Source organism: Bacillus sp. AY18-3 (assembly GCF_008042305.1).
Lineage (GTDB): Bacteria > Bacillota > Bacilli > Bacillales > Bacillaceae_G > Bacillus_A > Bacillus_A wiedmannii.
In genome coordinates this window covers 1-57671 of record NZ_QKQR01000024.1, presented here as the reverse complement: position 1 = coordinate 57671, position 57671 = coordinate 1, and the positions used below count along the sequence as shown (strand labels likewise).

The 57671-nt window shown below is 32.6% G+C and carries 47 protein-coding genes and 4 pseudogenes; 31 read left to right on the top strand and 20 right to left on the bottom strand.

The genetic code is table 11. The features are described from left to right. Window positions 1-250: 250 nt before the first annotated feature. The 11 genes from DM800_RS29305 to DM800_RS19980 all read right to left on the bottom strand — a co-directional run bounded on the left by DM800_RS29305 (window position 251) and on the right by DM800_RS19980 (window position 14959). Window positions 251-412, bottom strand: coding sequence for a hypothetical protein (locus DM800_RS29305; RefSeq protein ID WP_179955697.1), 162 nt, complete (start codon window positions 410-412; stop codon window positions 251-253). Further along, entirely contained in the window at window positions 412-1527 is a 1116-nt protein-coding gene (locus DM800_RS20025) for a response regulator aspartate phosphatase (protein ID WP_147787442.1), read from the bottom strand. The genes DM800_RS29305 and DM800_RS20025 overlap by 1 nt, the downstream gene beginning before the upstream one ends. Before the next feature lie 1066 nt (window positions 1528-2593). Beyond that, a complete protein-coding gene (gene rfbG, locus DM800_RS20020) occupies window positions 2594-3682 on the bottom strand; it encodes a CDP-glucose 4,6-dehydratase (protein WP_147787441.1) in 1089 nt (362 codons plus the stop codon). Window positions 3683-3710: 28 nt separating this feature from the next. Further along, window positions 3711-4670 (bottom strand): NAD-dependent epimerase/dehydratase family protein, encoded by a 960-nt coding sequence (locus tag DM800_RS20015; RefSeq protein ID WP_147787440.1) that lies wholly within the window; start codon window positions 4668-4670, stop codon window positions 3711-3713. An 82-nt stretch (window positions 4671-4752) separates the two neighbouring features. Beyond that, window positions 4753-6822 carry a glycosyl transferase gene (locus tag DM800_RS20010; protein ID WP_147787439.1) on the bottom strand — a complete coding sequence of 690 codons (2070 nt, stop codon included), beginning with the start codon at window positions 6820-6822 and terminating at the stop codon, window positions 4753-4755. 20 nt (window positions 6823-6842) lie between these two features. Next, window positions 6843-7592 carry a sugar phosphate nucleotidyltransferase gene (locus DM800_RS20005; protein ID WP_147787438.1) on the bottom strand — a complete coding sequence of 250 codons (750 nt, stop codon included), beginning with the start codon at window positions 7590-7592 and terminating at the stop codon, window positions 6843-6845. A gap of 652 nt (window positions 7593-8244) precedes the next feature. After that, window positions 8245-8922, bottom strand: coding sequence for a papain-like cysteine peptidase (locus DM800_RS20000; protein ID WP_088065113.1), 678 nt, complete (start codon window positions 8920-8922; stop codon window positions 8245-8247). A gap of 414 nt (window positions 8923-9336) precedes the next feature. After that, window positions 9337-10464, bottom strand: a complete 1128-nt coding sequence (locus DM800_RS19995) for a Ger(x)C family spore germination protein (RefSeq protein ID WP_147787437.1) — start codon at window positions 10462-10464, stop codon at window positions 9337-9339. Beyond that, complete coding sequence (locus tag DM800_RS19990) at window positions 10461-11564, bottom strand: GerAB/ArcD/ProY family transporter (protein WP_147787436.1); 1104 nt, start codon at window positions 11562-11564, stop codon at window positions 10461-10463. The genes DM800_RS19995 and DM800_RS19990 overlap by 4 nt, the downstream gene beginning before the upstream one ends. After that, on the bottom strand, window positions 11551-13059 hold the full coding sequence (locus tag DM800_RS19985) for a spore germination protein (RefSeq protein ID WP_147787435.1): 1509 nt from the start codon (window positions 13057-13059) through the stop codon (window positions 11551-11553). The genes DM800_RS19990 and DM800_RS19985 overlap by 14 nt, the downstream gene beginning before the upstream one ends. Before the next feature lie 856 nt (window positions 13060-13915). After that, the gene (locus DM800_RS19980; RefSeq protein ID WP_147787434.1) at window positions 13916-14959 is read right to left on the bottom strand and encodes a Fic family protein; all 1044 of its coding nucleotides are present in this window, start codon (window positions 14957-14959) and stop codon (window positions 13916-13918) included. Between the two features lie 1258 nt (window positions 14960-16217). Here DM800_RS19980 and DM800_RS19975 point away from each other — a divergent pair. Continuing rightward, window positions 16218-17594, top strand: a complete 1377-nt coding sequence (locus DM800_RS19975; RefSeq protein WP_147787433.1) for a lytic polysaccharide monooxygenase — start codon at window positions 16218-16220, stop codon at window positions 17592-17594. A 194-nt stretch (window positions 17595-17788) separates the two neighbouring features. Here the strand turns inward: DM800_RS19975 and DM800_RS19970 are convergent, their stop codons facing one another. After that, on the bottom strand, window positions 17789-19204 hold the full coding sequence (locus DM800_RS19970; protein ID WP_147787432.1) for a phosphatidylinositol-specific phospholipase C: 1416 nt from the start codon (window positions 19202-19204) through the stop codon (window positions 17789-17791). A gap of 251 nt (window positions 19205-19455) precedes the next feature. On the opposite strand from DM800_RS19970, the gene DM800_RS29300 reads away from it, so the two are divergent. Continuing rightward, entirely contained in the window at window positions 19456-19599 is a 144-nt protein-coding gene (locus DM800_RS29300; RefSeq protein ID WP_179955696.1) for a hypothetical protein, read from the top strand. Window positions 19600-19673: 74 nt separating this feature from the next. Here DM800_RS29300 and DM800_RS19965 read toward each other — a convergent pair whose 3' ends face one another. Both DM800_RS19965 and DM800_RS19960 read right to left on the bottom strand, forming a co-directional pair. Continuing rightward, window positions 19674-20099: a hypothetical protein gene (locus DM800_RS19965; RefSeq protein WP_137052977.1), complete on the bottom strand. Its 426-nt coding sequence runs from the start codon at window positions 20097-20099 to the stop codon at window positions 19674-19676. A 286-nt stretch (window positions 20100-20385) separates the two neighbouring features. Continuing rightward, on the bottom strand, window positions 20386-21375 hold the full coding sequence (locus tag DM800_RS19960) for a LacI family DNA-binding transcriptional regulator (protein WP_147787431.1): 990 nt from the start codon (window positions 21373-21375) through the stop codon (window positions 20386-20388). Between the two features lie 98 nt (window positions 21376-21473). Between DM800_RS19960 and DM800_RS19955 the strand changes: the two genes are divergently transcribed. The 6 genes from DM800_RS19955 to DM800_RS19930 all read left to right on the top strand — a co-directional run bounded on the left by DM800_RS19955 (window position 21474) and on the right by DM800_RS19930 (window position 28974). Next, entirely contained in the window at window positions 21474-22799 is a 1326-nt protein-coding gene (locus DM800_RS19955; protein ID WP_088063400.1) for a DegT/DnrJ/EryC1/StrS aminotransferase family protein, read from the top strand. Then, on the top strand, window positions 22786-23646 hold the full coding sequence (locus DM800_RS19950) for an HAD-IIB family hydrolase (protein WP_088063401.1): 861 nt from the start codon (window positions 22786-22788) through the stop codon (window positions 23644-23646). The genes DM800_RS19955 and DM800_RS19950 overlap by 14 nt, the downstream gene beginning before the upstream one ends. Window positions 23647-23663: 17 nt before the next feature. Beyond that, window positions 23664-24713 carry a Gfo/Idh/MocA family protein gene (locus DM800_RS19945; protein ID WP_088122150.1) on the top strand — a complete coding sequence of 350 codons (1050 nt, stop codon included), beginning with the start codon at window positions 23664-23666 and terminating at the stop codon, window positions 24711-24713. A gap of 74 nt (window positions 24714-24787) precedes the next feature. Further along, window positions 24788-25990 (top strand): MFS transporter, encoded by a 1203-nt coding sequence (locus DM800_RS19940; RefSeq protein ID WP_147787430.1) that lies wholly within the window; start codon window positions 24788-24790, stop codon window positions 25988-25990. 241 nt (window positions 25991-26231) lie between these two features. Then, a complete protein-coding gene (locus DM800_RS19935; protein WP_098858456.1) occupies window positions 26232-26447 on the top strand; it encodes a DUF2164 family protein in 216 nt (71 codons plus the stop codon). 544 nt (window positions 26448-26991) lie between these two features. Next, entirely contained in the window at window positions 26992-28974 is a 1983-nt protein-coding gene (locus tag DM800_RS19930) for a serine hydrolase domain-containing protein (protein WP_147787488.1), read from the top strand. A 421-nt stretch (window positions 28975-29395) separates the two neighbouring features. Here DM800_RS19930 and DM800_RS29970 read toward each other — a convergent pair. Continuing rightward, window positions 29396-29527 (bottom strand): annotated as a pseudogene (locus tag DM800_RS29970) (Tn3 family transposase); the annotation flags it as partial. A 100-nt stretch (window positions 29528-29627) separates the two neighbouring features. On the opposite strand from DM800_RS29970, the gene vanR reads away from it, so the two are divergent. The 13 genes and pseudogenes from vanR to DM800_RS19860 all read left to right on the top strand — a co-directional run bounded on the left by vanR (window position 29628) and on the right by DM800_RS19860 (window position 43644). Further along, the gene (vanR, locus tag DM800_RS19920; RefSeq protein WP_147787429.1) at window positions 29628-30323 is read left to right on the top strand and encodes a VanR-ABDEGLN family response regulator transcription factor; all 696 of its coding nucleotides are present in this window, start codon (window positions 29628-29630) and stop codon (window positions 30321-30323) included. Continuing rightward, entirely contained in the window at window positions 30313-31479 is a 1167-nt protein-coding gene (gene vanS / locus DM800_RS19915) for a vancomycin resistance histidine kinase VanS (protein ID WP_147787428.1), read from the top strand. Before vanR ends, vanS begins: the two co-directional genes overlap by 11 nt. 410 nt (window positions 31480-31889) lie before the next feature. Next, window positions 31890-32772 (top strand): annotated as a pseudogene (gene vanY / locus DM800_RS19910) (VanY-A/VanY-F/VanY-M family D-Ala-D-Ala carboxypeptidase). A 56-nt stretch (window positions 32773-32828) separates the two neighbouring features. After that, window positions 32829-33467 carry a VanZ family protein gene (locus tag DM800_RS19905; RefSeq protein WP_147787427.1) on the top strand — a complete coding sequence of 213 codons (639 nt, stop codon included), beginning with the start codon at window positions 32829-32831 and terminating at the stop codon, window positions 33465-33467. A 294-nt stretch (window positions 33468-33761) separates the two neighbouring features. Further along, window positions 33762-34745, top strand: a complete 984-nt coding sequence (locus DM800_RS19900) for a glycerophosphodiester phosphodiesterase family protein (RefSeq protein ID WP_147787426.1) — start codon at window positions 33762-33764, stop codon at window positions 34743-34745. 459 nt (window positions 34746-35204) lie between these two features. Then, complete coding sequence (locus DM800_RS19895) at window positions 35205-36875, top strand: M4 family metallopeptidase (RefSeq protein WP_147787425.1); 1671 nt, start codon at window positions 35205-35207, stop codon at window positions 36873-36875. A 630-nt stretch (window positions 36876-37505) separates the two neighbouring features. Further along, window positions 37506-38705 carry an FAD/NAD(P)-binding oxidoreductase gene (locus tag DM800_RS19890; RefSeq protein WP_147787424.1) on the top strand — a complete coding sequence of 400 codons (1200 nt, stop codon included), beginning with the start codon at window positions 37506-37508 and terminating at the stop codon, window positions 38703-38705. A 66-nt stretch (window positions 38706-38771) separates the two neighbouring features. Then, window positions 38772-40208, top strand: coding sequence for an MBL fold metallo-hydrolase (locus DM800_RS19885; RefSeq protein ID WP_147787423.1), 1437 nt, complete (start codon window positions 38772-38774; stop codon window positions 40206-40208). Window positions 40209-40323: 115 nt separating this feature from the next. Further along, window positions 40324-40587: pseudogene (locus tag DM800_RS19880) on the top strand (metallophosphoesterase); the annotation flags it as partial. A 208-nt stretch (window positions 40588-40795) separates the two neighbouring features. Next, a complete protein-coding gene (locus tag DM800_RS19875; RefSeq protein ID WP_000548621.1) occupies window positions 40796-41047 on the top strand; it encodes a hypothetical protein in 252 nt (83 codons plus the stop codon). Between the two features lie 177 nt (window positions 41048-41224). After that, on the top strand, window positions 41225-41950 hold the full coding sequence (locus tag DM800_RS19870) for an ABC transporter ATP-binding protein (RefSeq protein ID WP_048546950.1): 726 nt from the start codon (window positions 41225-41227) through the stop codon (window positions 41948-41950). Beyond that, complete coding sequence (locus tag DM800_RS19865) at window positions 41947-42966, top strand: ABC transporter permease (protein ID WP_147787422.1); 1020 nt, start codon at window positions 41947-41949, stop codon at window positions 42964-42966. Before DM800_RS19870 ends, DM800_RS19865 begins: the two co-directional genes overlap by 4 nt. A gap of 24 nt (window positions 42967-42990) precedes the next feature. Continuing rightward, complete coding sequence (locus DM800_RS19860; protein ID WP_060488911.1) at window positions 42991-43644, top strand: TetR/AcrR family transcriptional regulator; 654 nt, start codon at window positions 42991-42993, stop codon at window positions 43642-43644. 199 nt (window positions 43645-43843) lie between these two features. Here the strand turns inward: DM800_RS19860 and DM800_RS19855 are convergent, their stop codons facing one another. Next, window positions 43844-44143: a WGxxGxxG family protein gene (locus tag DM800_RS19855; protein WP_060488913.1), complete on the bottom strand. Its 300-nt coding sequence runs from the start codon at window positions 44141-44143 to the stop codon at window positions 43844-43846. Window positions 44144-44315: 172 nt separating this feature from the next. Next, window positions 44316-44831 (bottom strand): DUF3231 family protein, encoded by a 516-nt coding sequence (locus tag DM800_RS19850; protein ID WP_087986148.1) that lies wholly within the window; start codon window positions 44829-44831, stop codon window positions 44316-44318. Window positions 44832-45296: 465 nt separating this feature from the next. On the opposite strand from DM800_RS19850, the gene DM800_RS19845 reads away from it, so the two are divergent. The 8 genes from DM800_RS19845 (at window position 45297) to DM800_RS19810 (ending at window position 54481) form a co-directional block, all read left to right on the top strand. Next, window positions 45297-46265 (top strand): YbgA family protein, encoded by a 969-nt coding sequence (locus DM800_RS19845; protein WP_087986147.1) that lies wholly within the window; start codon window positions 45297-45299, stop codon window positions 46263-46265. 216 nt (window positions 46266-46481) lie between these two features. Further along, window positions 46482-47627 carry an acyl-CoA dehydrogenase gene (locus tag DM800_RS19840; RefSeq protein WP_000397260.1) on the top strand — a complete coding sequence of 382 codons (1146 nt, stop codon included), beginning with the start codon at window positions 46482-46484 and terminating at the stop codon, window positions 47625-47627. Between the two features lie 15 nt (window positions 47628-47642). Beyond that, a complete protein-coding gene (locus DM800_RS19835; RefSeq protein WP_147787421.1) occupies window positions 47643-48980 on the top strand; it encodes an acetyl-CoA carboxylase biotin carboxylase subunit in 1338 nt (445 codons plus the stop codon). 26 nt (window positions 48981-49006) lie between these two features. Next, entirely contained in the window at window positions 49007-49222 is a 216-nt protein-coding gene (locus tag DM800_RS19830; protein WP_001987345.1) for an acetyl-CoA carboxylase biotin carboxyl carrier protein subunit, read from the top strand. Window positions 49223-49243: 21 nt separating this feature from the next. Beyond that, window positions 49244-50155, top strand: a complete 912-nt coding sequence (gene mvaB / locus DM800_RS19825) for a hydroxymethylglutaryl-CoA lyase (protein ID WP_147787420.1) — start codon at window positions 49244-49246, stop codon at window positions 50153-50155. A gap of 4 nt (window positions 50156-50159) precedes the next feature. After that, a complete protein-coding gene (locus tag DM800_RS19820; protein ID WP_147787419.1) occupies window positions 50160-50948 on the top strand; it encodes an enoyl-CoA hydratase in 789 nt (262 codons plus the stop codon). A 2-nt stretch (window positions 50949-50950) separates the two neighbouring features. Beyond that, window positions 50951-52492: an acyl-CoA carboxylase subunit beta gene (locus tag DM800_RS19815; RefSeq protein ID WP_088122161.1), complete on the top strand. Its 1542-nt coding sequence runs from the start codon at window positions 50951-50953 to the stop codon at window positions 52490-52492. Window positions 52493-52540: 48 nt separating this feature from the next. After that, window positions 52541-54481: an AMP-binding protein gene (locus tag DM800_RS19810; RefSeq protein ID WP_147787418.1), complete on the top strand. Its 1941-nt coding sequence runs from the start codon at window positions 52541-52543 to the stop codon at window positions 54479-54481. 443 nt (window positions 54482-54924) lie between these two features. Here DM800_RS19810 and DM800_RS19805 read toward each other — a convergent pair whose 3' ends face one another. From DM800_RS19805 to DM800_RS19795, 3 genes and pseudogenes are all read right to left on the bottom strand, one after another. Then, window positions 54925-55122 (bottom strand): hypothetical protein, encoded by a 198-nt coding sequence (locus tag DM800_RS19805; RefSeq protein ID WP_088084176.1) that lies wholly within the window; start codon window positions 55120-55122, stop codon window positions 54925-54927. 415 nt (window positions 55123-55537) lie between these two features. After that, window positions 55538-55994, bottom strand: a pseudogene (locus tag DM800_RS29965) (exosporium leader peptide-containing protein). Between the two features lie 198 nt (window positions 55995-56192). Further along, window positions 56193-56561 (bottom strand): FtsB family cell division protein, encoded by a 369-nt coding sequence (locus DM800_RS19795; RefSeq protein WP_098200167.1) that lies wholly within the window; start codon window positions 56559-56561, stop codon window positions 56193-56195. 329 nt (window positions 56562-56890) lie between these two features. On the opposite strand from DM800_RS19795, the gene DM800_RS29295 reads away from it, so the two are divergent. Both DM800_RS29295 and DM800_RS19790 read left to right on the top strand, forming a co-directional pair. After that, complete coding sequence (locus DM800_RS29295) at window positions 56891-57061, top strand: hypothetical protein (RefSeq protein ID WP_179955694.1); 171 nt, start codon at window positions 56891-56893, stop codon at window positions 57059-57061. Between the two features lie 166 nt (window positions 57062-57227). Further along, a complete protein-coding gene (locus tag DM800_RS19790) occupies window positions 57228-57608 on the top strand; it encodes a hypothetical protein (RefSeq protein WP_002127497.1) in 381 nt (126 codons plus the stop codon). The last annotated feature ends 63 nt before the right edge of the window (window positions 57609-57671 follow it).

Below are 57671 nucleotides of genomic sequence, written 5' to 3'. Positions count from 1 at the left end.
GATTTTGTGGTTTATTTTTTGAACAATAGATATTACATTATTGGCAGTGAGCTATTGATCATTATAAGCATTAGGAGAGAAGGGATTAAAAGTCTAACATCGAATAACGGTTCCGGAATATAGCGTTGCGAAATGATCTACCATATCCCAAACGGTACTTGCTTGTATATAGCCCTTAAAGCCTTCTGAAGAATAATAAATTTTGATATGTAAAGCCCCTCCAAATGGAGGGGCTTTACATACACTTATATTAATTTTGTTGTGGTGCACCACCATGATCGCCAACACTATATGAAGGAGCCGGATAATGTCCATGGGTTGCAAGCTGATCTGTTTTATAAAACTGAGAAATTCCCACCGTTAGAATCCCAATAAAAGCAATACCCGATAATAATAGGCTGATTTTTTTCATTATTTTAACACTCCTTTTTCGAATGATTTTCGTCTTGCTTGATAACAAATATGGAAATAATCACTTACCTTTTGGTGGTTCTCTAATTGTCTACATTTTGTGGCAAATAATTCGGCGTATTCGACAAAATATTCCCATAATTCTTCTTGCTCAAAGTATAAGATTCCTTCTTGAATGATTTTTTCTAATTCTTCTAGTGGAATATTCCCATTTAATCTTTTTAAAATAGAGAAGTGGTGTGTGTATTCTTCGTTATGAATTCCTCTGCAAATCTGTAATCCCTTATCAATGAGTTTGCTAGCTGCTGATTGTTGTCCTAATTTATAATGCTCCTTAGCTTGTAGGAAGATAGCCTTAAAGTGTGTAGGGATTTTCTCTGTTACTTCTGAAAGGTGACGAATAGCTAACGTAGACATACTTTGATTAGAATACAGCCATCCCAAAGTACTTTTTACGAATAACAAGGAATCTTCTTCCTTATTCTTTTGTAGTAATTCAATTGCATAATGCAGATATTCTTCTGCTTGTTCGTACTGCTTTAAATAGATACAGCAACCTCCTAGCAAACTATTACAAAAGGCTGTTTTTACTTCATAACCTTCATACTTTGAAAAGATTGCTCTCGATTTATTTGCGTATTCGATAGAAGCGAGCATGTTATAGGTATGGTGATAAAAAGTAGCAATTCTATAGTAGAATTCAGCGTGTTCAATTTCATCTGGAATGTCTACTAATATCTTTTCTGCCAGTTTATAATGTTCCTCTGCCTCAGTAAAACTTGATATAAAAGTGGAATGAATGGATTTAAAAAAGTGATAATAGAAGCGTAGAAAATGGTCTGTAGGCATATCGTAATCACTAATAGCATCAAAACTATTTTGTTGAATACCGAGGCTATCTGTTAAGACTGTGTAACGAAATTCAAGTAGTGAGTAATATAGTAACAAATTTTGATCCTGACGTTCTTGATTTGACTCAATGCTTAACTTATTAATTTTTTCATCAATTTTCTTTTTTAGATTAGTAGCTTTTATAACTTGTTGAGATAGCATAGATCGATACCAGTCGTTCAATAGAGAGGTTAATTGCTCATTTCCCTTTACTGAAACACTCACTATATACTCCTCCATCCTATAGAAATATCTTAATCTTATTTAATTGTAACTATCATAGCAAAATAGAAGGAAAAATGGAGGTGTTTTACAATTTTTTCAATAAAATTCATAAAAAATAATCAATTTATGTCGAATGTACTTAGAATTCAAATTATTTTATTTGGTACTATAGTAAGAATCACTACAAAATGTATAAACTTTGCGTATGTAAATAAGAAGAGAACAAAGTACGCAAAAAAACTTGTAGGAATTCCTACAAGTTTTTTGAGGTAATCTAAAAAAGTGAAACAGACTATCTCATTATTCGTAACAGGGAAACTATCTTACTTATGGCTTGATTTCATTATATAACGAGTATTAATATTTAGAGTTTAGGTATTTAAAAATTTTGTGAATTAATAAAGAAGTTGTACTATTTTAAGGATTTTTTTGTAGTTGATTAAAGGTGAATTAAAGACTGGTAGGGGACAAGGTGCATAAAAGAGAAAATCTCCTTTAATTGTTCTGAAAAGATGATTTTTAAAGCTATTTGGGTATAGAATAAGCAGTTCATGAATTTATCACCATTGGTGAAAGTAAACGAGAGACTCCATATATAAGCAAGAGCTTTGGTGAAGTAGCTATAAGAAGGGGATAGGTATAAATTTGTTAAAGTTCAGTGTAATTATCGGAATTTTTACCTTGTTTGCTTTTCTGATAGGATAAGTTGAAGAAGATAGGAAGTTTTTCTTTAAAATAAGCTTTTTTGATAGGAAAAGATTTTTTCATAACTAGAACAAATAAATGAATAAGTTCATATACTGTATTGTCGTTAAAGTAAGGCATTATTCTCTCTGAACCAAGGAATCACTAGCACAATATGTGATTCCTTTATTCTTCAGTATAATGTCTATGAGTGATTTGAAATAACCGAAGAAATATAATCTTTGCTAATGGGCAGTCACATGATTCTAGGTATAGTAGGTTCATAATTTAGACTATAAAAGTTAATGTGTCCTTTATTATTTTAGCTAAAAAGACTTCCTCCTTAAGGAACAAGCAGTGATTATGAGTAAGAGGGGATAGTTCAAAGCATAGAATATTGCTTGATTTGGTTAACACATAAATTTAGCATCTCTGTACTGGTGTAAGAATTATATTGTTTATACCATTCTATTGTATTTTCTAAAGTTTGTTGTAGGGACCACTTCGGTTGCCAATTAAGCTTGAATTTTGCTTTACTAATGTCAAGGTTTAGTAAATTTGCTTCATGAAAATTCATTGGACCCATATTTTCTGCTGTCCAATCCCCGTAACCCCAAATATCTAGTAAACTCGTCACTAATTTTTCTACTGAAACAATATTGTCTAGGGATGGTCCGAAGTTCCATGCGCCTGAAAAAATAATACCATTATTAATAATTTTTTCTGTGAGGAGTAAATATCCGTTTAAAGGTTCTAGTACATGTTGCCAGGGTCTAATAGCAGTAGGGTTTCTAATAATAATCTTTTTATTCGATTCTAGTGATCGTATACAATCAGGAATAATCCTATCTATTGACCAATCACCGCCACCAATTACATTACCAGCTCGAACGCTTGCAATTATTTTCTTGTGGTGAGAAAATTTCTCTTCTGAAAAATAAGAATTTCGATAGGAAGAAATTAAAAGCTCACAGCATCCCTTACTTGAACTATATATGTCATGACCGCCCATAGGATCAATTTCACGATAACCCCAAGGCCATTCTTTATTTTCATAGCACTTGTCACTTGTCACCATAATTCCTATTTTAGCGGATTCATGTAATCGAATTGCTTCTAGTACATTCATAGTTCCTACAACGTTTACCTCGTATGTCTCTCTAGGATATTCATATGAATATTTAACTAGAGGTTGTGCAGCTAGATGAAATACAATTTCAGGATTATAATCTGTAAAAACTGTATTTAGTTTACTAAAATCTCTTATATCTCCGCGAATATCTATTATATCATTTTGAAGATTGGTAACATTAAAGTTATCATGTTTATTTTTAGGATCTAATGAATATCCAATTACAGTAGCGCCCAATTCCTTTAACCATAGGGATAACCAAGAACCTTTAAAACCAGTATGTCCTGTAACTAAAATTTTCTTTCCGTAAAAAGCATTATTAAAGTTTTTGTTTAACAATTAATCCAACTCCTTTAGTACAATGTTTTCAGGGGATTAGATATAAATGTGAATTATTTTTATACCAATTAATAGTTTTAATAATTCCTTCTTCAATATTAATTCTAGGTTCCCATGAAAGAGATTCTTTAATTTTGTGAACATCTGCTTCAGGAATCCATCTTTCATTTGTTCTAGAGGAAATTGCACCGTAATTCGGTCTGGAATTGGTGTTCAAATGTTTGAATAATAATTCTACATAATACTTTAAAGGATGAATGGTACCACTCCCGATATTAAAGATCTCATTTTGTACAGTAGTATTTTCTACCGCTAGGATACAGGCATCTATTATATTTTCTATATAACAATAATCTCTTAATTGATTGCATAAAGTTAAATTTACATCTTTGTTTTGTAATACTTGCAAGATAATATAGCTGAATATTTTATGTGGCTCTTCGGCCTCTCCGAATATGCCAAAAGGTCTTAGTGTTATAAGATTAATATTGTTTTCGCTAGCAATTTGATGGGCGAGTATAGTAGCAGCAGCCTTGGTACTTCCATAGATATCCACAGGTGTTAGTAGCATATTTTCATGAATAGGTTCCATTTTATTGCCGTATTCAGAACTACTGCCCATATGAATAATTTTTTTACAATTTACTAATTTAGCTGCCTGAATTATGTTACAAGTTCCTATAATATTTGTTTCTATAGCATGCATGTAGTCTGTATGGGCAGAATTTACACCATAGGCAGCCAGGTGAAAGATATAATCCGGATTAACTTTTTTTATTGCATCTTGTACTTGTTTTTTATCTCGTATATCTATTTCATAGGTTTCAATATTTTTTAGAATATCGTTCAGTCTCCAAGAATTGGATGATGTTCTTATCAAAAGAACAATTTTTGCTTGTAAATTTAAAAGTCTTCGTACCAAGTGAGAACCAATAAAACCGTATCCACCAGTAATAAGAAAAGTTTTATTTTTAAATGAAGTAATCATAGTGATAATCTATCCTTTATTAAGATGTATTTTTAGTTAATGGAATAAATTTACTTATATTAACATAAGGAGAATATCAGTCTTAGCTGTGATGAGGGGAGGAGTATTTAAAATAATTTTTTATTGTAGTTGTATCAATTTGGTCAGCAAATAAAGGGAATGGGGATATTTGTAAAGTATTTTGAAGGATATGGCATGTCTTGTTCAATTGTTCAATATAAGGAATGTATATATGATCTAAAATTGCTGGAGGTAATTCTAAAGTTTCATGTTTCCATAAATCGAACTCATTTGGATTAATAATCTGCATACTTCCAAAATGAAAAGCTATTAATTCATCTTGATCAATAAGAACTTTGTTATCTGTCTTTGATATAGAACTGCTATTTAGAATAACATTCCAAGGTGCTGCATCAATACCTTTGTGAGTCATGATTTTTATATTAGAAAAAATGTTAGGAATGTAATTTAAATATTTTTGGTCACCCCATCTATTCATTTCAACATCATAATGATTTTTGCAATATTCTAGGCATTTATCTTTCCACCATGTTAAAATTTCTTTACTATTTTGATCGTTTTTAAAGCCTACTAAACCAGCTTGGTATATACCGTGTATGTTTTCAATTTCAGTGGAACTTCTTTGAGGACAAAGGAATACAGAGTATTTCCACCATTCATCCAGAATTATATTAGGTGCTGTAAAGAAATACATATCAGCATCACAATATATAATGTGATCAACTTCGGGATAAAGACTAAGGACATGTAGACAAAGAGGTGCTTTTAATGTCCAACAATATTCTTGTAAATTCCTCTCATTTTTTATACTGAGTAGTTCATGATTTTCAATATCTTTTACTGGAATGAGTATGGCGTGCTTTAATTTTAAATTTTCTAATATTTGGTAAGTTGAATCATCCATACAACAGATCCATACAGTAAATTTAGTGTCGAGATTTTCTAAGGAATAATAAGAGGTCAATCCCTGAATTAATCGTTCTTTACTTATAATCATAGAAAAGTTCATAAAATGATTGGATTGATTCATTTTTCTTCTTAATTGTGAATCTTTATATAAGGTTTGAGCTTCATTTATATCTTTTTTACTTAAAAATTGTTTTGTATTTTTATTGAATTTTTCTTTTAATTGCTTTAAAACAAATTGGATTCTCTCTAAATAAGGAGTGTAAATATGGTTTAATATATTGTTTGGTATTGAAATTGCTCCCAAAGACCATAGATCAAAATCATTTTCAGTAAAGATAGTAATACATGCAAAATGGTAAACAACTAGTTTATCATTTTCAATAAGTACATCATTGTTACTCTTGTCAATTTTGTAATCGTTATTATATATACAGTTCCAAGGCGCAGCATTTATACCTAAGTTATTGGAAATTTTTACTTTGGGAAAATAGATAGGGATATAATCTAAATACTTTTGGTCGCCAAACTTTCCCTCCTCAGGTTCGGCACTACACCAATCTATACATTTATTTTTCCACCACCTTACACTCTTTAGTCCATAGAGATCATTCTTAAATCCAATTAGACCAGCCTGATATTTGCCGTACATTTTTTCTACCCAATCGCAATCTCTTTGGGGAGTAAGGAAAATAGAATGTTCACCCCATTCCTCAAAAATAATATTAGGATCAGAGAAAAAGCATAAATCACCATCACAATATAGAATAGATGGTAAATGGTAATTTACCAATAAATATTCTATCAAGACAGATTTTAAAGTCCAACAATATTCATTTACTTTTCTTTTTCTCTTAATTGCTTTTAGTTCACTATCTTCTAATTCTTCAACTTGTAAAAGGTTTACGTTAATGAGATTCATTTCTTTTAATAATGAATATGCAAAAGGATCTATACAACAAATCCACAATGTAAATTTTTCTGAGTACTGCATTAATGATTGCTGTAAGGCAATGATTTTCAAGACATATTCACTACCTACAATGACACAGAAATGATTATTTAGATCATGTTGTTGATTATAGAATTGAGGGTTAATTTGTTTTTGAGTATTTTTAGGGGAGAGATTTGAAGTTTTAATTTCTGTTGAAAGCGGGTTAATTATTTTCTCATTAGAGGGGATATATAATCGAGGTAAACTTATTTTTTTATCATTAAAGCTCAATGTTTATTCAGTCCTCTCTACTAAAATTTATTAGGATTCCAACTTTCATCTACGGTTTTTAAATCTTTAGGTGTATCGACACTAGCCCAAAAATCATTGTGTTCATAGACTGCCAGCTCATTATCTTTTATTAAATTTCGGAGAGGATCTTCTTCTAGAACACAATTATCACTATTACCTAAATAATTAAATATTTCTTTGTTAAATACAAAAAAACCGCCGTTAATTACTTCATCAAGTAATGGTTTTTCTTTAAAATCAATAGCAATTCCATTTTCAACCGCCAATAGGCCATATTGACTATTCTTTTTAATTCCAGTTAATGTAGCAATTTTTCCTTTTTCTTTATGGAATGCTATTAGTTGATCAATATCTATATTGGCTAATCCATCGCCATAAGTTAATAAAAAGGTTTCACCCTGTACAAAGGGTTCAAGTTTTTTTAGTCTTGCCCCGGTCAGTGTATCAATTCCTGTATCTATAAAGTGTATATTCCAATTGTCTAATTCCTGAAGTAGCGTATATTGACTGGTTTTAAAATTCAAACTAAAGTCATTCTCTTTCCAGCTAAAATCCATAAAATATTCTTTAATTTTCTCACCTTTATATCCTAAGGGCAAAATGAAATCAGAATGTCCATATTTTCTATACCAATTCATTATATGCAAGAGGAGAGGCTTTCCTTGAACTCGAACTAATGGTTTGGGAATGTCCTCTAAAATTCCTTGCATCCGAAGCCCTTTTCCGCCACACAAAATTATGACTTTCATAGATCTATTTCCTTCCTCTCTATATATTTTACTAATTTAAACTATGTAGCTTGTTTGATAAATGTATACACAGTTGTACCATAATGACAATCAACTACAAAAAATATGTTAAATTTATAATTCAAATGCTGATTAAATGTGGAGAATACGCACTGTAGTTTATCATCAATTGTATGTAAATTAGGTTATTTTAAAAATTAATGCTTTAGTTTTATTTAATACTAATGAAAGAAATTGCTTGTTCGTAAGATAAAAGAGGGGGAGGGGAATTAGGGGAATTGAAGAAGCTTATAATGAAAAATCTAAGAAGATAAAATTATACTGAAAATAAGATAAAGTATGGAAGTAAGTAGTCATGAACATACTATGTAGCAGAATATACTGATTGTATAAATGATTTCAAAGAAATTAACTATTTAAAGGAAAAGTGAACAAATATTACATTTTACATTCTAGAAATCTAAAAAAGAGCACCGCATAAAGGTGCTCTAGTCATGGAATTAATTTTGTAAAGAACTATTGATCCTATAAAGAAGGACTTATTATTATATGAACGGATAATGAATTAAGTGTGTATCAATTAGAGGGGAATTTTATTTCTCTACGCCTATTTTAATCTACAGACAAAATTATGTGAAAAGTAAAAAGAAAATTAATAAGTTAATGCTATTTTATTTAAAATATAATCCCAATCGGAATCATCACCTTCCCATCTATCCTGATAACGTGGGAGTTCAATTGAACAAACCCTCGGTATGCCCCAATTTTGTTCAACAATATTAGATAAACCCTCCTTAAAATTAACGATAAGAATATTAAAATCTTTATTTGTAATTTTGGATAATACGTTCTGTAATTCAACTGCTTCATCTCGATTTCCCCAAATTCTAATGAATAAAATGGATTCACTACTAGTTATTTTTTCAAGGAATCGATTAATTTTAGTGTCTAATTTAGCTTTAAAAGAAGGATAGATTACTTTCCAATCCTCATCTGAGTTAATAGGAAAGTCATGCATTGAAAAACAATTATAATAAGTGTCCTTTATACAGTAGGTAATTCGTTCTGCCCATTTAGTCTGATTATCAAATTCTGATTCAATAAGACCGTAACTTTCTGACCCTTCTATGACCATATTTTCCAACTTCATAAATTTTTCAAATCGATTTTGAAGTAATCTGTTTACATCTGAAAGTGATGGATAATAAAACCAATCTAAAGGTCCAGAAAATGTTCTTAGATGGTGCCTTTTGGTTTGGTTGGTAACTTGACACAATCCTCCTAAACTTACAATTACGCTATAGGATTTTTGTATATCTTCTAGGTTCATTCTCATCATCCTTTTTATAAAAAAATTTAAATTATCTGTTCAGTATATGATGCAGTAATATATTGATGTGGACCTATATATCCAAGTATATAGAGCTAAGACATTCGTACAAACTTAAAAAGATAAAATTACTAAGTTAAGAAATTTCATCTTTGATGTTATATCATGGAGTTGCCATTGGAATGAAAGTAGTAGGGATATTACACGAGGGTTATATATTCTCCAGTAACTTAAATTAGAAACCTGTCCTTGTTTACTGTAGTAAAATTGTAATCCTTTTAAAAAAATCCTTAGATAAAAAGAAAAATCTATTGGTTAGCATTTAACCAGTAGATTTTTCTTTGAATTAGCATCTTTTACATAATAATTATTGAAGAGGGATAATTCCATTAAGAAATGCTATTAAATCCCAGACTAATTTCTAATGGTCCCAGTGTCTTTTATTTTGACGTGTGTCTTTACATTTATTTTAGCCTCTGCTAACGCTTGCAACCAATTTCCTTTTACTTTTTTCCACTCTTTATATTGATAGGCTCTAGCATATAGGGATAATCCGATTGGATCAATTTTATTCTGCTGTATTTCATTTAATATATTTTGTAAATTATTATTAATTTCTTTTTGAATAGCACTTTTTAAATTATTTATATTTTTTTTATTATCATAGTGCCCCTTAATTAAATTCGGATTGGTTTTTTCTATTAAAGCTACATTGGCATTGATATCGAGATTAAATACAAACTTTCCGTTTTGAAAAGTAACATCTACCTTCCTTGTTGCGTTCTGTACGAAGATAGAAGTGTTTGTTTTTTTGTTGGATTTTTTAGGAGGAAGCGCAAGGTGTAGTATCATTCGGCCGTTACTCTTTGGCTTATTTATAAGATTGAAAAATTTAACATCTTTTTTAGGGAGATGAGTTAAATATTTCCCTCGGCGATTTAAAAATGCAATTCCTACTGTGTCGATTTCATTCTTTGTTTTTTTGATAATTGGAACAGTTTGCGTCATTCCTTCTTCATTTTGTTCTCTCATTAATTGTTGAATTGTAGAAGAGACGGATTGGTTATTTTGAATGGAGGATTCGATTACACCGTTTATATAAGATGATAGTGATGGTTTACTAGGCTTATGAATTTTAAAAATTTCTTCTGCAGGTCCATCTACAAGTACTACTTTAGCATTAATGGTAGCGTAAGGATCACGGTAAGAAGAATCAAGTTCCTGCAACCAATTTGTTTCTTGCGCTAATTTTTTCCCAATTAAAATGATTTCAGCTTTGGAAGCTGTCATATAGCCCGTTAACTTCGTATCTATCTTACTGAATCCAGTATACACAGTTGATGCTTGTGTCCAATGTTCTATAGTACTTTTTGGCTGTTTATGATGAAAGAGTGGTATGCTTGTTCCAACTTTTATGTCTCCATTAGGGGTTCTATCCAAGCCGATTAACAGGATTAATGAAACCTTCTCAAGAGGAATTCTCTGACTACAACCAATTATATATACACAACAAATTACAATCCATATCCATTTTCGAATCAAAGTTGTTTCCTCCTAGTAACCCAAGTAAAAAGAATACTGTAAACGAAAAATAAGATCGGTAATAGAATAAAGAAAATGGTATTTAAGATATCCAGAAGAGAATATATAAACAAATATTGATCCACATCGGGATTTAGGAAAATAAATAGGCCAACTATAAATAACATAAAAGCAAGCAGCGCCCAATTTCGGGCGTTTTTTTGAAGTGATATGGTCATAGATTCAAAACTGAAAAATAAATAAGGATATAAAGTAGTGGAGAATACAATTAAATAGTAAGCGATATAAATAATTTCTAATCGTTCCATGAAAGAAAAACGAACCCCTTGTAACAAATGAAATACGGGCCAAATTACGTCTTTTATCCCCTCGGGACTAAAGTATATATAAGAAAGAATAGTCACATATAGATAGAAAATCATGGTTCCAGTATTAGCTATTAGTAGTCCTTTTATGGCCTTTTGTTTTTTTTGTAAGAACGGATATATATAATATGCAATTTCTAAGCCAGCATAAGGAGTAATAGTTTCTTTTGTTGCCTTTAAAATAGGGTATAATCCCTCTTTAAAAATAGGTAGTAGGTGTAAAGGGTTGTAGTTACTCTTTAGTGAAAAAAGAAGAAATAGTGGCATCCAAGTAGTGAAGAAGAAAACAAGCATAGAATAACTAGTAAGAGCCCTTAACCCACTCAGAGCTAAAATAATAAAAGGTAATAGTAATAATATGGTGATTTGATAAGCAGGAGTGGAAGGGAATATCCACACTTTTACAATATCAGTTGCCTTTAATAAAGTATTAAAGCCAGCAAAAAATAGATAAAAGGCATATAAAAGAAAAAGAATTGTCCCTATCCATTTACCAAAGTAAGTTTTTAAGATTTGTGAGAAATTTTTGTTAGGATTTTTTTGTAACATTAATATAATAAATACGCCGATTATAGAAGTAGCTATCCATCCAAGAATGATTGAAATCCAGCCATCTGTACCAGCCGTAGTAGCAAGTGGGCTTGGCATAATTAAAATACCAGATGCAAGTTGCAGTGAATGAATGAAAATAATAAATTCGAATAAAGTTACTTTTTGGAATTTAAGATTCCCCATGTGAACCACCTTCTTTTTTCTTTCTTTGTTTCGGCTGACCTGTACTAGAGCGGCTGGTAAGCATAGAAATAGGAAATCTTACAAAAGAATCTTTTAACTCTAGGAGACGAAACGGTGCTATTGGCAATCCGTATGGTGAACCATAGGAAGTTAGTGAAACAAAATGAGCAAATAAGAGCATTAATCCACTAACAATACCTACAATCCCATAAAAGTAAGCTAATAACATCATTGGAAAACGAATAAGGCGTATAGAACTTGATAAATCATAATTAGAAACAATAAATGAAGCAATGGCTGTAATAGATACGATAATAACCATAACGTTACTAACAAGACCTGCTTGAACAGCCGCCTGTCCAATTACAATCCCTCCAACAATTCCAATAGTTTGTCCAATTGGTTGTGGTAAGCGAATACCAGCTTCACGTAGCATTTCTAGCGTGATTTCCATTATAAAAGCTTCCAATAAGGGAGAAAAAGGGACTTTGACTCTTGACGTTGCAATAGAAGTGTATAAATCTATAGGAATGATTTCAAAGTGAAAAGAGACTATAGCTATATAAAATGCTGGTAAAAAAATAGCTATAATAAATCCTGCAAATCGTAATAAGCGAAAAAATGATGCAACGAGCCAATGAATATTATAATCATCTGGAGTTTGAAAGAATCCAATTAAATTCATTGGAACAATCATTGCGCCAGGGGATCTATCCATTAACACTGCTACTTTTCCATCAAGTATATGATTTGAAATAGCATCTGGGCGTTCGCTTAAATAAGCTTGTGGAAAAGGAGACCAATTTTGATCCTTTGTAAAATTGGATAGCTCGCCAATGCTTAATACTGCATCTGTTTTAATTCTACAGATTCTGTTTTCTATTTCTTGGACTACATCTGCGTTCGCAACATCACCTAAGTAAATTAAATAGACTAAAGAAGTGGCCCGTTCTCCAATCGTCAGCTTTTTGATTTTTAACTCTGTAGAAGGAAGATATCGACGGATTAAGCCTATATTTTTTGTGGCATTTTCAATAAATCCATCATGGGATCCTTTAATAGTAACTTCTGAAATTGGTTCTTGAATTGCTCTTTCTGCCCAGCCTTTTGTATTTATTAGAAGTGACCGCTTTTCTCCTTCCATAAATAGAACGCATTGACCCTCAAGTAATCCTTCTTTAATTTCATTCCATGTATATACTATTTTGGTATGAGTAGCAATAATATTAGAATTAAATATTTGACTGTCTTCATTTACTTCTTGTAATAGTGGTGTAACAACATTGCCTTTTAAAGCGACACCATCAGTAAGGCCTTCAAAGTAATATAGTAAAATATTTGTGTTTGTTTTTAATTGCAAAGGGTGTTCAATTAAATCTGCACTAATATCAAAGATATTATCTAATGTATTTTTAAGTTCTTTTAAGTTACTTGTTTGGATCTTTTCAATGTTTTTATCTGTTTTAGTTTCTAAGGCCTCTTCATTTAAGGACAAAATTGACACCTCTTTAATATATAACGATTAGTTGTATTTATTATTTTTATAAGATGGAATTTTATTCACAAATTTAAACAAATTGGGAATTGGAATTAATAATTGAGAGCAAAAAAGTAGAGGTAATTTGTGGGGAAATCTAAGTATCAAGATAGAATTGAAATTTGAATGATTATAATAAAAAAGAACCCTTGATAGGCTCTTTTTCATAGTTGGTAAATATATTGTCAACAATAGAGGATAATTAAGGTAGTAATTTAGATGTCTTTAAGTTAATTAGCTGAATTTTGTAGGAAGAATTGTTTTTTCATACCTTAATGCTCGATTAAAAAGGACATTACATTTATTTGGGTGTTCTAGTGTATTTGAACTTTGCATGCTAAAAAATTTTGTTTAGGGACAAAATGTTTTTTTCTGAATTAATAGAAAAATTAATGTGCAAAATTCCTATTGGTTATTTTGGTAGGTATCAAATATTTCTTTGGCCTTATTTTCTTGATGTTACCGTACATTTATATGCTTCTAAGGGAAAGAATTACTTTCATTTTTATTACCCTCTATTGTTTGATTAAGATGGTAACATGAAAATGAAACGTTTACAACCAGAAAATAAAGAAAAAATATTAAAATACGACTTTTTTCGACAATTTTTCTACGTTGATACCCAATATTTTTATAGGAAAAGGTGGAGGGAAACGTACCTTTTCCTATAAGATGTTTTGTAGGAATTAGATATAACTAAAGTAATAATAGCCTAAAATTAAAATGAAATTCAATGAATTTGAGCCCAAAGTCATGAAAACCATTGATAACGTTATAATTGAATTTTTGAACCGTAAGAGTTGTAAAAGTATGGTCAAACTTTAGTCCACTTTGCGTTTCTTCCTTTTGTAACTAGCTTAATATGGCCAAATAATTGCAAGGAATTTAAAGCCTTACTAATTGTACTCTCTGCAATGTCTGGATATGTGTTACGAATACTTTCCTTAGTAAAGGGTTGTTTTTGTTTAAGTATAAAATCCTGAATTCTCTCAACTTTAGTATGTTTACATATAGAATCTAGAACGGTGTTATGCAGATCTTTGTAAGCCTCTAATATAATAGTTAAAAACGTTTTTAACCAAAAGCTACTATTATGTTCCTCGCAGTACCAATTTACCGAAGATTTATAAATCGAATTGTAATATTCGGATTCATTTTTCTTAATATACTTATCCAAACATACATATTTTACAAATGTATGTCCACTCTTAATTAGCAACAACTGCATTAACATAAATGCTAGCCTGCTATTACCTTGATTGAAAGGGACTATGCAATAAAAATTTAATATAAAACGAGCTATTAATAAAAGCGAATGTAGCCCCTTACTAGTATTTAATGAGTTGTATTGATCACATAATTGCTCCATAAACTGTGGAATGAGTTCATGTGGAAGAATGCGGTAACTATTCAAGTGCATTCCATGCTCAGGAATACCTGGAATAATAAAAGGTTTTTCACGCCATTTGGCACTGTCAGAGGTAAGATAATGTATTAGTTGAAAATGTAATTCCTGTATAGTTGCTGGATTAATTGATAAAGTACAGGAGTTTTTATGTACAAAAGAAAGTGTTTGATAATAACAAAAAATAGCATCTTCCGAAATATTTTGAGGTACTATATCATCTAAAATAAGTTCTTTTAATCTTTTATTAGGAACTTTTATATCCTCATAAATAGTAGTGAAATTTTTTATGTAATGTAGTGGTATAGTTTTTTCTAAACTATTAAATATGTCAGGATTTTGTTCCTGATAAGCAGCTAATTTTCCTTTGAATTCGCTAATTTCACTTATTAAATTAATTAACCTCCTTTTTAATTCAATATTTTTATACTTATCATCAAAAAAGTCTCTCATTTTTGTTCCCCCTGTAACCCCTTAACACGTTGTTGCATATATCATTCCATTCTAAAGGTATTCCACGACATCATTGTAAAATAACGACATTTTTGTTTTGATTTTGATCGTGTTTCAGAATCTATATTTTTATTTGGTATTTAGAATATAGAAAGTATAAAGAAGAATCGTTAGGATTCAATTTTAATAGGCATAATCCTAACATCAAATGTACAAATGTACAATAAAAAAATAAAAAGAATAAAACTATCGACTATTTTGAAAGATTATTAATTAATTGTAGGTATAGATGTGTTTTAGTTTGAGAGTAAATATTGAAGTGGTAATAAATTTTTCATGGTTGAAAAAATAGATAAACTATTAATTTGTGACAGTTATGTGCCTAATCTATTCATTTGCTATGATGAGAATTCCAAAATTAAATCCTAACGAGCTTAATTTTCTATATTTAGCATAAAGATTAGGGGAGGTATGTTGATGAAATGTACCATTAAATATAGATATATGTAACGTTCAACACTTGTATTGTAAAATATTTTGACATGAGTTAATTTAAATACTAGGTACAGGAGCATTTAATAAAAATTCGGTAAAGTACCCTTTAAACGTTTCACCCTAAAAACGTTTATATTTATTGGATTTCAAGCACACTGAAGTTTTTTGTTTGTTCCTGTACCTTATTAGGTAAAAATAATACAATAAATTGATAGAATGTTAAGAGGGAATTGGATTTTCAATTCTCTTTTTCTTACTTTACATTATCAATCTCTAGATGATTTGTTTAAAGTAAGGATTCAGAGGATAGAAGATGACTATTCAAAAGTACATAAAGTTAAGTTGGATATCTTAATGATTTTATTGTGTTTTTAGGGTTTAGAAAATATGTGTGAATTTAGCCTTGGAAATGACTTATTTGTATGTTATATAGCAGAAATGTGAAGTCTGGAAGAGACTGATTTAATTAGTTTCTTCCAGACTTTTTTACTTTAAAATTGTATTTTTTCAGCATGAGGGTAAATATAATTCTTTAAATTAATATTTGAATTTTTTGTGAAATAATGTAAGGATTTTATTCCTCTATTAATACATAATGTTACAAAATAGAGTTATTGTATTTATTTTATTGATATATGAGATTAAAAATAATAATAAATGTATCAATGTATGAGAGATATTAGTATATTTAATAGCAATTTGTTCGTTTATCTCTATATTGCTATTATATTAGCGATAACAATAATATATTGGGGGGACAAGAATGAATTTAAAATTAACATCTAAATTTGAAGGATTAAGAAAAAGTAAAAAAGGAATTGGTGCCTGTATTTTAGCTGCAGGGGTGACGGCTATTACAATGATACCTCAAAGTGCGTATGCACATGGATTTGTTGAAAAGCCAAGCAGTCGTGCTGCTTTATGTAGTCAGAATTATGGAGCATTAAATTTAAATTGTGGAAATATAATGTACGAACCTCAAAGCTTAGAAGCGCCTAAAGGATTCCCAGATGGTGGACCGATTGATGGGAAAATCGCTTCGGCAGGAGGACTGTTTGGAGGGATTCTTGACCAACAAACATCAAATCGCTGGTTCAAGAATACGATTAAGGGTGGAGCAAATACATTTACATGGAAATATACAGCTGCACACCCTACAAGTAAATGGCATTATTACATTACAAAAAAGGGATGGGATCCTAATAAACCATTAACACGTGCTGAATTAGAACCAATTGGAAATGTGAAACATGACGGTTCTGCCGCATCAAATAATTTAACACATACAATTAATGTACCAACTGATCGCAATGGTTATCATGTTATTTTAGCTGTATGGGATGTAGCAGATACGTCAAATGCGTTTTATAATGTAATTGATGTAAATCTAGTAAATAATGAAACTCCCGATACAGTAGCTCCAAGTCAACCAACTGGATTAAATGTGTCTAAAGTTACTGCCAATAGTGTTGCACTAACATGGAAGGCCTCTACGGATAATATAGGTGTAAAGGAATATCAAGTGTTACGCAATGGGGAAGTAATTGATACGGTACCAGGTACAACATTTATTGATAAAAAACTAAAAGCAAATACGGAATATACCTATACAATAAAGGCGTTAGACTCTGCTGGAAACATATCAAAAGAAAGTGAAGAGCTAAAGGTTAAGACAACAAATGAAATCCCAGATATAGAAGCTCCGACTCAACCGAAAGGATTACATAGTATGAGTACAACAGCAACAACTGTTGACTTGATGTGGAGTCCGTCTGAAGATAATGTAGGCGTAGACCATTATATTGTATATAGAGAAAGCGCTGGAGTTATGAATAAAATTGGGACAACGGATAACACATCCTTTATGGATAAAGAATTAAAGGCTAATACATCGTATAAATATGTAGTGACGGCGGTTGATTTAGCTGGAAATGAATCTAGTAGAAGTGATATTTTGAATGTAACAACAAAGTCAGAGGATTTCACATATGAAAAATGGGATGCGAGAAAAGCATATACTAAAGGTGATAGAGTAGTGCATGAGGGGAAAGTGTATGAAGCAGTTCAAGATTATCAAGGCAAAGGTGACACAAATTGGATTTTTGCCCTATCGCTTTGGAAGCCAGTTTTGAATAAATGATAAGTAGGAAAATGTAGTTAACATTTTTGATTTTTTCTTTGAAAGTAAAGGGTCGTTCCAAATATAAATCCCCTAATAGTTTAAATGATATGCTAATAAATTTAATCACCATCATAATGTTTACGAAATGAAATCAGAAAAGAATCCCAATGGTATTCCATCAAAAAGGAACTCCAATGGGATTCTTTTATTTTCTAATTTGTAATAGCGTATATTTTCACAGTGAATTTGCTAGTGGCACCAATTGGACTTGCGATATAATATTTAGTATTTGAGTAAGCCTCAGTCCTAGATTCATGTGAAATATTTTTCCAACGAATAGAATCGGTACCTAAGGAAACATCAATCATTACATTGAAAGAGATAGTAGAAGGATAATCTTTCTCTGAAGGCTCAATAACCCATTTTAATTCTTTAGTCCCTACAGGTAAATTATCAATTTTAAAGTTTTGACTAGAACGATTTTGTTGTCCAGATAAAGGACTAGATTCGGATGGGATTTGCGAAATTAATATCTCTTTTTCATTCGAATGTACACCATTTAATTTAATGATACTATCAATTAAACCTGGCCCAGGAAAATCAGCTGCGATAATACCAGAATGTCTAACTCTACCTTGTTGTAAGAGTTCGGTCCCAAGTGTATTCATCCCACCATAATATACTTGCCCATTTCTATCGCGGGGGAAATCACTCCACGCATTAGTGTAATTCGTTTGAATCAACTTAGGGCTACTATCAGTATTTCTATTCTCTTTTCCGCTTGCAACAAACCAAGGATATACATTATTTAAAAATGCGGCTGCACCACCCGTACCACTAAAATGGTTAAGATATATTTTTCCATTATTAAAGTTAGTATTTGCACTTTGTAGATGAGTTTTTATCGCATTCCATTTTTCATATATTTCGTCTGGTCCGCTTCCAATTTCAAATTTATCTTGTATATTCAAACTATCGTAATCAATACCGTATAATTGAGAGGATGTAAAGTTTTGTAAGACTACAATTTTACCTCGGATATCTCCTAAAGTAGGGTTGTTTCTGTCTATAGCTGGTACGGAATTAGGATCCCAAAAATATGAAGCATTAACGTTTTTATATTTTAAAAATATTTCCTCAAATGATGGAGATCCACTTTCAGGTGTAGTTTCTTCTTTTAAGCGCATTAAAATTGTTTCAGTCGGATAATCTTTTAAAAATTGAATTGCATCTTTTAATACATCTTCAAACACTGCTTTTTGATTTACAATGCCATGGTACATTGCAAAAGAATCTTTTACACGTTTCACACGCATATCTACATATCGAATTCCAGAATTTAATTGTTGGGGTAGACTCATAGTTTGATTTCTTGTCAAATTTTCATCAAGAAAACTTGCGCCATGTAAAGCCATGGTACCATGAGTTCCTGGAATAGATATTTCACTTAATTTTGTTGAATCAGCTACTTCTGACATCCATGATGGATTCTGATATCCTATATTGGTTTCATAGGAATAACCTGGATGACTATCAGCTAAAATAGTAGATGGTGCACTTAAACTTGCTAGTGTAAAACAAGTAAGGATGTTAACTTTAAAGAAATTTTTCATTTTTATTTTGTTCATTTTATCTCTCCTGACCTTTAAATAATAGCTATAATAAGATGGTTTTTGACTATATTTATTGTTTTCTATTCCTAATGTAATGAATTTTTGTAATTGAAAAAGGGGTAGTGAGCTAACTTGAGATATTATAAGTTTACTGTAATGAATTGTATCTAATAGCCAAACGGATTCTTAAAGAATAGTAGCTTGAACTACCCCCACTTTCACTTCTAAATGAAGTGAAGAGGGGGGAGTTCAAGGGGAGTAAGCTTTTGAAGGGATTTTTAAATGTAATAATTGATCCATTAACTGATTCTTTTCTTGCTGGAATGCTAGCTTTTATAATAATGAGAAAGAATCAAAGTTATGATGTATTGAAAGAAAAAAAGCGTAATAATTTTCCGGACCTTGGTTAAATTTAAAATATTCTAAATAATATTTTAAATCTTGAAATAGCAGGTGAAAATAATAAGCACTCCCGTAGGAGTGCTTATTCAAATTCGATTTCTGTTTTACCATCTGATGTGAAGTATCTTATGGTTGTTTTGTCGTATTCTTGCATGCCACTCTGCGCAACGGCGTCTTTTAACTTTGTTCTCGTTCTGTAGCCAAAATTTTTCCGTAAGCCTTCGTCAGCATTTGACAATGCTGTTTTGTCAACGAAAACATATAAGACATACAAGTTATTTTCTTTATTTAATTCAACCGCTGTTACAGTACCACCGAAATATTCTATAATCTCTTTGGTTCTACGTTCAATACTTTTCGTCATTCGTGTCTGCTCATCTTTTGGTTGTTCTGTTTTCACCGTTGTTTGTTGTGTTTTTGGCTGCTCCTTTTGAACCATTTCTTTTTCGCCGCAACCTGCTAACATTACAGCCGATAAACCAACTACTAATACTGATTTCTTCATCATCTAAATCCTCCTAATGCTAATATCTAAATATTATCATACAATGAAATTTATTGCTGAATATGGAGTGACATGTAATGCTTGTCGTGGGTATGAATTATGTGATGTCACCTATTGTAACAGTTAAAATGTTAGTACTTATCTTTCTTAATAACATTATATATTTGGCTTCGTGAAAAGCATTTTAATGGATTGTTTTAGCTTAATATAAAAAGAGGACGCATTATTATTTACGTCCTCTTTTTATTTTTATTTATTAGATAAGTTTAAGCAGAAACTTTTGTTTTAATTATGTCGATTCACGGATAATTAAGTTTGTAGGATATTCAATAATTTTACGTTTAATAGATTCATCTGTATTTATATATAGTAGAATCTCGTTAACGGTACGTTTACTCAGTTCAACAATTGGAATATCAATGGTACTAATTGTTGGAGTTGTAACTGTACAAATTAATTGATTATCATAACCACAAACAGCTAAGTCAGTTGGAATAGAATACCCTTTTATAGTAGCTCCTTTAATGACTCCAGCAGCAACTTGATCATTTCCAGTAAATAATGCAGTAGGTCTATCCTTTAATTTATCTAATTTCTGAAAAATTCTAAATCCATCTTCAATAGTAATTGCATCTCCAAACAGCCAATTTTTATTGAATGGTAATTGCTTTTCTTTTAAGGCATGCAAATATCCTTGTTGGCGTTTTAATTGTGCTTGACTATTAAGAGAATCAAAACAAAAGCCAATTTTTTTATGATCTTTGTTTATTAAATATTTAACAGCTTTGTATCCAGCCTCAAATTCATCGTAACAAATTATTGGAATAGGTGCATTTTCCTCATACTCATTACAAAGTAATATGGGCCCATATGCTAAATAATGCTCTATATTTTCCCAACTATTTTCTAGGGATGCGAGAATTACACCATCTACAGCTTTATTCTTTAGTAATGAAAGTAATTCTAGCTCTATTTTTTTCTCATAAAAAGTCTGATAAATTAGCAATTTGTAATTGTGTTTTAATAATTCTTTAGAAATTTCTCTAGCTAATTTTCCGAAAAAAGGATGATCTATATTTGGAATTGATAGAGCAATGGTTTGTGTCTTATTTATCCTAAGATTCCTAGCAATAGAACTAGGAGTATAGTTGAATTCTTGCATTACTTTTATTATTTTCTCACGTTTTTCTGAATTTACATATGGATGATTATTTAGAACTCTTGAAACCGTAGCATTTGATACATTACATAATTTAGCTATTTCGTTAATTGTTACCATAGAGAAACCCTCCGTAAAAAAAATGTTGACATGTAATCGATAACATAAAATATAGTCTACTCATGATTTTCAAAATAATTTCTTAGAGGTGATTTAACGTGAAAACTCTTACTACAATTTCTGGACATAGTAAAGACAATTTAGCTTTATTAAAGTGCCTACAGGGGGAAACAAAAGAAAAAGAATTTGAAATTAGTAATATATTGCCGAATCACAAGATGAAAGAGAAATTATTTAGGGAAAATAAATTGAAAATAGATATTGATATAGAAAAAGATATTTTCAATTATAGCAGAAAAAATATACAGAAAATAGAATTTATGCCAGTTAATCGGTTGATTTCTCAAGATGAGGTTGAAAAAATTATAGGAGTTTTAAAAGATGTCTTACCGACAGGTCAATTTACAAGTGGACCATTTTCAAAAAAGCTAGAAGAAGTAATCGGAAATTATTTAAATAAAAAGTTTGTAATTGCAACAAGTAGTGGTACAGATGCCCTTATGGTGTCATTGTTATCTATTGGTATTCAGCCGGGAGATGAAGTAATTATGCCAGCTAATAGTTTTGCTGCTACTGAAAATGCCGTGTTAGCAGTCGGAGCAAAACCTATATTTGTAGATATAGATCAGCAGAGTTATTGTATTGATCCATCTAAAATAGAAGAAGCTATAACCAAAAAAACTAAATGCATTTTACCTGTACATTTGTATGGTAAACAATGTGAAATGAAAAAAATTCGTGAAATTGCGGATCTATATCAATTAACAGTTATTGAAGATGCATGTCAAGCTATTGGTTCTTCAAATCTTGGAGAATATGGAGATATAATTGTCCTTAGTTTTAATCCATATAAGAATTTTGGTGTATGTGGTAAGGCAGGTGCAATAGTTACTAATAATGAAACTCTTGCAATTCGTTGCAATCAATATAGTTATCATGGATTTGAGATTGATAAAAAAAATAAAAAGGTATTAGACTTTGGATTCAATTCTAAAATTGATAATTTGCAAGCAGCTATTGGTTTGGAAAGAATTAAGTACTTATCATATAACAATTTAAAAAGAGCGTATTTAGCTCAACGATATATACGTGATTTAAAGGAATTAGAGGATAGAGAATTAATTAAGCTACCTATGATGACAGAAGATAATGTCTGGCACCTTTTTCCGATTAGAGTTGAAAATGGAAGAAGAGACGAGTTGAAAAATAAATTGTACCAAATGTATAACATTGAAACAGATATTTATTATCCGGTATTATCTCATAAACAAAATACTAAGTGGATAAAGGAAAATGATTTGCAAAACAATATATTAAATACAGAGCAAGTTCATAAAGGAATATTACATTTACCTTTACACCCAAATATGATGTTAGAAGAGCAAAATTTCGTTTTGGAGGGATTATTCAATGTCAATAAGTAATGAAGTTTTAAAGTCTTTAAATTTTGAAAGACTACCACAGGTTAAAAAGCCTAAATATGTAGTGTTCTGTGATTTTGATGAAACTTATTATCCTCATAACATGGATGATTCTAAAAGAAGCAATATGAAATTGTTAGAAAAGTATTTGTATGAACAAGGAAGTAAAGGGGATTTAGTAATTGGTTGGGTAACGGGAAGTAGTTTAGAATCCATTGTTGAAAAAATGAAAAAGGGTGGTATTCAGTATTTCCCTCATTTTGTGGCGAGTGGATTAGGTACAGAAATAACGTACTTTGATAGTAATGGGACTACTATAGATGATCAAATTTGGGAGGAGAGAATTATAGGGGGTGGTTTTGATTCTTCAAAGATTGAAAGAATTCTTAAATTGCTAGAATCAAAATATGAAATTTTTTTAAGACCTCAGACACAATTAGGAAGTTCTAAGTACAAATTTAATTTTTATTATGAAGAGCAAAATGAATTTATTGATGCAAAGAATTTAGAAAAGATAGAAGAAATCGGAGAAATATTCCAAGTGGGAGTTAATATTAACAAATGTAATCCACTAGCTGGTGATCCAGAAAATTGCTATGATGTAGATTTTATTCCACTTGGAACAGGTAAAGATGAGATAGTGAAGTTTATTTTAGACAAGTACGAACTAGATAAAACAAATGCCATTGCTTTTGGAGATAGTGGGAATGATTTAAGAATGCTACAAGCTGTAAGACATGGTTATTTAGTAGAAAATGCAACAGAAGAAGCCAAAAACACACACTCAATGTTAGCTGAAGGTGAATACTCGATTGGAATTTTAAATACTCTAAAGCACATTATTAATTAAAAGGGGATGTTCATATAATGAATATTGGGATTATAGGTGCAGGAAGTATTGCAAGAGCTCATTCTAGAGCATTATCAACTGTTGATAGTTGTAAATTAGTTGGAGTGTATGATGTTAATAATGAGAATGCCCAAAAGTTGGTAGGGAATTTTGGTGGGAAGGCTTTTAATAGCTATGAAGAGTTACTTGAAGTAGTTGATGGGGTAATAATATCTTCACCGAATTTTTGTCATAGATCTCAAGCTGTTCAAGCGTTATTAAAAAACAAACATGTGTTATGTGAAAAGCCAATGGCAATTTCTTGTGAAGAAGCAAAATACATGATGACAATAGCAAAAAATACTAATTTAGTCGCTTCAATGGGGTTTAACTATCGCCACCTATCTTATGTTAAGGCTTTAAAACAATTAATTCAAAATGAAGAATTAGGGGAAATAGTAGTGGTAAGATTGCATTTTAAAAAGAATAGCGCTTTTAGGAGAACTTCGTTTACTTGGCGAGATGATTTTCAAAGTAATAGAACTAGCGGGGCCTTGGGAGATTTAGGAATTCATCTAATAGATTTATTATGGTTTTTATTTGAGAGTGATTTTAGAGAGGATACTGTTCGAACTAAAATTAAAACAAATGTTAAGGAAAAAGAAAGTAAACCAGTTTTTGTTGATGACTATGCTGAGGTTTATGGCCAATTGAAAAATAAGGTTTTTGTTAATATTACAACATCTAAAAGTTCATTTCTTGACGATTGTGGTTTTAGTATAGAGGTAATAGGTACGAAGAAAGAATATAAGTATTCTTCTAAAGAGCCAAATAAATATATACTCTTTGATGGATTGGAAAAACATGAAATCCCGCTACCATTACCTTTACTAGTCGATCCAGAAAACGAGATTTTTGAATGGTCTGATTCTTTTAGAAGTGAAATTATAGAATGGGCTAAGGCTGCGGAAGGTGGGCCAAATAAGTCTGTAGCAACATTTGAAGATGGATTTCGTTCACAAGTAATATTGGATATGTTTTTTGATAAAAGCAGTAGTAATAAAGAACGATCTGTAGCAACTATTTAGTTTTATGGTAAAAACAGGGGTTTAAAACTTTTACTTAAATCCCTGTTTTTATTTTGGATTGGAGTTGAGAAAAGGTGCGGTTAATATTTTATTATGGTTGCTTGTTTTATTTTATTGTAGGAATAATACATGTTTGCATAGGTAGTTTAATTCCTTCATTAATACAATATTATGGAAGAACCCCTGATCAATTAGGTGTTTTAATATTTTTTCAATTTACGGGTTTTTTATTTGGTGTTCTAAGTTCACCCATACTAGTAAGAAAGTATCATTATTTTAAAACAATAACATTAGGTGTTTTAGTAATGTCCATCGTCCTAGGAGGTTTTATATATATTAAAGAATGGGCATATTTAGCCGTTATTTGCTTTGTATTAGGCTATGGAGCAGGTTTGTTAGAAACTACGGTGGGTTCCTTTATTATTTCAGCAGAAAGGAATAGTGCTGCTAAATTTAGTATTCTCGAAGTATGGTTTGGGGTTGGGGCGCTAGGATTTCCGTTACTAGTTAATTATATTACAAAATTTTATGAATGGTATTTTATTCTTTATGGGATATTACTATTCTTTATTTTTACACTATTTGTTTGGTACATGCTTGGACGTACAAAATTTCTAAATTTTTCTCCTCAAAAAAATGAAAAGGGAGGAGCATCCCTTTCCTCATTCACTCTTAAATTTAAAAGTGAAAAGATGAAAGTTATAGTATTTATTTCACTTTTTGCATTCTTATATGCAGGCATAGAAACCAATCTTGCAAATTTTTTATCTACAATAATGATTCTTACCAATAATGAATTAATCAGTTCAGTAAGTATATCTTGTTTTTGGCTAGCCATAGTTATAGGAAGAATACTTGTAGGTAAGTTTGCTCATAAATTTAATTATTGGACATACATTACATCTAGTTGCTTTACATTAGTGATTCTATTATTTCTATTCCCCTTTGTTCAAGGTACAGGTATGTATTTGTTTATCATCTTCATTATTGGTTTAGTTATAGCGGGTGTTTTTCCAATAACATTAATCTTAGCTTCCCGTATTATGGAAAATAATATTGATGAAGTGACTAGTTTATTTATTGCATCGGCCAGTTTAGGGGGGGCACTAGTATCTTTTCTAATTAGCTGGAGTCTGTCATTAAATACTATAAAGGTTACTTTTGGGATATTTTCACTTTTCGCATTTAGTTTAGGTTGTATTATTTTAAAAATGAGAAAAATTTCCACTTACAGTAATGAAAGTACCAAAAAAGTTGAAAATATGAAAAATTTATAGAAAAATTTTTATAATGTGAAAAAGGTAATTATATTTGGAATCCCCAAAAAGATTGATAAAGTTAAAAATTCTGTATTTGATCTTTGTTTTATATATTGTAGCCTGTAATATATAAAACAAAGATACATTAAAAATAAAAATGATATGCAACAGTGACCAGTTCTCAGGTGATTGAATGTTATGATATGAAAAGTTATTTTAATTAGCTTTTCAGATTAATCTAAGAGGGGTTTGTTATTGAATGGAGATAAAGATTAGTAAAAAGGATAAGATTGATATCTCTAAAAAATTAAAGTCTTTTTTAGCTGAACAATATTCACTGGAATTGGGTAAATACATAAGCTATGAGTTACTTGAATTCATAATAAAGGAATTAAATCCACATTTTAATCAAGTTACTATGGATAGGTTGGAAATGTTGTTAAAGAATATAGAGAAAGATATATACAGTCAATAGACTTTAAAAAACTAAGGTATCATTTTAGATATCTCAATACCCATTGACACTCCTACTCCTAAAGGAGCCAGCTGACTAACGTCAGTGGGATTCTTGCTACCAAAGGAGAAGTCCATTTCTGGTATCGCTGACGTGCAAGATTGCGGTGTGCCATCAACACTCCCGCGACAGACCATATAGGTTCGTGGGCTTTCCCATATCATAAATTCTGTAAGAATAGAATAATTAAAGCGTTACAAAACACCCAGCCAATTTTATTAATTATAAAGGATGGGTGTTTTCATTATATAGGATGTCATGAAAAACCTGCCGATGAAAGTCTATATTAAAGACTGTCTTGCATTTTTGTATGCTATATCATTTTCTATAACAACTAATCATATATAGACTAAATCCTCAGACGAACAGTTAATAAATGACGGAATAGAATGAAAATTAGAAAAAACGCCGCAAAATGGTAGAATATGGTTGATTAACCTATAGATGAATAATCAATAAGTCTAGTATTAAAGGGGGAATTAATTTGGGTAATAGGAATAAAAGAATGAAAATTTATTTTCAAAGGTTAGTAGCTGTAAGTGTTTGTTTTTTGTTAGTTTTTCTGGGGAGCAATTATTCAAAAGCCGAAACTGTTGCACCTATAACATTAAATCCTAAAGATGTAGAAGCATTCACCAATAAAGTAATTCCAGAGAAAATGAAAAAAGAAAATGCAGCTGGTGTAGCTCTTGTCGTTGTAAAGGATAATCAAATTTTATTTCAAAAGGGATTCGGATTTTCCGATAAAGAAAAGAATACTCCTATCGATCCTAAAAAAACAGTTTTTCGATTAGCGTCAATATCAAAAGTTTTTACTGCTAGTGCTGTCATGCAGTTAGTTGAACAAGGAAAAATTGATTTAAATAAAGATATAGTAAATTATATGGGGGGATTAAAGTACCAAAATAACATGAGTGAACCAGTTACAATGGAGCATTTACTTACCCATACAACAGGGTTTGATTACGTAGATCCAAGACCAGAGGATATCCATTATCAAGATAATGATTATACAATGCTTAAAGACTATGTAGAAGAAAATATGCCCACAGTAGTGAGAATGCCAGGAGATACATATACATATGATAATTTCGCTTCTATGCTTCAAGGGTATATTGTTCAAAATTTGACAAATACACCTTTTTACAAATATATGGCCAAAAATATTTTTTACCCTCTAGAAATGCATAATAGTAGTTTTGTTATGACTAATTTTATTAAAGAAAAGCTTGCAACAGGCTATGATGCTAAAGGCAATGCCATCCCATTTTATCAAACAAGACCAACACACATGCCACAAGGCAGTATGTTTTCTACAGGAAGTGATGTAGCCAATTTCATGATTGCTCAATTGAATAATGGTAAATTTAAAAATAACCAATTACTACAAAAAGAAACCGCAGAAGATATGCAAAAAACAAAATTTGCTTTACATCCCAAATACCCTAATATGACATACGGATTTGAGTTCTTTTCACCACAAAGCCATAATGGGCAATATGTTTTTGGTAAAGGTGGAAATATACCAGGCTTTTCATCTTTAATGTGGTTAATTCCAGAGCATAAAATTGGAGTTTTTGTTGTTACAAATAAAGATAGTTCAGCACTTCCTGTTGAAGTATTTGATGATTTTATGAATAACTATTTCCCAGATAAAACAAAGCCTGAATATTTAAACCCTAATGAAGAAGAATTAAAGAAATTTGAAGGTGTTTACCGAGATTTGAGATTAAAAAACCTAATGTCACATGTAAACATAAGTGAAGGAAAGTTATATGTAAGTGATAAAGTATATGGTAAACAGGAGCTAAAACAAATAGACCCTTTACTATTTGAGGATGAAAAAGGAAATTATATGGCATTTAAACTTCACAAAGATGGTACTGTGAAAGAAATGATACATTGGAACTCTGGCAGCTCAGCGGTGAAGTTAAGTGAGCCCGAGAGATTTAAAGACGTAGATGAAAATCATCCGTATGCTAAGTTTATAAATCCTTTACATCAATACGAGGTATTACAAGCAAATAGGGAGGGGAATTTCACTCCAGAATCTTCTCTTACACGAGCAGAATTTGCATATTGGTTATCTCAAATTGCTTACTTTACGCCACCTTCAAAAAAAGAACCAGCGTTTTCTGATGTGAAAAATCATCCGTATGCACCACATATTCAAAAGTTATATGAGATTGGTATTTTATATGAAAAAGAAGGGGAACAATTCCATCCAGACCGTGCAATTACTAGACAAGAAGCAGCATGGATTACCTGGCAGTATTTAAAAATGTTAGGAGCGCCATCTGCAGATGCAACATTAAAGGGAGAAACTGATGATTGGGCAATAGAATCCGTGAAAAACATTGTAGGTCATCGTTTAGTAGGTCCTGAGGTTATATATAATGAAGATGGATCAGCAGATTATCTATCAAAACAAAGTATGAAACGACAAGAAGCAACTGCATTGTTATTTTATGTTTTGTTATCTAGTTAATTTGTTTTGAGGTAAATTTCACAAAAAGAAAACATCTAAAGAGCTTGAAATAATACACAGAAAAAGAATAGTCTTCAACCAATGATTTATTGTAACAAACAGGGTGGATGAGTTATAACTATACTCCAAATCTTAAGTAGAGCTGTTATTAGAAGGATTTCTTAAGTGTTTTATAATGTAAGGAGCTCCTTTCAAGGGAGCTTTTTTTATATTATTATTATTAATTTCATGTACCGTAATTATTAATAATAATATAAAAACCTATAACAAGGGGACTCAGTCCAAGCCAGGTCACAGTAATACATTAGTTACCGCCTTTCTTTTTTTGAAGGAGATTTTTGTATTTTGGGTAGCGCAACATTGCTATCAAGTTAAGATTATACAAAGTCAATTCAAGGCGGAATTGTTTCCTTTTTCTAAAGGGAGAGTATATTGCTTTATCTATTGTAAATAATTTTGAGTCCGATAGATTTTTTATTCTTGGCATAAAATTAAATCTTAATAAATGGGTAAATCCAAAAATCTATTTTGTGTAACCGACTGTGTCTGTATACAACAATAGGACTTTACTTGGAGTGATAGGTATGATAGGCTCGTTATTCAGAAAAGATTCCAATTGAGAAAAGCACATCCATAAAGGAGGGTTGGTAACCATGAGTGATAAAGTACTTATTGTGGAAGATGAACGCGAAATTGCCGATTTGGTTGAGCTATACTTGAAAAGCGAGAATTATACGGTTTTCAAATACTATACCGCCAAAGAAGCGTTGGAATGTATAGACAAGAATGTGCTTGACCTTGCAATATTGGATATCATGCTTCCCGACGTAAGTGGTCTCACTATCTGTCAAAAAATAAGGGACAAGCACACCTATCCAATTATCATGTTGACGGCGAAAGATACGGAAGTAGATAAAATTACAGGGCTAACAATTGGTGCGGACGATTATATTACAAAACCCTTTCGCCCACTAGAGTTAATTGCGCGAGTCAAGGCGCAGTTACGCCGATATAAAAAATACAATGGAGTAACGGCACAGAACGAGAATGTTATCGTTTACTCTGGTCTTGTCATTAATATAAGCACGCATGAGTGTTCACTGAACGAGAAACCGTTATCTCTCACTCCCACCGAGTTTTCAATCCTGCGTATCCTCTGTGAAAACAAGGGGAATGTGGTTAGCTCTGAGCAGCTGTTTCATGAGATATGGGGTGACGAATATTTCAGCAAGAGCAATAACACTATCACCGTGCATATCCGACATCTGCGAGAAAAGATGAACGACACCGTTGATAATCCGAAGTATATAAAAACGGTATGGGGGATCGGCTATAAAATTGAAAAATAAAAATAAAAATAAAAATAAGAATAAAAAAATCGATTATTCAAAATTAAAACGAAAACTCTACCAGTATATCCTTGCGATTGTCATGGCAGCAGTTGTATTTGTGCTGTTTTTGCGTCTATTTATCCAAGGGACACTTGGGGAGTGGATCGTACGTTTTTTGGAAAACAGTTATCACTTAGAGCGTTGGGATGCAATGATAATATATCAGTATACTATACGGAACAATATAGAAATTTTTATTTATGTGGCGGTTGCCATTAGTATTCTTATTCTATGTCGCGTTATGCTTTTAAAATTTGTAAAATACTTTGACGAGATAAATACCGGTATTGATATACTTATTCAGAACGAAGATAAACAAATTGAGCTTTCTGCGGAAATAGAGTTCATGGAACAGAAGCTCAACACATTAAAGCGAACCCTTGAAAAGCGAGAGCATGATGCAAAGCTGGCCGAACAAAGAAAAAATGAAGTTGTTATGTACTTGGCACACGATATTAAAACGCCTCTTACATCAGTTATCGGTTATCTGATCCTGCTTGACGAGGCACCAGACATGCCAAGAGAGCAAAAGGCAAAGTATGTGCATATCACGTTAGACAAAGCGTATCGCCTAGAACAGCTAATCGACGAGTTTTTTGAGATTACGCGATATAACCTTCAAACGATTACGCTCACGAAAAAGCACATAGACCTATACTATATGCTGGTGCAAATGACTGATGAATTTTATCCCCAGCTTGCCGCGAAGGGCAAACAGGTGGTACTCCATGCTTCTGAAGATTTGACCGTATTTGGTGACCCTGATAAGCTAGCGAGGGTCTTTAACAATATTTTGAAAAACGCCGCTGCATACAGCGAGGACAACAGCGTAATTGACATTACGGCGGACCTCTCTGATGATGTGGTATCCATCGTTTTCGAGAACGACGGAAACATCCCGAAAGATAAACTCGCTACCATATTTGAAAAGTTTTACAGATTGGATGATGCCCGTTCTTCTGATACGGGCGGCGCGGGACTTGGATTGGCGATTGCAAAAGAAATCATTGTTCAGCATGGTGGACAGATTTACGCGGAAAGTAATGATAACTCTACGACATTCACGGTAGAGCTTCCAGCCTTCCAAGACTTGGTTGATAAAGGGGGTTCTTAGAAAATAATCATTGTTTCTTAAGGAATTCTTAAGGTTATCTCTACTTTTTCTTAGGAAATTAACAATTGAATATTAAAAAATGGCTCGTTCTTATGCGGTAGACTTAAACCATAAGAACGAGCTTTTTTTATTTCGTCAAAGAAAGATATGATAACTTATGCGTGGATTAAAATAGCTCACATGTTTAGAAAAAGAGTGACACAAATATTTCTTTTCCTTTTAGCGAATTGTGTCAAATGAGCAATCTGCTGTTTTGGATGTTCCTGCACACACTACTGAACAGAGTATCCACATATAGATATAGCATCGCTTTGCAGAAAGTAATCGTTAAGAGTTACATATCCGAAATCTTCAGCGCTGAATCAGCGTGACATTATCATCAATTCATTTATTTAAGGAGGAAGCTGAAAATGAAGAAGTGGTGTTTTTTATTGTTATTTTTATTTTTCTTAGGTTTTGCTTTCATGAATAAAGCACTGTTTTTTCAGAATAAAGTAGAGGTTCAAAAATATGATCAAAATCACAAAGATAACATAGATAATACAGGAACTACCTCAATTATTCAAAAGAAAGAGATTGTAAAAGAACAGATATATCAAGGTAATCTGCTCTTAATTAACAGTAAATATCCAATTCGCCAAGAGAGTGTGAAATCAGATATCGTAAATTTATCTAAACATAATGAATTGATAAATGGATACGGGTTGCTTAATACGAATATTTATTTATCAAAAGAAATAGCAAAAAAATTTTCAGAGATGATTAATAATGCTGTAATGGAAGGTGTTAATCAATTTTTTATTAATAGTGGTTATCGTGACTTTGATGAGCAAAGTGGACTTTACCATGAGATGGGGGCTGATTATGCCTTACCAGCAGGTTATAGTGAACATAATTCAGGTTTATCACTTGATGTAGGATCAGGCTTAACGAAAATGGACCGAGCACCTGAAGGAAAGTGGATAGAAAAAAATGCTTGGAAATACGGCTTTATCTTACGCTATCCCTCGGATAAAACGGATGTTACAGGAATCCAATATGAACCTTGGCATATTCGCTATGTCGGTTTGCCTCACAGTACGATTATGCAAAAAATGAATTTAGCCTTGGAAGAATACCTGATTATTTAAAAGAAGAAGAGAGCATTTCAGCAAGTATTGATGGGGAAAAATATAAGATTTCATATTATCCTTTTTTCAAAACAAGACAATTGACGTTGAAATACTAGCGAATGAATTTTGTGAAATATCTGGAAATAATATGGATGGGGTGATTGTGACCACCCGTTCTTGAATTATATTCTAAAATGACAAAGTTATAGATTAAAATGTAAAGTTAGGAGATTCTATATGTATTCAGGAATTTTGATTAATTATTTATATATTTATCTTTTTACTATTATTTTTTGTATAGTGTTTCAAATTGGATTTTATTTTAAAACGAAAAAAAATATATCTATTCAGCATATTCTATGGGTGTATGTTTTTCTATTCTACCTTTCACTAGTGTATAAGGTGACGCAGATAGGGACTATATGGGACATAGGGAGATACGAAACATTAATTCGCGCAAATCAAATTAACTTGATTCCATTTGCTTCTGAAGGTATGACTACTTATGTCTTAAACATTTTACTGTTTATGCCATTAGGTTTTTTATTGCCGACTATTTGGCCGCAGTTTAGAACAATAAAAAATACCGCCTATGCTGGATTCGGTTTTTCATTAGCTATTGAGTTAGGTCAATTGCTAGATAATAGAATTACAGATATTGATGATTTATCTATGAACACTCTGGGAGCAATTATTGGGTATTTATTATATAGAGTATTATTCAAAATGATATATAAAAGAGATGAAAAAAAGATTGATAATAATATTTCTCTAGTAATAAAATACGAGGCTATTTTTTATTTAGTTTGCTCATTTGTAGGTATGATGTTAATCTATTATCCAGTTTTATTTAGACGGCCTCTAATCCTTCAATAAGGTGATTAAGATACTGTCAGATAATGTGAATATAACAAATTGATTCTTAAATAATAGGATATTACATATACCCATTTATATTAAATTCTCATAGAAATCTTTCAAAACTATTCTTACTGAAGGTTGAGTGATTATTGAATTGATTTCTATTGCTCCCGTTTTATATCAAAGTACCAGCCTTTAATTAACAATTATATCCATTGCGAAAAAATAAGATAGGCTGTAATATTTACCAGTATTTAAATGTCGAAAATTGTTTAAAGCATTTCAACCAATATTTAAGAGGAGCATACAATGAATAAACTAAAAAGGTTACTGAAACGTAAAACGACTTGGATAATTCTTATCTTTTTCGTATTTGTTTATGTAAATAACAGTTCTTTTTTTGCTAAGAGGGACGATGGAACTCCTCTTCTTCTTGCTCACCGAGGACTTTCGCAAACATTTAGCATGGAAGAGATTGAAAGTGATACATGTACAGCAGAACGTATAAATAAACCTGAACACTCTTATTTAGAAAATACAATTCCATCTATGGAAGCTGCATTTAAAGCTGGAGCTGATCTAGTAGAGTTTGATGTTCAACCAACTAAAGATAATAATTTTGTTATTTTTCATGATTGGACGCTTGATTGCCGTACTAATGGTAAAGGTGTTACAAGAGATTTTACAACAAAAGAATTACAAGCATTTGATATTGGTTACGGTTATACAGCTGATGGGGGTAAAACATTCCCATTTCGTGGCAAAGGGATTAATCTTATGCCAACACTTGATGAAGTACTTACCCATTTTCCAGATCGTTCTTTTCTTATTCATATTAAAAGCGATGATGAAAATGAAGGAATCCAATTGGCTACTCACCTTAAGAAATTACCAGCGAAACGCCTTGATCAACTAACTGTATATGGTGGCGATAAACCAATTGCTGCGATAAAAGAGCGCATCCCTAGTTTACGAACAATGTCAAAAGCGACCATGAAAAAAGATCTTATTACTTATATGGCATTAGGATGGACTGGCTACATACCTTCAAGCCTGAAGCATGGAGAATTACATATACCAGACAAAGTAGCTCCTTGGCTTTGGGGATGGCCAAATCGTTTTCTTAATCGAATGGATAAAGCAGATACTCGAGTTATCATTGTAGGAGGAAATGGGTTTGGGTTTTCAAGTGGATTTGACTCATCTGAAGATATAAAACGCCTTCCTGACGATTATACAGGTGGAATTTGGACAAATCGCATTGATAAAATAGCACCTGTATTTAAGAAATAAGGGGGATAATATAACAGTCGAAGTTTTTTCATCTGTTTAACCATTTATATTTTAAAAGAAGACTTATTAATAATTTTAAAGGTTTATATACCGATAAATACCCCTGATTTCCTATGAATAATGGAAATCAGGGGTATTTTTTGAATGAATGGAACTTATTTTATTTATATTCAAACAGAAGTACGACAATGATTAAATAATTACTCGCAAGATGTAAAAAATGAGCTGAATCCTCATAAATAACTAACTGTAGAAAAGTAAATTTTTTGTTTGGGGGTACTTTTAAATCTTAGGTTGATGGGCATGTGAAGGTACCCCTATAAGGAATTTATATCTTAATAGTTTTTATAAATAAATAATATGCAATTATTCATGTTTATACAAAAAGTTCGAAAATAATTGTATATTAAATTTTGCAATTATATCTTTTAAATTACTCATATTGAAGGGGGAAAACGAATGAAAAAAACAGTTATTACATTGCTTGCTGCGGGAACAATGTTAGGTGCTCCTTTTTCAACTGCGTTTGCAGAAGAACAAGTCTCTCAACAAGAAGCAATGGATAAAATGGAGGTACTACAAAAAAATTGGAATGAGGAACAGGGAAGTCCATCATTTCTTTCAGGTGATTTATCTGATAAAAAGGTAGAGACTCAAAAAGCGGTAAAAGAGTTTCTTGAAGAAAATAAAGAATTATTTAAAATAAATCCACAAAAAGATTTAACACTTAAAGAAGTGAAATCAGATGATTTAGGTATGAAACATTATGTTTATACACGATCTATAAATAAAATACCTGTTGACGGTGCACAATTTATTGTACATACAGATAAAGAGGGGAAAGTAACAACGGTCAATGGAGATGTCCATCCAGCTGCAGAGGAGAGTTTAAAGGGGAATACAAAAGCAAAGATTACAAAGGAAACAGCACTTTCAAATGCTTGGAAACATATTAAACTTACAAAAATTGATACGCTAGTAAAAATGGACGGGAATGCATTAGATCAGATAAAAGAAAACTTAGAGTCTACTAATGAAACAGGAGATTTAGTTGTATATGAAAAAGATGGAACATACTATTTAACGTTTAAAGTGAAACTACAATTTATTAAACCTTATGGTGCTAACTGGCACATCTATGTTAATGCGGAAGATGGAACAATTGTAGATTCATATAATGCAGTTACAGATGCAGATAGTGCTCATAAAGGCTACGGATATGGGGTATTAGGTGATAAAAAAGAATTGAATACAACTTTTAGTAGTGTAAAGGGAAAATACTACTTAAAAGACATAACAAAACCTATGAATGGTGGCTACATTGAAACATTTACAGTTAATCATAGTGATGAAGATTATCCAATAAATTATCGTCTATTTGATGAGGATAATGCTTGGACAAATAAAGATCAAGGGCCAGCAGTTGATGCCCATTATCATGCAGGAAAAGTCTATGATTATTATAAAAACGTTCATAATCGTAACAGTATTGATGGAAAAGGTAAAACAATTCGCTCGGCTGTAAATTATGGAGTTAACGTAAATAACGCATTTTGGAATGGCCAGCAAATGATATACGGGGATGGAGATGGTCGCAGATTTATTCCGCTTTCTGGTTCTCTTGATGTTGTGGCACATGAATTAACTCATGCTGTTACAGAGTATTCTGCTGATCTTCGTTACGTAAATCAATCAGGTGCATTAAATGAATCTTTCTCTGATGTTTTTGGCTATTTTGTTGATCCTACCAATTGGGATGTAGGAGATGCTGTATTTACACCTGGTGTTTCTGGGGACGCACTGCGAAGCTTATCAAATCCTGAGAAATATGGACAGCCTGCTCATATGAGAAACTATCAATATCTTCCAGAAACTGAAGAAGGAGATAATGGTGGAGTGCATATAAATAGCGGTATTCCGAATAAGGCTGCATATCTGACAATTAATTCTATTGGTAAAGAAAAGGCAGAAAAAATCTATTATCGTGCGTTAACAACATATTTGACTCCAACTAGCGACTTTAAACAAGCTCGTACTGCTTTATTACAATCTGCGGCTGATTATGATGGTTATGATAGTGTAACGTATAAAGCTATAGAAAATGCTTGGAATCAGGTCGGTGTAAAATAATTTAATTTAGTTATTATAGGCTAAGAATTATAGCAATTAAAACTAAAAAAAGAAAAGAACACACTTGTATAATGCAAAAAGGTGTGTTCTTTTTCGTTGTTTTTTGTATTGTTTAAGAACTAGAGTCCAAATTTGGTTATTTTTAAAATTAATCAATACAGTAATACTTATGCATTTATTATATTTAAAAGAGCTATTTCATTGAAAATAATAGATAATTCTACTTTACTAATAAGGTTTACTTCTCCTTTTTCAACATCAGCATATATTATCTTCGGTAACCTCAATAATTTCACTCAATTGAATATGAGTCGGAGCTAATTTCCATGTAATTAGTAATTTTTTCACATGAATACCTAGCGCGTTATAAAAACCTCCCGTATTTAACTAACAATTCCTCTATCTGATTAAATAAAAGTAAGATTGAATAAAGGCTAAGATTGAAAAATATAAAAGATGGAAGTAGCATAGGGGATTTACGCATAAAGTAAAATTGATGGTAAAGTTAACAAAATTTTCATTTAAGTCAGATAAAAAGGTGGTGTTTTTAACTTATAATAATGTTAATACAATGAAAATACGGCTGCGAATTAGTTGTTTTAAAAATCAAATTTAGATGGGAAGAGGATAATGAAGACCAGAGATAGTTATAAAATTATTGTAATTGGTGCTGGGACGGCAGGAATATCTTCTACTGCACATTTGTTACGAAATGTACCCCTATTGAAAGAAGATATAGCAATTATTGATCCATCAAAAAAACATTATTTCCAACCACTATGGAGTTTAGTGGGGGGAGGAATTGTTTCAAAGGAAAGTACGATGCGTGATCAAGAAGTGCTTATTCCAAAAGGTGCAACGTGGATTCCTAAAAGTGTCGTTAAGTTGTTTCCGGAAGAAAATAAGCTACTTTTAGATGATGGACTGCTGCTTGAGTATGAAATTCTTATTGTAGCAGCCGGTATACAAATAAATTGGGATGGTATTAAAGGCTTGAAGGAGTCTATTGGGACTAATGGGGTTTGTAGCAATTACTCTTATAAATATGTTGATTCTACTTGGAGAGAAATTGAAAAATTTAAAGGAGGAAATGCAGTTTTTACCCACCCAAACACTCCTATTAAATGCGGTGGTGCTCCACAAAAGATTATGTATTTAGCAGAAGAGTATTTTTCTACTAGCGGTGTAAGAAACAAAAGTGAAGTAATGTTTTATACGGCGAACGCTAATATATTTCAGGTTCCACGTTATGCTAATACATTAGAACAAGTACTAGAAAGAAAGCAAATTATAACGAATTATAATAAAAACTTAGTAGAAATTATTGCCGAAAAAAGAGAAGCAATTTTTGAAGATACGCAAACACTGAAAAGAGAAACTGTACCATACAGTATGATCCATGTTGTTCCACCAATGGGGCCACCTAATTTTATTAAAGAGAGTGAGATAAGTGATTCTCAGGGGTGGGTAGATATAAGCCCTTATACTTTGCAGCATGTACAGTATAAGAATATTTTCGGACTTGGAGATTGTACCAATTTACCCACCTCTAAAACTGGAGCGGCAATTCGAAAACAAATACCTGTCTTAAAACAAAATATTATGGACGTACTTAACGGAAGAGACTTGCATGCTAAATATGATGGATATACATCCTGTCCGATTGTTACAGGTTATAAAAGTCTTATACTCGCTGAATTTAACTATGAACATGAGCCTCAAGAAACATTTCCGTTTAATCAAGCGAAAGAACGATATAGTATGTTTTTACTTAAAAGATATATGTTGCCCTATATGTATTGGAATTTTATGTTGAAAGGGATGCTATAGGAGAAGATAGAAAGCAGTTATACAAATTGAAAAGTAATTTGAAATAACTATTTGGAGGGAATAGCTATGCTTTTAAAATATTTTTATGATGAAAAATTAGCACATGCTTCCTATTTGGTCGGTTGTCAGAAGGAAGGCGTAGCAATTGTAATTGATCCAGGTCGCTATATAGAACAATATATAGAATTTGCTAAGAAAGAGGGAATGGAAGTAATTGCTGCGGCTGAAACTCACATTCATGCAGATTTTCTTTCTGGGTCTAGAGAACTTTCTAATCTTTATCATGCAAAGTTATATGTATCTGATGAAGGAAATTGTGATTGGAAATATCAATATCTTAACGAAGGTCGATACAAATTGGTTAGAGAGGGCACAGAGTTTAAAATAGGTCATATAAAATTTAATGTAATTCACACCCCAGGGCATACGCCTGAAAGTATTTCTTTTTTAGTAACTGATACAAGTCAAAATAATTATACGAATGATAAGCCAATGGGAATACTCACAGGTGATTTTATATTTGTAGGAGATATAGGAAGACCGGATTTATTAGAAACTGCTGTAGGTATGAAAAATACTGCAAAAATAGGAGCGAAACAATTATTTAATTCTATACAAAAAATAAAAATACTCCCTGATTATTTGCAAATATGGCCATCACATGGTGCAGGAAGCGCATGTGGAAAAGCATTAGGAGCAATTCCAACTTCTACATTAGGTTATGAAAAGATGTTCAATTGGGCATTTCAGTGTAATGAAGAAAGTGATTTTGTATCGACTTTATTGAGGGGACAGCCAGAGCCTCCAAAGTATTTTTCATTAATGAAGAATTTAAATAAGTCTGGTCCTCCAATTCGTAAGAAGAGAGAAGTTATTGCTATTGATACAGTAGAAAAACTTCAAGAAGTTATGACAAGCGTTCAGCAAATAGTTGATATAAGGGATGTAGAGAGTTTTGCTTCTGGTCACATCGAGAAATCAATTAACATACCTTATAACAATTCCTTTACAACTTGGTGTGGATGGTTACTAGATTATAAAACAGAAACTTTAATCATTCTAGATGAGGAACAGGTTAGAGTGGAGGAAGTTATTAGAGACTTTGAATCTATTGGGCTAGATAATATTATTGCTTTTGTACCTGTAAAGGTAATACAAAGATTTAATAGATTAGAAAGTTACAAAGAAGACACATCAATCGAATTATATCCGCATATAAAAGGTGGAAGTGTTAAGGTAATCGACGTGCGTAGTAAAAAAGAGTGGGAAGAAGGACATCTTCATGATGCAATACATATCCCTTTAGGAAATTTATTTAAGCAGCTAGATTGTATACCAAAAGATTGCCCAATAGTTTTACAATGTCGAACCGGATTGCGTTCCGCTATAGCAGCTAGTATTTTACAAAGAGCAGGTATAAAGGAAGTAGTGAATTTAAAGGGAGGATTTCTTGCATGGAAAAAAGAAGAGCTTCCTTATATAACATGTAATCGCAATGTGTAGGGAAATAATTTTTATTAATTTATCCGATAAGGAAAATTGCGGATTACATAGGAGTATATCTATATATAGGAGCAATACAGTTAGATAGTGTATTAAAATAGGAGAAATAGATGATTTATTCTATAGACCTGAATTTATTCAGAATTATGCAGATGAGCAAATAGATATAGTTTTATCAGGACACGCTCATGGTGGACAATTTAGGTTACCATTTATCAGCAAATTAGTGGCTCCAAATCAAGGTGTTTTACCTAAATATACAACCAGTTTATATGAAAAACAAAATACGTCTATGGTAGTAAGTAGAGGATTAGGCAATAGTATCATTCCGCAAAGAATTTTTAATAGGCCAGAACTTGTAGTCGTACAGTTAAATTGAACTGTACGATTTTTTTTACAGAAAAAATAGGCCATATGCATTTTATACAAGTTAACATTACAGTTTTGTTAAAAATTTTCTACGTTACATAAAGTAACAAAATTTGACCCGGAGAGTTTGTTATAGTGTAAATAATCAAAAAATTTAAAAATTAGTCGAGTGAAAAGTGTGATAAGCAATTCAGTAAAAAACTTAAAGGGGTGTACACATGCATAAAGAATATGAAATTGAAGAGTATACGGCGATTGAGGAACAAATACATTATTATTGTAAATGTTTATTAGTAAGTCATCCTGATCAAATTATAAAGTATTTAGAAAAAAGGTTAGAAAAATATGCAGAAACATTACAATATGCACATTTATATCCTGATACAGTTATTTTACCGTTACAGCAATTAGTTATCGAATATTCTTTAGATGTTGCTAGAATTAGAAAATATATGAATTTAAAAACGTAAAATGAAATATATAATTTAAATGAAACAGAGTCGACTTTAAGAAATGAAATTCTAATGTCGACTCTGTTTCATTGTTTAAGATTGAAAATACATACTAATCAATGAAGATTGACATATAATTACGCAAGAGTAAAATGAAAGTGAGTACTCACTCATTTTGAAAAGGGGGAAGAATACATGCAGCAACCTGCCATTATTTTACGAACCGTGTCAAAAAGTTTTTGGAAAAAAGAAGTTTTACACAATCTTTCATTGCAAGTTGAAAAAGCAGAGATATTTGGTTTAGTTGGGCCTTCAGGTTCAGGGAAAACGACTCTTATTAAATTGATTGCAGGTATTAATGAGGCAACGAAAGGTGAAGTGCTTGTATACAACACGAACATGCCTAATTTAAATGAAATGAAAAGAATTGGTTATATGGCTCAGGCTGATGCATTATATGAAGAACTATCAGCATATGAAAATGCAGATTTTATTGCAACGATGTATGGATTAAAAGGAAAACATAAAAAAGAAAGAATCGAAGAGGTTTTTGACCTTGTACAATTATCAAAACATATAAGACAGCAAGTGCAGCATTTTTCAGGTGGGATGAAGAAGCGTTTATCATTAGCGATAGCACTCCTTCATGAACCTGAAATATTAATTTTAGATGAGCCAACAGTGGGGATAGATCCACTTCTTAGAAAAACAATCTGGGAAAAATTTTATGATTTGAAAAAGAAAGGCACAACTATTATTGTAACGACGCACATTATGGATGAAGCTGAGTTTTGTGAGCGTTTAGGGTTGATTAGAGAAGGAAAGCTAGTTGCGACTGGAACACCTGAAGAATTGAAAAAACGGGTATCATCAGGACGGATTGAAGATGTCTTTTTGTTGGAAGAGGTGGCCCTATCATGAGAGTTACTGGTGTAATCATTCGTATTATTCGCCAATTTTTTCGAGATAAACGTTCGTTAGCGATGATGTTTGGGGCACCAATGTTATTACTTTGGTTATTGTCTCTAGTATTTACACAAAAAGACTATGTACCGCATATTGCTGTAGTTGATGTGCCTGCTCCTATTGTAAAAACAATGAAAACTCAAGAAGCCTCAATTTATGAAGACGGCAAAGAGAAAGCAATTTCAGAGTTAGAACAGCAAAAGGTAGATGCAGTAATTTATTTAGAGAATGGGAAAATGAATCTTTTATTAGAAGGAAGTGATTCATCAAAAAATCGTGCTGTACTTCAAGTTTTACAAAAGAGTTCAGAAAAGAATGATGTATCAGTTATGAAGCCTGAAGTAAATTACTTACATGGCTCTAAAGACTTTACAATGTTTGATGGGCTTGGCCCCGTATTGATTGGTTTCTTTACATTTTTCTTTGTATTTATATTATCTGGAGTTTCCTTTGTTAGAGAACGTTTAAGTGGTACATTAGAGAGGTTATTGTCCACTCCAGTGAGAAGATGGGAAATAGTTGTAGGATATATTATTGGTTTTGGAATCTTTGCATTTATACAATCAATTATAATCGTGAATTTTTCAGTTTATATTTTAGACTTGTATGTAGCTGGCTCCATATGGCTAACGCTACTTATTACATGTATGCTTTCTTTAACAGCACTAACTTTAGGGACATTTTTATCAGCATACGCAAATAATGAATTTCAAATGATTCAATTTATACCGCTTGTCATTGTGCCACAAATTTTCTTTTCTGGGTTGTTTCCAATTGAATCTATGAATAAGTGGCTACAAATGTTAGGGAAATTATTTCCGCTCACATATGGAGCTGACGCAATGAGACAAGTGATGATTCGAAATCAAGGATTTACAGAGATTGCGTTAGATCTAACTGTATTACTACTTTTTTCTCTATTATTTGCAATAGGGAATGTATTTGCATTAAAGAAACATCGGAAAATATAATGATGATACAAAGGGGCATTATAGATGAAGAAGGATTGGTTGGATGAATTAATTGCCGCAACTAATACGGATAAACGAAATGAACGTCAAATGCGTATTTTAGAGGCAGCTGTTGATATGTTTGGAGAAAAAGGATATGCATCAACTTCTACAAGTGAAATTGCAAAGCGTGCTGGTGTAGCGGAAGGAACAATCTTCCGCTACTATAAAACGAAAAAAGATTTATTGTTAGCGGTCGTCATGCCGACATTAACAAAGTTTGCTGCACCATTTTTTGTACAAGCCTTTGCAAAGGAAATATTTAAATCGAAGTATGAATCATATGAGGGACTTTTACGAGTTGTCATTCATAATAGATTTGAATTTGCTCAAAAGCACTTTCCTATGATTAAAATATTAATTCAAGAAGTACCATTTCAACCAGAGCTAAAAAATGAAATACAACAATTAGTAGAAACGGAACTGTTTTCACATTTCAAAAAGTTGATTGTGAAGTTTCAAGATAAAGGAGAAATTATTGAGATACCACCATCTTCTGTATTACGTCTTACTTTATCAGCTGTATTAGGTTTACTATTAACACGATTTTTATTATTGCCTGAAGAAAAATGGGATGATGAAGTGGAAATTGAAAATACGATTCAATTTATATTGTATGGATTAACGCCACGAATCTAACTATAACAGCATTTCAGGGGTTTGATTTTTGGTATTTAAATAAATGTAATTTAATAGGTTTAATCATAAGTAAAAATATGTTGATGTGTGAATTACATATACTATTTTTAAGCAAATAATAAATCGCCTTTAAAAAGGCGATTTATATTCATTATACAATTTTGATAAATAAGTACTTGTTTATGAAAAACATTCTAGATTAACGTACTTCTTTGTCTCTTCTTCTAAGACCTAATAATCCTGCTAGACCTAATAAACCCAGCCAAGCCCAATTATTATTTCTATCATGATTATTATTTAAATCATTTGTCGTATTTACATTTCGAGTTCTTACATCATTATTAACTCTGTTCAAGTTATTATCATTAACTCGAGTTGACATATCAGTGTTATTAACTCTATTCATATGATTTCCATCGTATTCAGCTTGGGCAGATGTGCCTAAAAACATAATAGATAGTGCTAAAACACTTAAAATAGATGATAATTTTTTCTTCATAAATTTCCCCTCCTTTCTTATGTATTAATTTCTCCATTGCTTTTGTACATTATTCGTATCACAGTATCTAAATCATAAAGTTAAAATTATTAGAACTATCTTTAATCTCCATTATTAAAAGGACAGGTAAATACAACGAAGCGGTTAACAAAAGTTAACCGCTTATGCCATGTTATGCTTGATCAGATTGAAGAACATGTAAAGGAGGAGGAATAATCCAGCCTTTTTTCTTATTTAACCGTAGTAAGGTAGCACCTGCTTGTGCCTTTTTCATATGGAATTGTCCAAACATCATTCCTACGTCTTCTCGAAGTGATTGTCCCATCGCTTGGCTACATGCTACTAGTCCAGCAGCAAGATCCATAGAAACTTTAGCTGCAATTTCTGCGTCATTAATACGAGCACCAGGAGGGATTGTTTCAATAGATGCAACTGGACGCTCTGGAGGTGCTGGTGGTAATGCCACACCGTTTGATTTTAACAAGTTTTTTAGTTCTTCAACTTCTGATTGGATATCATTTTCTATAAGATTTTCTAAAAACTTTTTTAAGTCCTCGTCTCCAGAATGATTGACAAGAACTTGGTAACCAGCAATGGCACCTTGTGCCCCTGCAAGATAACTCCAAATTGCAAAGACTTCTCCGTAATGCATTGGTTCATTTTGGGGATTACCACTTAATACTCCCATTTTAATATGCCTCCTTAAAATAAATGGATTTTTTGAAATATTTTTTACCAAAGAAAAAATGCTTCTGAAAATGTTCCGCAATAAAGAAAGTAGGTTTCTAAAATTCATTTGGAACACCCTAACTACAAGTAATACTTTCTCAGTCTATAATGTACAAATATAAAGAATATATTCCAAATAACTTGGGATTAAAATTCGTATTAAGACTTATTTTAATTTAAATGTAAAGAGGAGAGGAAAGAATCTGTAACTATGCTAGTAAAGATGGATTGTGTTTAGACAAAAATGTATTAACAAGTTTGTACAAGAACTTGTTAATACATATACGAAATAGATTTGAATTGCAGTTGATATAGCATTAAATTTATAGTTATTATAAAAATAATCAATATAAACAGACTTTGCTTAAGATACTAATATCAGTACAATTTAGATTGTATGGATTGATACCATGGAGGTAATGAAATGCGGCAATTTGCAAAACCAACAATAGTTGTAAGTAAATGTTTAGAATTTGATGCCTGTCGTTATAATGCAGAGATGATACCAGATGTAACAATACGAAATTTGCAGCCATTTGTTACATTTATACCTGTTTGTCCAGAAGTCGAGATCGGATTGGGGACTCCTCGTGAAACGATACGAATTGTAGAAGAAAATGGTGTGAATAGGCTTGTACAGCCGTCGACACGAGAAGATGTAACTGAAAAAATGGAGCAATTTTCATATGTCTTTTTACAAACGATATCTGATGTGGATGGTTTTATTTTAAAGAATCGTTCGCCGAGTTGTGGTACGCGTGATGTGAAAATTTATTCTGGTTTTGAAAAAGCACCAGCAAAAGGAAAGGGATCTGGCTTATTTGGCGGAGCAGTAATAAAAAATTTTTCGCATCTTCCAATTGAAGAAGAGGGTAGATTGTCGAATTTTATTATTAGAGAACATTTCTTTACAAGGCTGTTTACAATCGCGCATTACAAAATGATTAAACATACTAAAAACATAAAAGAACTCGTATCATTTCAATCAGACTATAAGTATTTATTTATGGCATATAATCAGGTAAAACAAAAGGAATTGGGGCGTATTATTGCAAACCAAAAAAATGAAACGATTGAAGTGGTATTTGAAAACTATGAGAAGACTTTATATGAATTATTTATGCGCACACCCCGCTATACATCGAATGTAAATGTATGTGAGCATATTTTTGGATATTTTAAAACTAAGCTGAAAAAACAAGAAAAAGATCATTTTTTAGATTTGATACAAAAGTATATAGAAAAGAAAGTCCCGCTTAGTAGCTTACTTGCAATTTTAAAATCATGGGCCATTCGATTTGACGAAAAGTATTTATTAAGACAAACATATTTTGAACCTTACCCTGAAGCTTTAGTAGAAATTTCTGATTCGGGAAAAGGTAGAGATTATTAAACAATAAATTACATAATTCGACAAGAAAACTCCTATGTTGTTGTAGAACAATGTAGGAATTTTTTTGTGCATTAGTACAGAATCTGTTTTAAAATTAAGTTATGACAGAATTATAGCAATTATCTAACTAATATTCGTGTCTTTTAATTCGTAATGTTTGTAGTAGAAACTCGCACGCTGTCGAAACTCAATATTCGATAAGGGGTGTGTAGCGGAATGGAATTTACTCTAACTCGCGAAAAACAAATGATTAAAGAAATGGTACGTGACTTTGCTGAAAAGGAAATCGCACCGAAAGCTGTATATTATGACAAAACTGCGGAATTTCCATATGAAACATTTCAAAAAATGGGCGAACTAGGATTATTAGGAATCCCATTCCCTGAAGAGTATGGAGGTTCAGGTGGCGATACTGTATCGTACGCGTTAGCAGTTGAAGAAATTGGTCGTGCTTGTGGTGGGACAGGATTAAGTTACGCTGCAACAATTTCATTAGGTGCTTCTCCAATTTATTATTTCGGTACAGAAGAACAAAAACAGAAATATTTAATTCCAATGGCATCAGGTAAAACTTTAGGTGCTTTCGGATTAACTGAGCCGAACGCTGGATCTGATGCAGGTGGTACACAAACGAAAGCTGTATTAGATGGAGACGAGTATGTTATTAGTGGTGAAAAGTGTTGGATTACAAATGCAGAGTATGCAAATACAATTATTGTAACCGCTATCAACGGTGTTGAAGATAATGGTAGAAAGCGTATTTCGGCATTTATCGTACCGACTACAAGTGAAGGATTAACGATTTCAAGTCCTTACGATAAGATGGGTGTTCGTGCTTCTAATACATGTGAAATCGTACTTGATGGTGTACGTGTACCGAAAGAAAATATTCTTGGTGATGTAAATAAAGGATTTAAACAATTCTTATATACACTTGATGGAGGACGTATTTCAATCGCAGCATTAGCAGTAGGTATTGCACAATCTGCATTTGAACGTGCGCTGCAATATGCGAAAGAACGTCAACAATTTGGAAAGTCAATCTCTAATTTCCAAGCGATTCAATTTAAATTAGCTGATATGGCGACTGAAGTAGAACTTGCACGTAATTTAGTACATAAAGCAGCTTGGTTAAAAGATAATGATAAACCTTTCGGTAAAGAAGCGGCTATGGCGAAGTTATTTGCATCTGAGGCTGCTAGTCGTATTGCAAATCAAGCGGTACAAATTCACGGTGGATACGGCTATATGCGTGAATATGAAGTGGAACGACATATTCGTGATGCAAAACTATTAGAAATTGGTGAAGGAACTTCTGAAATTCAACGTCTCGTAATTGCAAGACATTTAGGATGTAGATAAAAAGGAGGAATCACTATGTTTCAAAAAATATTAATTGCTAATCGCGGGGAAATCGCAGTTCGTATTATGAAAACTTGTCAAAAACTTGGCATTCGCACTGTTGCTATTTATTCTGAGGCTGATGAAAATGCCCTACATGTAAAAATGGCAAATGAAGCTTACTTAGTAGGTGGACCGCGTGTCCAAGAAAGCTATTTAAACCTTGAAAAAATTATTGAAATAGCTAAGAAGACAAATGCTGAAGCAATCCATCCGGGATATGGATTATTATCAGAGAATCCATCTTTTCCGGTTCGCTGTAGAGAAGAAGGAATTGTATTTATCGGTCCATCTGAAGAAATTATTACGAAGATGGGAAGTAAAATCGAATCTCGTATTGCAATGCAAACTGCAGATGTCCCAGTAGTTCCAGGTATTACTACAAATATTGAAACTGCTGAAGAAGCAATTGAAATTGCAAAACAAATTGGTTATCCACTAATGCTGAAGGCATCCGCAGGTGGCGGAGGCATTGGAATGCAGTTGATGGAAACTGAGCAAACGCTCACCAAAGCATTTGAAAGTAACAAAACAAGAGCACAAAACTTCTTCGGTAACGGAGAAATGTATTTAGAGCGCTATATTGCAGATGCACACCATATTGAAATTCAGCTTTTAGCAGATACACATGGTAACACAGTGTATTTATGGGAGCGTGAATGTTCCGTGCAGCGCCGAAATCAAAAAGTAATTGAAGAAGCACCTTCACCATTTTTAGATGAAGGTACGCGAAAAGCGATGGGGGAAGTTGCTGTACAAGCTGCCAAAGCTCTAGGCTATACAAATGCAGGTACAGTTGAGTTTCTTGTAGATGATCAGAAGAACTTTTATTTCTTAGAGATGAATACGAGATTACAAGTAGAGCATCCAGTTACAGAAGAAATTACAGGTTTAGATCTTGTAGAACAACAACTTCTAATTGCATACGGTGAGAAACTATCATTTACACAAGATGATGTAAAACGTAGTGGTCATGCCATTGAGGCACGTATTTATGCAGAGGATCCGAAAACTTTCTTCCCATCACCTGGAAAGATTACAGATTTAACGCTTCCATCAAATGTACGTATTGATCACTTTTTGGAGAATCAAGTCACGATTACACCTTTCTACGATCCAATGATTGCGAAAGTCATTGCTCATGGTGAAACTCGTGAAGAAGCAATTTCAAAATTACATGATGCTTTAGAAGAATTAAAAGTAGAAGGTATTAAAACGAACACGCCAATGTTACTTCAAGTATTGGAAGACGATGTGTTCAAAAGTGGTATTTATACAACAGGTTTTGTAACGAAACAACTTGTTAAAAAATAAGATTTAACAATATTAAGGGGGAAAAAATGATGACGAAGGTATATGCATCGATGGCAGGAAATGTATGGAAGATTGTTGTAGGAGTAGGAGATACAGTAGAGGAAGAGCAGGATGTCGTCATTTTGGAATCTATGAAAATGGAAATTCCAATCATTTCAGAAGAAGCTGGCACAGTTATGAAAATTAATGTGCAAGAAGGCGATTTTGTAAATGAAGGAGATGTATTACTAGAAATTGAATAGGGAGATATAGGGGGAAGCGAATTGAAACTACCTAATTTTGCTGTCATTAAAGAAGTCGGGCCACGTGATGGCTTACAAAATGAAAAAAAGATTGTTGGCACAAAAGATAAAGTAAAATGGATTCAACTACTTACACAGGCGGGATTATCGTACGTTGAAGTTTCCTCATTCGTTCACCCTAAATGGGTCCCTGCATTAGCAGATGCAAATGATGTGTTTTCTGAGCTGAAAAGGGATCCCAATGTTACTTATGCAGCGCTTGTTCCAAATCAAAATGGTTTGGAACGAGCTTTTTTGCAAAATGTAGATGAGGTGAATGTTTTTTTATCAGTAAGTGAATCTCATAATAAAAGTAATATTAATAAATCAATTAAAGAAGCATTAGTTGTAATTGAAGATATAACAAAACAGGCATTATTCGAAGGGAAAAAGGTAAGAGGCTATGTTTCTACTGTATTTGGATGTCCTTATGAAGGGGATATAAGTGCCACAGCAGTTGACGAATTATGTAATCAACTATTTTCATACGGCATTTATGAAGTATCTCTTGGTGACACGATTGGTGTAGCGAATCCACTACAAGTAGAGCGAGTATTAGAGCATTTATTAAAGAAATATGATGCTTCGCAGTTTGCAATGCACTTCCATAATACGTATGGAATGGCTCTGGCGAATGTAGTTAAGTCATTAGAATATGGTATTACAACATTTGATAGTTCTTGTGGTGGTCTTGGTGGATGTCCATATGCACCAGGAGCATCAGGCAATGTTGCAACCGACGACTTAGTTCATATGCTCCATAAGTTAGGGGTCCAAACGAATATTGATGAAGAGAAGTTATTGAAAGCGAGTCAATTCATTCAAAGTAAATTAAATATCCAATTACCGAGTCATGTGTATAGAGCGCTTCAACATAAAACGATAAGTAGGTGAGAAGATGCTACAACTACAAAACATTTCAGTTAATTATGTAACACCTCACGTTGTAAAGATTTCGTTATATCGTGAAAGACAAGCAAACTCATTATCTTTAGCGTTATTAGAAGAGTTACAAAACATATTAACTCAAATAAGTGAAGAGTCCAATACTCGTGTAGTTATTTTAACAGGTGCTGGTGAAAAAGCGTTTTGTGCTGGTGCTGATTTAAAAGAACGTGCTGGTATGAATGAGGAACGAGTTCGCCATGCTGTTAGTATGATTCGCACTACTATGGAGATGGTTGAACAATTACCACAGCCAGTTATTGCTGCCATAAACGGAATCGCCCTTGGTGGCGGTACGGAATTAAGTTTAGCTTGTGATTTTAGAATTGCGGCTGAATCTGCAAGTCTTGGTCTTACTGAAACTACACTTGCAATTATACCAGGAGCAGGTGGTACGCAGCGTTTACCAAGATTAATTGGTGTTGGTAGAGCGAAAGAATTAATTTATACAGGCAGACGTATTTCAGCGCAAGAAGCAAAAGAATATGGTTTAGTAGAATTTGTTGTACCAGCTCATTTACTTGAAGAGAAAGCGATTGAAATAGCAGAGAAAATTGCTAGTAATGGTCCTATTGCTGTTCGATTAGCAAAAGAAGCAATTTCAAACGGTATTCAAGTTGATTTACATACCGGATTACAAATGGAAAAACAAGCGTATGAAGGTGTAATCCATACGAAAGATAGATTAGAAGGATTACAAGCATTCAAGGAAAAACGCACACCAATGTATAAGGGGGAGTAAATATGTTAGACCAAAAACAACAATCGAATACATTTGAAGAACGAGTTGAAGCGATTAAACAAGGCGGCGCACCAAAGTATCATGAACAAAACAAAGCAAAAGGAAAACTATTCGTTCGAGATCGCTTAGCTCTTTTATTTGATAATGGTGAATATGTAGAAGATGCATTATTTGCAAATTGTGAACAAACAGGATTACCTGCTGATGGTGTTATAACGGCAACGGGTAAAATACATGGTCGTACTGCATGCGTAATGGCAAATGATTCAACGGTAAAGGCTGGATCATGGGGCGCACGTACAGTTGAAAAGATTTTACGTATTCAAGAAACGGCAGAAAAATTACGTGTTCCGTTATTTTATTTAGTTGACTCTGCTGGAGCGCGTATTACAGATCAAGTAGAAATGTTCCCAGGGCGCCGCGGTGCAGGAAGAATCTTCTACAATCAAGTGAAATTATCAGGTAAAGTTCCTCAAGTATGCTTATTATTTGGACCTTCGGCAGCTGGTGGCGCATATATTCCAGCCTTTTGTGACATTGTTATGATGGTAGAAGGAAATGCATCTATGTACTTAGGTTCTCCTCGTATGGCGGAGATGGTTATCGGCGAGAAGGTAACTTTAGAGGAGATGGGTGGAGCTCGTATGCATTGCTCTGTATCAGGATGCGGAGATGTTTTATGTAAAACAGAAGAAGACGCGATTACACAAGCAAGACAATACATTTCATATTTTCCAAACAACTACTTAGAGAAGACTCCATTGGTTACACCTCAAGAACCGAAACAATTCGAAAAAACGTTAGAACAAATCATTCCAGAAAATCAAAATGCTCCTTTCAATATGAAAGATCTCATTAATAGAGTTATTGATGCAGGTTCTTTCTATGAAGTGAAAAAATTATTTGCTCAAGAACTAATTACAGGCTTGGCACGTATTGATGGTAAGCCAGTTGGTATTATTGCAAATCAACCGCGTATGAAAGGCGGCGTATTATTCCACGATTCAGCGGATAAAGCAGCGAAGTTTATTAATTTATGTGATGCATATCATATTCCATTGTTATTCCTTGCAGATGTACCTGGATTTATGATTGGTACAAAAGTAGAGCGTGCTGGTATTATTCGTCATGGTGCAAAGATGATTTCTGCAATGAGTGAAGCAACTGTACCGAAAATTTCTATCGTTGTTCGTAAAGCATACGGTGCTGGTTTATATGCAATGGCAGGTCCAGCCTTTGAACCAGATTGCTGCCTAGCATTACCGACAGCTTCTATTGCAGTAATGGGTCCAGAAGCGGCAGTCAATGCTGTATATGCAAATAAGATTGCAGCTTTACCAGAAGAAGAGCGTGATAGCTTCATTGCTGAAAAACGCGAAGAGTATAAGAAAGATATTGATATTTACCATTTGGCATCAGAGATGGTTATTGATGGTATTGTTCATCCAAACAATTTAAGAGAAGAGTTAAAAGGACGATTCGAAATGTATATGAGTAAATATCAAGTATTTACAGATCGTAAACATCCTGTTTATCCAGTTTAAAGCCCTATTTAGGGCTTTCTTGCTCAAAAAGTCAAGGAGGGGAAAACATTGAAACAAGCAGTTTGGTTTCCAACAGAAGAATATAAAGAAAAAACGCGTTTATATGGTTGGATGAAATCATTGGGCTATGAAGATTATGAAACGTTTTATAATAAATCTATTGAAGAAACAGCATGGTTTTGGGGAGAAGCTGAGAAAGCGGTTGGCTATCAATGGATGAAGCCTTATACAGAAGTGCTAGATTTAGAAAATGGTACACCGTTTGCACAGTGGTATAATGGTGGAACATGTAACGTTGTAGAATCAGTTTTATCACGCTGGCTTGCGGATGATGAAACAAGAATGCAAACAGCACTACAGTACGAGGGAGAAAATGGAACTTCAAAATCATTTACATATGAAGATCTTGACAACTGGGTAAGTCGCGTTGCAAACGGTTTGAAACATGCGGGTATTGAAAAAGGTGACCGTGTAACAATTTATATGCCGATGATTCCAGAAACAGTTGTTGCAATGCTAGCTGTTATGAAAATCGGAGCAATTATTTCACCAATATTCTCAGGATTTGCGTCTGATGCAGTCATGACTCGTGTACAAGCGGCAGGATCAAAAATGATTATTACTGCAGATGGTTTTTCACGCCGGGGTAAAGTTGTTTCATTAAAAGACGAAGTAGATAAAGTTTGCGAACATTGTCCAACTGTTGAAAAAGTTGTTATTGTTCGTCATGCAGGAAATGATTTTACACCACATAATTATGATTTCCCATGGAGTGCGCTAGAAAAAGAAAAACCATTTACACATGCTGAAGAGATGAATAGTGATGATCCGTTAATGCTCATTTATACATCAGGTACAACTGGGAAACCGAAAGGAACAGTACATACACATGCTGGTTTCCCTTTGAAATCTGCATTTGATGCAGGATTTGGAATGAACATCAAACAAGGTGACCGCGTATTATGGGTAACTGATATGGGCTGGATGATGGGACCGTTTTTATTATTTGGCTCTCTCATTAATGGAGCAACGATGGTTATGTACGAAGGTGTTCCAGATTTCCCAGAAGCAGATCGTTTATGGGAGACTGTTGATAAATATGAAATTACACATCTCGGTATATCACCAACATTAATTCGTGCGTTAATGGCAAAGGGTGATGAGTATGTAAATAAACATTCGCTCAAGAGTTTAGAAGTATTCGCATCAACAGGTGAACCTTGGAATCCAGATCCTTGGATGTGGCTATTTGAAACAGTTGGAAAAAATAATGTACCAATTTGTAACTATTCAGGCGGAACTGAAATTTCTGGTGGGATTTTCGGAAACGTCCTTATTAAACCAATTGCACCGATTAGTTTTAACGCATCTTTACCAGGAATGGCAGCGGTTGTGCTCGATGATCAAGGCAATCCAATTCGTGATGAAGTTGGAGAATTATGTTTAGAGAAACCTTGGGTTGGTATGACGAAAAGTTTCTGGGAAGACGATGAGCGTTATGTGAACACGTATTGGTCACGTTTTGAAAACAAATGGGTTCATGGTGACTGGGTGATTTATGATGGTGAGCAATATATTATTACAGGACGCTCAGATGATACGTTAAACATTGCTGGAAAACGTATTGGACCTGCAGAATATGAATCTATTCTTGTGAAGCATAATGATGTCATAGAAGCTGCCGCGATTGGTGTACTTGATGATGTAAAAGGTGAAGTTTGTCATTGTTTTGTAGTATTAAGGGACAATGTAACATTCACAGGAGAGTTAAAGAAAGAATTAATGAGTTTAGTAAACTCTCATATCGGAAAAGCATTGTGTCCAAAAGATATTCACGTTGTAGAAGATTTACCAAAAACACGTAATTCTAAAGTAATGCGACGCGTCATTAAAGCTGCTTACTTAGGAAAAGAATTAGGGGATTTATCATCACTTGTAAATCCTGAAGTAGTTCCGTTTATTCAGGGGTTACAGTCTAGTAAACTATAAAATTACGAATGAGCTCTATGTAAATAGAGCTCATTTTTAATGTTTACAAAAAGATAAGAGAGAAAAAGTAAATTTGAAGTTAAAAAATCTACTATTAGTGTTAAGTATATCTGTTTGTTTTTAGTTTTTATCAAAATAGGATACTATGGCTGTCTATTCAATGGAGTGATTGAATTTTGTTAAGAATGAAAATTTAGTGAAGAAAAAAGTAAGAAATAAAAGGAGAAATCCCTGGGGGACAGGGATTCAATAAGGGAGATATCGTTGTCGTTCAATGTCGAAATTTGGCGTATCCGACAAATTAATATTATCACGAATTTTCAGGAGATTGCGATAGTGGATGTGTCAAAAATGTGTACGTGTTTCATATAAAAGTGTTATTTAAATAGGAAAAGGGAAAAGAATTAAGCTCACTGGTTCTTAAGATTTTTTCCCTTTTAAATTTACTGTTTGTTCGTTGTTCTATATACATCTGAAATTGGTAAATCTTCGCCATGTAAAGCTTGAGTACTGTCCTTTTTGTTTGAATCATGTGCCTCCTGAGATGTTTCTTGCATTTGCTCTTGGGCTTTACTAGGAGTATTCAGCGCATCTGATGACACATAATCAAGTTGTTGACTTAATAGATTTTTCTTATCCATGTTATGTAGCTCCTTTTTGAACTTAGATATAAAAACGATGTCTTTTTAAATAGTTACGTGGGTATTATGTATCTTTGAATGGAATTATATACACAAACTATATTGAGAATTTAACTAATAATAAAAAGCACTTGTGATGACAAGCTGAAGAAATATAAAGATCATTAGTCCTTAATAAAAGCGTTATTTTAGTAGGGTGTAGATTAAATAGGACCTGTTGTACGGAACAAGTCCTTTCAAAAAGGACAACAGATAATGACTGGGGGTTACTTGAACATTTCTATTAGTGGTAACTAGATCCCATTCGTTGGATGCTACGAAATTTCATTTGAAAGGAACATCCCAATGATAAGATGAGAACTGTAAATCTGTGCTCATCTTATCAGAAATTGCTTAGTCCTTAAAAATAAAACCGTTACGGACAATTCACAATGGTAATAGTGACGTTTGCCATTGTTCCAGGAGAATCAAGAAGTGAAGCAGTAACGGTTACTGTTCTAGGCCTATTAGCGGCTAGAAATACAGCGGTAAAGTTACCTGAAGCATTGGTAATGACAGCAAGAGGAACTATGAAAGCAAGAGAAGGGTTACTAAATGAAAAAACTGACTACTACTCCTGGAGTAGGACTACCGTTTACTAATACTTGACCCGAAAAAAATAAAGTATTATTTCCTTGAGTGGATACACATGCTGTGGTTTCGTTAGAAGTCAAGGTAATAGATGCAGGCCCAGCGGGAAGATTAAATCCAGTTGGGCCAGTAGAACTGGTTAATCCAGTAGGACCGGTAGGGAATTGAAAGGTTGGAACAGGTGGAAGTGTAGGTCCAATAGAACCCGGATTAAGTGCAGCAAAAGATAAAAACTCGTCCATTATATATTACCTCTAAAAATCGTATTACTAATAGTAAATGTAATGATAGAGCAATGTGAAATGGACAAGCGATTGTATTTTAATAAATTAAACAAAATAGTTATTTGATAGAAAAAGAAATTAGTATGTTTATTTTAGAAATTAAATATAAAAAGGCGATTATCGTCAAATCGCCTTTTTGGGTAATGCAGTGTAATTTTATTCAGTTATTTGAAATATAGTTTCATTCGGTTTGGAAAATCCATACAGTTTCCTTGCGAATTTTAAAACTTCTTCTTCACTACCTGTTAAAACTTTAACATCATTTTTAAGGGTATGACCATCCTTCTTTAAAGAAGATAATTTTTGTTGCCCCGTATTAACCGTGATTTGTTTTTCTTTAATCATTTCTTGCTGGTTATTAAGAGAATATTGAAGGACAAAAATTATAGGTAATATAAAAGCTAAAGTAGTTATAATACGGCGTCTTGTTTTTTTATTATTACCTTGTTTGGTGTTAGCGTTCACTTGCTGTGAGGGTATCTTAGGATTTGATTGTTGTGATGATATTTTTGGGATGTTTCCCATTAAAATGCCTCCATTACTGATTGTAGAATTTAAACTGTTTAAAAGTATTATAAATGTTCAATGGGAATTTTAGAAGATAGTTTAATATAAGTGAGTTTTGTAAGGTTTAAACAAAATCCTTATTTAAATAAAAGGAACCCCGATTGTCTGCGGGGCTCCTAAGGGTAATCGTCAAGTAATGACGTACTCGACTAGTTAACGATATCATGAATTTTTTGGTAAATATACTGGTAAATGCGTCCAAATTAATGAGAGCATTATTTGAAACAAAAACGCTATTTTAATAGGGAGGGGAATAATGATGATTCCATGGGACAAGCGAGTATACATTGTATCAAGGTGATTATTTTATTACAGAGGGGACAATTTTAAAGGTTAGTGAAAAGGCGAATAAATCATTATATTGGCTTTGGTGCATGTTAGCTCCAAGCTATGAAAAAGTGTGCGGTAATAGTACAAAGCGACTTCGGGTGATTCGGATAGATGATGATGAAGAATGATATGAAAATTTCATTTTGTAGAGAAATGAGGTGATTAAGGATGGGCATAGAGTATGCCATGTTTGTATTAAAAAAGAGCAGAATTTAGCCTATATATAAAGATGTTGGAATTGTTCTAAAGGGGGAAATATCTGAAATATAAATAATTGAGGGGAGTGAACTAATAATGGAAACTAGTACTTTTTTAGGATTGTTTTGGGGATGGATAACGGTTATCGTATCGGGAATACTTTTCGTACGTCCATCGGTACTACGTGAATTGAAAAAATTAGTGGTTGAAGACAGAGGATTTGGTATTATGTATGGTTTTCTATCGATTTTCCTAGGGTTAGGTAGTGTAATCCTACATAATGTATGGGTATTCAACTGGCAGGGGTTCCTAACGGTTATTGCATGGCTTGCATTATTAAAGGGAATCTACATAATTGCATATCCTGAACCCTCCAAGAAAACAGACTTTGAATTAAGGGTACTATCTACACGTATAGCGCTCGCTATCATTGGCGCCTTGGCTTTATGGATGCTTATAGTAATCTATATAAAATAATCCTTTTCTAATAAGAACTATATTAAAATAAATCTCTACGTGTTAATATACAAAAAGCTGACT

What these genes read in the sequence shown, in the direction of transcription:
- DM800_RS29305 (WP_179955697.1), bottom strand. Translation starts at nt 412, where the DNA reads ATGAAAAAAATCAGCCTATTATTATCGGGTATTGCTTTTATTGGGATT.
- DM800_RS20015 (WP_147787440.1), bottom strand. Translation starts at nt 4,670, where the DNA reads ATGATTACTTCATTTAAAAATAAAACTTTTCTTATTACTGGTGGATAC.
- DM800_RS20005 (WP_147787438.1), bottom strand. Translation starts at nt 7,592, where the DNA reads ATGAAAGTCATAATTTTGTGTGGCGGAAAAGGGCTTCGGATGCAAGGA.
- DM800_RS20000 (WP_088065113.1), bottom strand. Translation starts at nt 8,922, where the DNA reads ATGAACCTAGAAGATATACAAAAATCCTATAGCGTAATTGTAAGTTTA.
- DM800_RS19990 (WP_147787436.1), bottom strand. Translation starts at nt 11,564, where the DNA reads ATGGGGAATCTTAAATTCCAAAAAGTAACTTTATTCGAATTTATTATT.
- DM800_RS19980 (WP_147787434.1), bottom strand. Translation starts at nt 14,959, where the DNA reads ATGAGAGACTTTTTTGATGATAAGTATAAAAATATTGAATTAAAAAGG.
- DM800_RS19975 (WP_147787433.1), top strand. Translation starts at nt 16,218, where the DNA reads ATGAATTTAAAATTAACATCTAAATTTGAAGGATTAAGAAAAAGTAAA.
- DM800_RS19970 (WP_147787432.1), bottom strand. Translation starts at nt 19,204, where the DNA reads ATGAACAAAATAAAAATGAAAAATTTCTTTAAAGTTAACATCCTTACT.
- DM800_RS19965 (WP_137052977.1), bottom strand. Translation starts at nt 20,099, where the DNA reads ATGATGAAGAAATCAGTATTAGTAGTTGGTTTATCGGCTGTAATGTTA.
- DM800_RS19960 (WP_147787431.1), bottom strand. Translation starts at nt 21,375, where the DNA reads ATGGTAACAATTAACGAAATAGCTAAATTATGTAATGTATCAAATGCT.
- DM800_RS19950 (WP_088063401.1), top strand. Translation starts at nt 22,786, where the DNA reads ATGTCAATAAGTAATGAAGTTTTAAAGTCTTTAAATTTTGAAAGACTA.
- DM800_RS19945 (WP_088122150.1), top strand. Translation starts at nt 23,664, where the DNA reads ATGAATATTGGGATTATAGGTGCAGGAAGTATTGCAAGAGCTCATTCT.
- DM800_RS19935 (WP_098858456.1), top strand. Translation starts at nt 26,232, where the DNA reads ATGGAGATAAAGATTAGTAAAAAGGATAAGATTGATATCTCTAAAAAA.
- DM800_RS19930 (WP_147787488.1), top strand. Translation starts at nt 26,992, where the DNA reads ATGAAAATTTATTTTCAAAGGTTAGTAGCTGTAAGTGTTTGTTTTTTG.
- vanR (WP_147787429.1), top strand. Translation starts at nt 29,628, where the DNA reads ATGAGTGATAAAGTACTTATTGTGGAAGATGAACGCGAAATTGCCGAT.
- DM800_RS19905 (WP_147787427.1), top strand. Translation starts at nt 32,829, where the DNA reads ATGTATTCAGGAATTTTGATTAATTATTTATATATTTATCTTTTTACT.
- DM800_RS19900 (WP_147787426.1), top strand. Translation starts at nt 33,762, where the DNA reads ATGAATAAACTAAAAAGGTTACTGAAACGTAAAACGACTTGGATAATT.
- DM800_RS19895 (WP_147787425.1), top strand. Translation starts at nt 35,205, where the DNA reads ATGAAAAAAACAGTTATTACATTGCTTGCTGCGGGAACAATGTTAGGT.
- DM800_RS19890 (WP_147787424.1), top strand. Translation starts at nt 37,506, where the DNA reads ATGAAGACCAGAGATAGTTATAAAATTATTGTAATTGGTGCTGGGACG.
- DM800_RS19885 (WP_147787423.1), top strand. Translation starts at nt 38,772, where the DNA reads ATGCTTTTAAAATATTTTTATGATGAAAAATTAGCACATGCTTCCTAT.
- DM800_RS19875 (WP_000548621.1), top strand. Translation starts at nt 40,796, where the DNA reads ATGCATAAAGAATATGAAATTGAAGAGTATACGGCGATTGAGGAACAA.
- DM800_RS19870 (WP_048546950.1), top strand. Translation starts at nt 41,225, where the DNA reads ATGCAGCAACCTGCCATTATTTTACGAACCGTGTCAAAAAGTTTTTGG.
- DM800_RS19865 (WP_147787422.1), top strand. Translation starts at nt 41,947, where the DNA reads ATGAGAGTTACTGGTGTAATCATTCGTATTATTCGCCAATTTTTTCGA.
- DM800_RS19860 (WP_060488911.1), top strand. Translation starts at nt 42,991, where the DNA reads ATGAAGAAGGATTGGTTGGATGAATTAATTGCCGCAACTAATACGGAT.
- DM800_RS19855 (WP_060488913.1), bottom strand. Translation starts at nt 44,143, where the DNA reads ATGAAGAAAAAATTATCATCTATTTTAAGTGTTTTAGCACTATCTATT.
- DM800_RS19850 (WP_087986148.1), bottom strand. Translation starts at nt 44,831, where the DNA reads ATGGGAGTATTAAGTGGTAATCCCCAAAATGAACCAATGCATTACGGA.
- DM800_RS19845 (WP_087986147.1), top strand. Translation starts at nt 45,297, where the DNA reads ATGCGGCAATTTGCAAAACCAACAATAGTTGTAAGTAAATGTTTAGAA.
- DM800_RS19840 (WP_000397260.1), top strand. Translation starts at nt 46,482, where the DNA reads ATGGAATTTACTCTAACTCGCGAAAAACAAATGATTAAAGAAATGGTA.
- DM800_RS19835 (WP_147787421.1), top strand. Translation starts at nt 47,643, where the DNA reads ATGTTTCAAAAAATATTAATTGCTAATCGCGGGGAAATCGCAGTTCGT.
- DM800_RS19830 (WP_001987345.1), top strand. Translation starts at nt 49,007, where the DNA reads ATGATGACGAAGGTATATGCATCGATGGCAGGAAATGTATGGAAGATT.
- DM800_RS19820 (WP_147787419.1), top strand. Translation starts at nt 50,160, where the DNA reads ATGCTACAACTACAAAACATTTCAGTTAATTATGTAACACCTCACGTT.
- DM800_RS19815 (WP_088122161.1), top strand. Translation starts at nt 50,951, where the DNA reads ATGTTAGACCAAAAACAACAATCGAATACATTTGAAGAACGAGTTGAA.
- DM800_RS19805 (WP_088084176.1), bottom strand. Translation starts at nt 55,122, where the DNA reads ATGGATAAGAAAAATCTATTAAGTCAACAACTTGATTATGTGTCATCA.
- DM800_RS19795 (WP_098200167.1), bottom strand. Translation starts at nt 56,561, where the DNA reads ATGGGAAACATCCCAAAAATATCATCACAACAATCAAATCCTAAGATA.
- DM800_RS19790 (WP_002127497.1), top strand. Translation starts at nt 57,228, where the DNA reads ATGGAAACTAGTACTTTTTTAGGATTGTTTTGGGGATGGATAACGGTT.